General features: G+C 52.2%; 43 protein-coding genes (1 of these 43 cut by a window edge). 21 read left to right on the top strand and 22 right to left on the bottom strand.

Annotated features, from left to right (window positions below):
- Positions 1-40: 40 nt before the first annotated feature.
- Both GK091_RS22775 and fabG read right to left on the bottom strand, forming a co-directional pair.
- Positions 41-919 carry a diacylglycerol/lipid kinase family protein gene (locus GK091_RS22775; protein WP_164042325.1) on the bottom strand — a complete coding sequence of 293 codons (879 nt, stop codon included), beginning with the start codon at positions 917-919 and terminating at the stop codon, positions 41-43.
- 175 nt (positions 920-1,094) lie between these two features.
- Complete coding sequence (gene fabG, locus GK091_RS22770; RefSeq protein ID WP_164042323.1) at positions 1,095-1,832, bottom strand: 3-oxoacyl-ACP reductase FabG; 738 nt, start codon at positions 1,830-1,832, stop codon at positions 1,095-1,097.
- Positions 1,833-1,983: 151 nt separating this feature from the next.
- Between fabG and GK091_RS22765 the strand changes: the two genes are divergently transcribed.
- Positions 1,984-2,415: a YybH family protein gene (locus GK091_RS22765; protein WP_164042322.1), complete on the top strand. Its 432-nt coding sequence runs from the start codon at positions 1,984-1,986 to the stop codon at positions 2,413-2,415.
- Between the two features lie 87 nt (positions 2,416-2,502).
- Here GK091_RS22765 and GK091_RS22760 read toward each other — a convergent pair whose 3' ends face one another.
- On the bottom strand, positions 2,503-3,816 hold the full coding sequence (locus GK091_RS22760) for an acyltransferase family protein (protein WP_246202360.1): 1,314 nt from the start codon (positions 3,814-3,816) through the stop codon (positions 2,503-2,505).
- Positions 3,817-3,869: 53 nt separating this feature from the next.
- On the opposite strand from GK091_RS22760, the gene GK091_RS22755 reads away from it, so the two are divergent.
- The gene (locus GK091_RS22755) at positions 3,870-4,286 is read left to right on the top strand and encodes a MaoC family dehydratase (RefSeq protein WP_164042319.1); all 417 of its coding nucleotides are present in this window, start codon (positions 3,870-3,872) and stop codon (positions 4,284-4,286) included.
- Between the two features lie 78 nt (positions 4,287-4,364).
- Here GK091_RS22755 and GK091_RS22750 read toward each other — a convergent pair whose 3' ends face one another.
- Positions 4,365-4,550, bottom strand: a complete 186-nt coding sequence (locus GK091_RS22750) for a histone H1 (RefSeq protein ID WP_164042317.1) — start codon at positions 4,548-4,550, stop codon at positions 4,365-4,367.
- 143 nt (positions 4,551-4,693) lie between these two features.
- On the bottom strand, positions 4,694-5,998 hold the full coding sequence (locus GK091_RS22745; RefSeq protein ID WP_164042315.1) for an aminotransferase class I/II-fold pyridoxal phosphate-dependent enzyme: 1,305 nt from the start codon (positions 5,996-5,998) through the stop codon (positions 4,694-4,696).
- A 223-nt stretch (positions 5,999-6,221) separates the two neighbouring features.
- Between GK091_RS22745 and accC the strand changes: the two genes are divergently transcribed.
- From accC to GK091_RS22725, 4 genes are all read left to right on the top strand, one after another.
- Positions 6,222-7,739 carry an acetyl-CoA carboxylase biotin carboxylase subunit gene (gene accC / locus GK091_RS22740; RefSeq protein ID WP_164042312.1) on the top strand — a complete coding sequence of 506 codons (1,518 nt, stop codon included), beginning with the start codon at positions 6,222-6,224 and terminating at the stop codon, positions 7,737-7,739.
- A 272-nt stretch (positions 7,740-8,011) separates the two neighbouring features.
- On the top strand, positions 8,012-8,788 hold the full coding sequence (locus GK091_RS22735) for an META domain-containing protein (RefSeq protein WP_164042311.1): 777 nt from the start codon (positions 8,012-8,014) through the stop codon (positions 8,786-8,788).
- Positions 8,789-8,949: 161 nt separating this feature from the next.
- Positions 8,950-12,372 carry a ThuA domain-containing protein gene (locus GK091_RS22730; protein ID WP_164042309.1) on the top strand — a complete coding sequence of 1,141 codons (3,423 nt, stop codon included), beginning with the start codon at positions 8,950-8,952 and terminating at the stop codon, positions 12,370-12,372.
- A 483-nt stretch (positions 12,373-12,855) separates the two neighbouring features.
- On the top strand, positions 12,856-14,124 hold the full coding sequence (locus GK091_RS22725) for a hypothetical protein (protein ID WP_212592993.1): 1,269 nt from the start codon (positions 12,856-12,858) through the stop codon (positions 14,122-14,124).
- 148 nt (positions 14,125-14,272) lie between these two features.
- On the opposite strand, the gene GK091_RS22720 is transcribed toward GK091_RS22725, so the two are convergent.
- Together GK091_RS22720 and GK091_RS22715 are read right to left on the bottom strand one after the other, a co-directional pair.
- Positions 14,273-14,830: an RNA polymerase sigma factor gene (locus GK091_RS22720; protein ID WP_164042307.1), complete on the bottom strand. Its 558-nt coding sequence runs from the start codon at positions 14,828-14,830 to the stop codon at positions 14,273-14,275.
- A gap of 551 nt (positions 14,831-15,381) precedes the next feature.
- Positions 15,382-15,846, bottom strand: coding sequence for a hypothetical protein (locus GK091_RS22715; RefSeq protein ID WP_164042305.1), 465 nt, complete (start codon positions 15,844-15,846; stop codon positions 15,382-15,384).
- Positions 15,847-16,057: 211 nt separating this feature from the next.
- On the opposite strand from GK091_RS22715, the gene recQ reads away from it, so the two are divergent.
- The 4 genes from recQ to GK091_RS22695 all read left to right on the top strand — a co-directional run bounded on the left by recQ (position 16,058) and on the right by GK091_RS22695 (position 22,343).
- A complete protein-coding gene (recQ, locus tag GK091_RS22710) occupies positions 16,058-18,190 on the top strand; it encodes a DNA helicase RecQ (RefSeq protein ID WP_164042303.1) in 2,133 nt (710 codons plus the stop codon).
- A gap of 183 nt (positions 18,191-18,373) precedes the next feature.
- Complete coding sequence (locus tag GK091_RS22705; RefSeq protein ID WP_164043005.1) at positions 18,374-19,444, top strand: lytic transglycosylase domain-containing protein; 1,071 nt, start codon at positions 18,374-18,376, stop codon at positions 19,442-19,444.
- A 168-nt stretch (positions 19,445-19,612) separates the two neighbouring features.
- Complete coding sequence (locus GK091_RS22700; RefSeq protein WP_164042302.1) at positions 19,613-20,857, top strand: lytic transglycosylase domain-containing protein; 1,245 nt, start codon at positions 19,613-19,615, stop codon at positions 20,855-20,857.
- A 265-nt stretch (positions 20,858-21,122) separates the two neighbouring features.
- Positions 21,123-22,343, top strand: a complete 1,221-nt coding sequence (locus GK091_RS22695; RefSeq protein WP_170312767.1) for a lytic transglycosylase domain-containing protein — start codon at positions 21,123-21,125, stop codon at positions 22,341-22,343.
- Here the strand turns inward: GK091_RS22695 and GK091_RS22690 are convergent, their stop codons facing one another.
- The 9 genes from GK091_RS22690 to GK091_RS22650 form a co-directional block, all read right to left on the bottom strand.
- Positions 22,344-23,366, bottom strand: coding sequence for a DUF4249 domain-containing protein (locus GK091_RS22690; RefSeq protein WP_164042300.1), 1,023 nt, complete (start codon positions 23,364-23,366; stop codon positions 22,344-22,346).
- A gap of 1 nt (position 23,367) precedes the next feature.
- On the bottom strand, positions 23,368-25,725 hold the full coding sequence (locus GK091_RS22685; RefSeq protein ID WP_164042297.1) for a TonB-dependent receptor: 2,358 nt from the start codon (positions 25,723-25,725) through the stop codon (positions 23,368-23,370).
- Between the two features lie 63 nt (positions 25,726-25,788).
- Positions 25,789-27,099, bottom strand: a complete 1,311-nt coding sequence (locus GK091_RS22680; protein WP_164042294.1) for a cryptochrome/photolyase family protein — start codon at positions 27,097-27,099, stop codon at positions 25,789-25,791.
- Positions 27,100-27,206: 107 nt separating this feature from the next.
- On the bottom strand, positions 27,207-27,554 hold the full coding sequence (locus tag GK091_RS22675) for a hypothetical protein (RefSeq protein WP_164042292.1): 348 nt from the start codon (positions 27,552-27,554) through the stop codon (positions 27,207-27,209).
- Between the two features lie 268 nt (positions 27,555-27,822).
- Positions 27,823-29,790 (bottom strand): CocE/NonD family hydrolase, encoded by a 1,968-nt coding sequence (locus GK091_RS22670; protein WP_164042288.1) that lies wholly within the window; start codon positions 29,788-29,790, stop codon positions 27,823-27,825.
- 115 nt (positions 29,791-29,905) lie between these two features.
- Positions 29,906-32,185 carry a heavy metal translocating P-type ATPase gene (locus GK091_RS22665; RefSeq protein ID WP_164042287.1) on the bottom strand — a complete coding sequence of 760 codons (2,280 nt, stop codon included), beginning with the start codon at positions 32,183-32,185 and terminating at the stop codon, positions 29,906-29,908.
- Between the two features lie 88 nt (positions 32,186-32,273).
- Entirely contained in the window at positions 32,274-32,486 is a 213-nt protein-coding gene (locus GK091_RS22660; protein WP_164042285.1) for a heavy-metal-associated domain-containing protein, read from the bottom strand.
- Positions 32,487-33,121: 635 nt separating this feature from the next.
- The gene (locus GK091_RS22655; RefSeq protein WP_164042282.1) at positions 33,122-33,484 is read right to left on the bottom strand and encodes a hypothetical protein; all 363 of its coding nucleotides are present in this window, start codon (positions 33,482-33,484) and stop codon (positions 33,122-33,124) included.
- A gap of 89 nt (positions 33,485-33,573) precedes the next feature.
- Complete coding sequence (locus tag GK091_RS22650; RefSeq protein ID WP_164042280.1) at positions 33,574-35,835, bottom strand: FG-GAP-like repeat-containing protein; 2,262 nt, start codon at positions 35,833-35,835, stop codon at positions 33,574-33,576.
- 137 nt (positions 35,836-35,972) lie between these two features.
- On the opposite strand from GK091_RS22650, the gene GK091_RS22645 reads away from it, so the two are divergent.
- Together GK091_RS22645 and GK091_RS22640 are read left to right on the top strand one after the other, a co-directional pair.
- Positions 35,973-37,280 (top strand): UDP-N-acetylmuramoyl-tripeptide--D-alanyl-D-alanine ligase, encoded by a 1,308-nt coding sequence (locus GK091_RS22645; RefSeq protein ID WP_170312766.1) that lies wholly within the window; start codon positions 35,973-35,975, stop codon positions 37,278-37,280.
- A gap of 175 nt (positions 37,281-37,455) precedes the next feature.
- A complete protein-coding gene (locus GK091_RS22640; protein ID WP_164042276.1) occupies positions 37,456-38,118 on the top strand; it encodes a GDSL-type esterase/lipase family protein in 663 nt (220 codons plus the stop codon).
- A gap of 85 nt (positions 38,119-38,203) precedes the next feature.
- On the opposite strand, the gene GK091_RS22635 is transcribed toward GK091_RS22640, so the two are convergent.
- Both GK091_RS22635 and GK091_RS22630 read right to left on the bottom strand, forming a co-directional pair.
- Positions 38,204-38,665 (bottom strand): GNAT family N-acetyltransferase, encoded by a 462-nt coding sequence (locus GK091_RS22635; protein ID WP_164042274.1) that lies wholly within the window; start codon positions 38,663-38,665, stop codon positions 38,204-38,206.
- A gap of 3 nt (positions 38,666-38,668) precedes the next feature.
- A complete protein-coding gene (locus GK091_RS22630) occupies positions 38,669-39,166 on the bottom strand; it encodes a MarR family winged helix-turn-helix transcriptional regulator (protein WP_164042272.1) in 498 nt (165 codons plus the stop codon).
- Positions 39,167-39,304: 138 nt separating this feature from the next.
- On the opposite strand from GK091_RS22630, the gene GK091_RS22625 reads away from it, so the two are divergent.
- The 7 genes from GK091_RS22625 (at position 39,305) to purQ (ending at position 48,252) form a co-directional block, all read left to right on the top strand.
- Positions 39,305-41,164: an outer membrane protein assembly factor BamB family protein gene (locus GK091_RS22625; RefSeq protein WP_164042270.1), complete on the top strand. Its 1,860-nt coding sequence runs from the start codon at positions 39,305-39,307 to the stop codon at positions 41,162-41,164.
- Positions 41,165-41,343: 179 nt separating this feature from the next.
- The gene (ahcY, locus tag GK091_RS22620; RefSeq protein WP_164042267.1) at positions 41,344-42,654 is read left to right on the top strand and encodes an adenosylhomocysteinase; all 1,311 of its coding nucleotides are present in this window, start codon (positions 41,344-41,346) and stop codon (positions 42,652-42,654) included.
- Between the two features lie 216 nt (positions 42,655-42,870).
- Complete coding sequence (locus GK091_RS22615) at positions 42,871-44,016, top strand: hypothetical protein (RefSeq protein WP_164042265.1); 1,146 nt, start codon at positions 42,871-42,873, stop codon at positions 44,014-44,016.
- Between the two features lie 34 nt (positions 44,017-44,050).
- A complete protein-coding gene (locus GK091_RS22610) occupies positions 44,051-45,718 on the top strand; it encodes a M1 family metallopeptidase (RefSeq protein WP_164042263.1) in 1,668 nt (555 codons plus the stop codon).
- Between the two features lie 81 nt (positions 45,719-45,799).
- Positions 45,800-46,546 (top strand): 5'-nucleotidase C-terminal domain-containing protein, encoded by a 747-nt coding sequence (locus GK091_RS22605; protein ID WP_246202359.1) that lies wholly within the window; start codon positions 45,800-45,802, stop codon positions 46,544-46,546.
- Positions 46,524-47,447, top strand: coding sequence for a bifunctional metallophosphatase/5'-nucleotidase (locus GK091_RS22600; RefSeq protein ID WP_164042261.1), 924 nt, complete (start codon positions 46,524-46,526; stop codon positions 47,445-47,447). The genes GK091_RS22605 and GK091_RS22600 overlap by 23 nt, the downstream gene beginning before the upstream one ends.
- A 118-nt stretch (positions 47,448-47,565) precedes the next feature.
- The gene (gene purQ, locus GK091_RS22595) at positions 47,566-48,252 is read left to right on the top strand and encodes a phosphoribosylformylglycinamidine synthase subunit PurQ (protein WP_164042259.1); all 687 of its coding nucleotides are present in this window, start codon (positions 47,566-47,568) and stop codon (positions 48,250-48,252) included.
- A gap of 71 nt (positions 48,253-48,323) precedes the next feature.
- Here purQ and GK091_RS22590 read toward each other — a convergent pair whose 3' ends face one another.
- Positions 48,324-51,002, bottom strand: coding sequence for a hypothetical protein (locus GK091_RS22590; protein WP_164042256.1), 2,679 nt, complete (start codon positions 51,000-51,002; stop codon positions 48,324-48,326).
- A gap of 619 nt (positions 51,003-51,621) precedes the next feature.
- On the opposite strand from GK091_RS22590, the gene GK091_RS22585 reads away from it, so the two are divergent.
- Positions 51,622-52,374, top strand: a complete 753-nt coding sequence (locus GK091_RS22585; protein WP_164042254.1) for an SDR family NAD(P)-dependent oxidoreductase — start codon at positions 51,622-51,624, stop codon at positions 52,372-52,374.
- A gap of 98 nt (positions 52,375-52,472) precedes the next feature.
- Here the strand turns inward: GK091_RS22585 and GK091_RS22580 are convergent, their stop codons facing one another.
- Together GK091_RS22580 and GK091_RS22575 are read right to left on the bottom strand one after the other, a co-directional pair.
- Complete coding sequence (locus GK091_RS22580) at positions 52,473-55,004, bottom strand: ABC transporter permease (RefSeq protein ID WP_394351885.1); 2,532 nt, start codon at positions 55,002-55,004, stop codon at positions 52,473-52,475.
- Positions 55,005-55,071: 67 nt separating this feature from the next.
- Positions 55,072-55,761 carry an ABC transporter ATP-binding protein gene (locus GK091_RS22575; RefSeq protein ID WP_164042252.1) on the bottom strand — a complete coding sequence of 230 codons (690 nt, stop codon included), beginning with the start codon at positions 55,759-55,761 and terminating at the stop codon, positions 55,072-55,074.
- Between the two features lie 122 nt (positions 55,762-55,883).
- On the opposite strand from GK091_RS22575, the gene GK091_RS22570 reads away from it, so the two are divergent.
- Positions 55,884-56,597: an arylesterase gene (locus GK091_RS22570; RefSeq protein WP_164042250.1), complete on the top strand. Its 714-nt coding sequence runs from the start codon at positions 55,884-55,886 to the stop codon at positions 56,595-56,597.
- Positions 56,598-56,726: 129 nt separating this feature from the next.
- Here GK091_RS22570 and tamL read toward each other — a convergent pair whose 3' ends face one another.
- Positions 56,727-57,671 carry the final stretch of a translocation and assembly module lipoprotein TamL gene (gene tamL, locus GK091_RS22565; RefSeq protein ID WP_164042998.1) on the bottom strand. Its footprint extends 1,383 nt past the window's final position, so only the last 945 of its 2,328 coding nucleotides appear in the window; its start codon lies off the right edge, out of view; its stop codon occupies positions 56,727-56,729.

The following is a 57,671-nucleotide window of genomic DNA, read 5'->3' as shown; positions in this document are numbered from 1 at the left end:
TAATCAAAAGAAAATACAACGGCATTCTTGCGTACGACATTCACAACAAGACTAACAAACTACCCGGCAAAATCCGAACTTCAGCTCTCCCCTCCGACAGCGTCAATGGTTCACCATCGGCATGGATAAGCAGCGGGCCTTCGGCCTGAACAATCGCTTTGGTAACGGATTGCCCGCGCCAGTAAGCAGACTGATCGAGGGATTTGTTGAACAGCCGCCACGTGAGCATACCCGCAGCCTGAGCCGGAAACGGGCGTATTTCACACTGTTCCAGCTTCCCATCGGCAATATTGGCTTTGGGAGCCATCCAGGCGTTGTTACCAAACTGACCGGCATTGGCGAATGTCAGCGAAAACAGTTCTTTCTGCTTGTCGTCGATCAGGAACCGAACCGGCTTATACGCCCAGAACGCCCGAAAAGCCGTTCGCACGTAGGTAGGTAAGCCCCGAACGGGCTGCTGCGCAAACGCATGAGCCACGTACGCTTCGAAACCCAGTCCAGCCGTACAGAAAAAAGGATGCCCGTTTATTTCGGCGCTATCGATGATAACCGGACGTCCCGTTAACGCCCGCTCAACGGCTTTCAGCGGATTGAGTGGAACGCCCAGGTGACGGGCGAGTCCGTTTCCTGACCCGATGGGTACAATGCCCAGCGCCGTTGATGAGCGACGCAAAGCCTGCGCCGTTTCGTTGATGGTGCCATCACCCCCAATGGCCAGCACCCGGCTGACGCCCCGTCGAACGGCAGCATCGGCTAATTCCGTAGCGTGACCCGGATGGGTCGTTATGACAACGTCGGGGGCGTAACCCAGTGATTCGGCCTTACGCAGAAAAGCATCACTCAACAACGCCTTTTGATCAGCCGTCGTTGTTCCCGACAGCGGGTTGATGATGGCCAGAACGGACGATAATGTGGCCACTCAGGAAAAGAAGATAAAGAGAATGAGAATAAAAACGACGATAAAAACGTAGTACCAGCCATCCGAAAAGATGTACGGTTTGTACTCGTTATAAAATTTTTTGATCCGGTCCATGTGTATTTACCCAAAGTCGTACGCAAAGATACGCAAATAGTATACTGACCGGAAGTCCAGGCTACAACGCCTGTCCACCGTTAACGGACAGCACATGCCCATTCACGAACGAGGCTTCATCGGAGGCCAAATACAGATAGGCGTAGGCGATATCCTTCGGTTCGCCAATACGACGAACGGGAATGGTCGAAACAGCCTGTTTTTTCACCTCGTCGGGCACAGCATCCGTCATGGGCGTTCGAATGTAGCCTGGTGCCACGGCATTGGCCGTAATTCCCTTCGGACCGAGTTCTTTGGCCCACGACCGTACCATACCGATGATACCGGCTTTGGCCGCTGCGTAGTTGGTTTGCCCAAAGGCCCCGTGAACACCGTTGATCGATGAGGTGCAGATGATCCGGCCATATTGCTGATCGACCATATAGGGTGCAATAACTTTTGTGCAGTTGAACACACCCGTCAGGTTCACGTCAATGACCTGCTGCCAATCAGCAAACGACATCTTCAGCAGCGTTTTATCGCGGGTAATTCCGGCATTATTGATCAGAATATCGATTCGTCCGTACCGGTCAAATACCTCACGGGCAGCCGCTTCGATGCTCGGCACATCGGTCGTACTCACCTGCATAAACTCGGCGCGGTAGCCCTGGTCGCGCAACGACTGAGCGGTAGCCTCTCCCTCATCGAGCAAATCCCAGATGATAACGGTAGCGCCTTCGCGGCAGAATAGATCAGCAGCGCCTTGGCCAATACCACGGGCCGCCCCAGTGATGATCGCAACTTTGTCTTGTAGTCTCATGACTTTCGGAATGGGTTTTGTTCGCTGAGTGTCGTTGGATTGCTGGAGTCGGAGCCAGCAATGGCTTCGACAAAAATAAACAAACCGGGAGCGATAACGCTTAAATTAAGGTCCGGTCATTCAAGGTTCTCCTAGGCAAACGTACTCAACGATGAAACAACTCTTCTTTTTCAGTTTTCTTATTCTGCTATCAATACCCGTTTTTAGTCAACAGGCTACCGATCGCCGGGCTATTCTGCTGATTCTTAAGCGCCAGACCGAAGACTGGAATGCCGGACGCATTGACCGATTCATGAGCCCCTACTGGACTTCCGACTCGCTGACCTTTGTTAGCAAAGCGGGTGTTACGTACGGGTACGCGGCAACGCTGAGCAATTACAAAAAGCGCTATCCGACCCGAGATTCGATGGGAACGCTCAAGTTCGTTATCCTGCAAATGGATTTTCCTTCCCCAAACGTTGCGTATGTCATTGGGCAGTGGCAGTTGAACCGACCTAAAATCGGTGACAAAGGCGGTCATTTTACGCTGTTGTGGCGCAAAGTAAAGAAACGCTGGATCATCGTGAGCGATCATACGAGTTGAAAAGAGCGAAAGAGTGATTGGGTGAAAGAGTGAATTACTAGTTTTCTTCGAGCAGTCGGTAATTCACTCAATCACTCTTTCACTCAATCACTCCGGCACCCGTTCACCTTTTCGCTCCGTCAGCAGCGTAGGCTCTTTCTTCGATACCTTATCCCGAAGTTCGGTGACGGGCTTTTCAAAATACTTGAACAGCAGGGTCGATAATAACACTACCAGTACCCAGAAAATGGCCACTTTTGTCCAGCCAACGGCCAGTGATGTCGTTGGAAAGTGCTCGATGACAGTAATCATAATGGGCGTCAGGTTGAGCAGATACATCGAATACGAGATCAGACTGATGTGCGTAATGGCCCGCGCAATGCCGAAACGAGCCCATACTCCGGTGGCTGCCTTCCATCCATCCATATAAGGCATAACCAAGGCCATGCTCAGCCCAATGAACGGAAAATAAACGGTTCGCTTGTAGAACACGTAAGCGGGATATACACCCGACACGACATAGAACCGCAAAATGTAGATTGAGGCCGAGAAAGCTGCTAATACCGTTACGATAACGCCGATAATCAGCAACCGCTGCCGGAGTTTCGGGTCAGTCCACTGAGTCGGGAAATACTGCTTGGCGTAGGCCGCCAGTACACCGTACGAAATGGCGTCTAATCGGGCCAACACAATGCCGCGATAGCCCAGCTCGCCCGCCGAGATCGGGTATTGCAATGCCGTGATCAACCGGTAGAGATTGGTACCAATAATTATAAAGAGAACCGTTGCCAATACAATTCGCTGGCGCGGCCAACGGGCGGGCAACAGCATGTGCATAAGCCACAACAGCAGCGGCAGGGTGATGTAGGACCATTCTTCGATGGCCAGACTCCATGTCTCCGGAAAAAAATCGGGGATGAAACTGGCGAAGTTCTGGACAAAGAAGAAGTATTTGATCAGTACACCTTTGGCCGGCAGGGTATGGTGCAGCCCACTCCGCCAGGCGCGTAACAGCGACAGGGCGATCAGTCCGCAAAGAACCAGGTAGTAGTTGGGTAAGGTGCGAAACCAACGGCGCGTCCAGAAATTGAGCAGCAGACTTCCATCAAAACGTCCTTTTTTTTCGTACGACCGAATCAGAATACCGCCGATCAGAAAGCCGCTCAATACAAAGAACAGCTCAACCCCATCGGGAATGAGCTGGTGCCAGAACGCGCCACTGTAGTAGTCACCCAGCGCCACTCGGGCATGGGCATCGACCACGACCAGAATTGCGATGGCCCGCATTACGTCTAACCCAAACACGCGCTTCATCTGCGACGTGCCGAGCGAAAACAGGTTTTTAAGCATAAGTACCGCGAAGGTACGGGAGAAAAATGGGAGAATTACGCCCGATAAATACGGAATGATGTAGCGGTTCATTCCGAACTTTGCCGACTTTTGCTTCTTTATTCATCATCCGTACCCATTCCATTATGATTCCCGAATTTGGCCTGAACGCCGTTCATCAGTATGCCTTCCGGTTTTCGCAGGCCGATGTAGTTGACTTTGCCCGCGTCACGGGCGATAACAATCCGCTTCACCTCGACGCTGACTTTGCCGCGACGACGCCTTTCAAACGACCCATTATTCATGGTATGCTCGGAGCCAGTATTTTCACCAAGGTGCTCGGAACCGAGTTTCCGGGCTATGGGTCCGTCTACCTGAGCCAGACACTCGAGTTTCTGCGCCCGATGTTCGTCGATACGGATTACGAAGCCACGTTTACGGTGCAGTCGATTGACCCGGCCAAACATACGGCACAAATTTTGGGCGAGATTCGCGATGTTCAGACCAAAAAAGTCACGACGCGCGGAATCGCGACACTCATGCACCGGGAGAAAATTAGGTAGTAATCAGTGGACACAAAACTCCCTCGTCGGAACGGGGCCTGACGAGGGAGTTTTGTGTTTTTAGAAGGAACCAGTTGGTTAAGCGTTCTCTGCTTTATTTTTGGTATCCTGAACTTCCGAGCGAATGGCTTGCGCCAGCGTCTTCAAGTCCTGCATTCCTTTACGAACACGGGTACCGGCAGCCTGGTTATTCTTCTCGTAGAACTTCTCGAAGTCACCTTCCAGCGACATAACCAAATCCTTTACTTCGTCGAAGCGAGCCATAGCAATGTGTATGGGTTAAAGTGTGAAAAATGCCCAAATTCCGCTAAAAACGCGGTTTTAGCCTGAAATTTAGTCATTCTCGCATACAGCGCAATAGCTTAGCCAAAAAAATAGCAAAAAAATGCAACTTTTTAGGCAAAACCCTACTCAGTGGCTGCTTCGGCCGATACTTCGAGCGTTTTTGGGTCTATTCCATCCTGATTTTGGCGATAAAAGCCACTTGCCAGCTTTTCCGCTACCGCCGAGAACGCTTCGAGCGTGTACTGTACATCGTCGAGCGTATGAGCGGCCGTCGGGATGATCCGCAGCATGATGATTTCTTTCGGCACAACCGGATACACGACAATCGAGCAGAAGATACCGTGATTCTCGCGCAGGTCACGAATCAGAGCCGTGATCTCCGGAATACCACCTTTCATGTTCTGCAACAGCACAGGCGTTACTGGCGATTGCGTATCACCAATATTGAAGCCACGCTCGCGCAATCCGCTTTGCAAGGCCCGCACATTGGTCCACAACTTCTCGCGGAATTCCGACGAGTTCCGGATCATGTCGAGCCGCTTCAGGCCACCAACTACGTAAGGCATTGGCAACGCTTTGGCGTACGTCTGCGACCGCATGTTGTACTTGAGGTACATGATGATGTCGTGGTCACCGGCAATAAATGCCCCAATGGCCGCCATCGATTTGGCAAACGTCGAAAAGTAAAGGTCTATACCATCCTGGCAATTGAGCATCTCACCAACGCCGGCACCGGTTTCACCCATAGTACCAAACCCGTGTGCGTCGTCGACCAGTAACCGGAAATTATATGATTCTTTTAGCGCAACGATCTTATCCAGGCTACCCACTTTACCCGACATACCAAATACGCCTTCGGTAATGACCAGAATGCTGCCGCCTTTTTCAGCCGCTTTTTTGGTCGCCCGCTGGAGGTTTTTCTCCAGGCTGGCCATGTCGTTGTGATTAAACTTGTAGTATTCGCCCAGTTTTGCTTTATGGAGCCGGATACCATCAATCAGACAGGCATGACATTCAGCATCGTAGACGATTACGTCGCGGTGATCGACAACGGCTTCGATGGCCGACATCACACCCTGATACCCGTAATTAAGGAGGAACGAGTCTTCTTTACCAACGAATTGAGCCAACTCTTTCTCAAACTGTTCGTGGAGGTCGCTGTTACCTGACATCATCCGGGCACCCATCGGATAAGCCAATCCCCATTGCTCGGTTGCGTCTGCGTCGGCCTTTCGAACCTCGGGGTGGTTGGCCAGACCCAGGTAGTTGTTCAGGCTCCAGTTGAGGATATCCTTACCCTGGAAGCGCATATGAGGACCAAGTTCGCCTTCAAGTTTTGGGAACGCGAAATAATGGTGGCCGTTAAACTCGCGGGATGGCGAGCCGATTGGGCCTAGATTGGTGCGCAGTTTCTCAAATAAATCCACTTTTTTTTATAGTTTAATGGGCTAATCCCTTCTTTTTTACGCGGTAAGTGCAAAAATACGCTTAACTTTTGGGAGTACAAATTCATCCCCGAAAATTCAGTTTTATAATCGTTTAGTAACAATTGCTTTTCTTTGGCAAGACCTTAGCCAGTAGATGCCAGACGGTGGAACAACGTGAGTAGTCCAGCGTTCAATGTCCAGTGGCTGTCATTTCTCCTTGACTATGCCTGAAATCCGTAAAATCCTAGTCGCCAACCGGGGCGAAATTGCTCTGCGAATCATGCGCACGGCCCGCGAAATGGGCATTAAAACGGTAGCCATCTATTCAGAGGCCGACAGGAATGCCCTGCACGTGCGCTATGCCGACGAGGCCGTCTGCGTTGGTCCCGCCCCTTCTTCGGAGTCGTATCTGAAAGCAGACGCAATCATTGAGGTATGTCGGCAACTGCATGTCGACGCGATTCACCCCGGCTACGGATTTCTCTCCGAAAATGCGAATTTTTCCCGAATGATCCGCGAGGCAGGCCTAATTTTTATTGGTCCTTCGCCGGAAAGCATTGAGGTCATGGGCAGTAAGCTGGCGGCCAAAGCGGCTGTTGCACACTACAATATTCCAATGGTTCCGGGAACGCCCTCCGCCATCGATGGGTCCGTCCAAGGACGCGACGAAGCGAAAGCGATCTCCGCAACCATTGGCTATCCAATCCTCATCAAAGCCAGCGCGGGCGGGGGTGGTAAAGGCATGCGCGTGGTCGACAGTGAAGCCGATTTTGATGAACAGATGGACCGGGCGGTGAGTGAAGCCCTGTCGGCGTTTGGCGACGGGTCGGTCTTTATCGAGAAGTACGTAACCTCGCCCCGACACGTCGAAATTCAGGTACTGGGCGATCAACACGGCACCATCATTCACTTATTCGAACGTGAGTGTTCGGTTCAGCGTCGTCACCAGAAGGTCGTGGAAGAAGCCCCATCGGCCATTCTGACGCCTGAAATTCGCGAAGCAATGGGGAAGGCGGCTGTCGATGTGGCCCGCGCCTGTGGCTACTACGGAGCCGGAACGGTCGAATTTATCGTCAACGATAATCTCGATTTCTACTTTCTGGAAATGAACACGCGGCTTCAGGTCGAGCATCCCGTCACGGAACTCATCACGGGTGTCGATCTGGTGAAGCAGATGATTTACATCGCCGAAGGCAAACCGCTGGCGATTCGTCAGGATGAGTTACAGATCAAAGGTCACGCGGTGGAGGTGCGCGTCTATGCCGAAGATCCGGCGAACAATTTTCTACCCGACGTGGGCACGCTCGACACGTACGTACGACCGCAGGGCAATGGCGTTCGGGTAGACGACGGTTTCGAGCAGGGCATGGCGATCCCGATTTATTACGATCCGATGATTGCCAAACTAATCACCTACGGCGACACGCGCGACGAAGCCATTCAAAAGATGATCCGGGCCATCGACGAATACCAGATTTCGGGTGTTCAGACGACCCTGTCGTTCGGGCGGTTTGTGATGGAGCACGAAGCGTTTCGGTCCGGTCAGTTCGACACGGGTTTTGTGAGCAAGTATTTTTCTCCGGAGAAACTAACACCGGCACTGGACGCGACGGAAACCGAGCTGGCGGTCGTTCTGGCGGCTTATCTGCTCGAAAGCGGGAAAACCAACCCAACCCAGCCAGTCACGACCGGAACGGCGGTTATAAAGAAAAGCCAGTGGAAAGCGAATCGATTAGGGTAATTGGCAACCCACTCACCCCAACCCCTCCCGCAACGGCGGACCACCCATTCCAGGCGAGGAGGGTAAAAAAAACATTTCTAAAAGCGTCGGCAGACAGTATAAACGGATAAAGAGCAACTCCTGTAGGCCAACAGCATTATGGCTTGTTTATCGTTTGTTCTAACAGGAATATAATGCCTGTGAATCCAGTCGAAGTTATCTCATTTTTTCCTGGATTGATCGAACGATTTTGGGGGGCGGTGACTTGTTAGAGCAAACGTACTTAGCGTACCATGCGACTCATTTTATTTAGCATTCTGCTTCTTTTCTCAGCCTGCCGACGCCCATCGAAGCAGTTGCAGGCGATGCTCACGCCTGCCGACCAACCCGAGATTGCGGACTACACGGCCAACCTGAAAGCGGGTGATGATCTGATGGCGGTGGGTAATGATCCGGCGTGGTCGCTGGTCGTCAATCCGTCGAAGGGAACACTGCGGTTCAAATCGATGACCGGCGATAGTCTCAGTGCGGTCAGTCCCGAGCGCCAACCGGATTCCGATGGTTCGTTCCGTCTCGACATTGTGGTGGGGTCAGAGCGTTTCAACGCCCTGTTTACCCCCGACAGTTGCGTGAACAAATTGTCCCGGCAGCGCTTCGATTACCGCGTTGAAGTCAACTTTCGCAACAAAACGTATGTAGGGTGTGGCGTATCACTCCGCCAGGTCGCTTTGTTACAGGACATCTGGGTGCTCACTGACTTACAGGGCCAACCCATCACAACCAGCGGTCAGAACACCGACGTGCCCCGGCTGGAAATTTCGCTCACCGAAGGGCGCGTGACAGGTACAACGGGTTGCAATCGGTTGAGTGGAACGGTCCAGGCTGACAGCCGGCTAATCCGGTTTGGCCCACTCATTACCACCAGAATGGCGTGCGCCGATCCGGTCAATACGACGGAAGCCAACTTCCTGAATCTACTGTCACAACCGCTGGCTTATCGGGTCGGCGATGGGAAGCTGATTTTCCGACAGAAAGGCAAATCAGTCGCCGTCTTTAAAAAAGTAGATTAATGGGCATTTATGCGATTATTTCAGGGGGAAGCTACTAGTACGATGTCATGTTTTTCGTTACTTTTGCTTCTTACTAAAAGACAATCGAATAACCGAATAAGTTAACGCTCGATTTCTTTTCATGCTTTTACCCCAATAATTCTGCATAATCCCCAATCTCTATGAAAAACTTCCGGCTCCCCTCCCGCGCACTGCTGCTGGCGGGCGTGCTGGCTGCTTCTGTGCCCGGTTTTGCCCAGACAACAGCCAAGCGCAACACAGCCACCAAACCAGCCACCGTTTCGGCGCAGGCACCCGTTGCACTGAACCGCGTACTGGTTTTTTCGAAAACAAAAGGCTACCGACACGCATCGATCCCGGCGGGTAAGAAAGCCATCATGAAACTTGGTCAGGAAAACGGGTTTGCCGTTGACACGACCGAGGACGCCAGCAAGTTTACCGAAGCGAACCTGAAAAAATACAGTGCTGTCATCTGGCTCAGCACCACGGGAAACGTGCTTGACGAGTCGCAACAGGCAGCTTTTGAGCGATACATTCAGGCCGGTGGTGGCTTCATGGGCATTCACGCGGCTGCCGATACCGAATACGACTGGCCGTGGTACAATCAGCTGGTGGGTGCTTACTTCCTGAATCACCCCAAACAGCAAAACGCCGAAATCGAGATTGTCGACAAGAATCACCCGGCAACCAAAATGCTGCCCGACCGCTGGAAACGGTGGGACGAGTGGTACAGCTACAAGAGCATTGTTCCAGAGCTGAAAGTACTGGGTAAGCTCGATGAGAAAACCTACGAAGGAGGCAAAAACGGCGACAATCATCCGTTCATCTGGCACCGCGATTTCGACGGCGGCAAATCGTTCTACACGGGCGGTGGCCACACCGATGAGTCGTATACCGACGATCTGTTTTTGCAGCACATCTTGGGCGGCCTCAAATCAGTGATGGCGACCAGTCTAAAATTCAGTCAGGCCAAGACCCAGCCGTATCCCGAAGAAAACCGCTTTGAACGGCAGGTGTTGACCGCCAATCTCGACGAACCAACCGAACTGGCTGTGCTTGACAATGGCAAAGTGCTGTTTGCCGAACGGAAAGGCGCATTGAAACTGTGGGACCCGAAGAAGAACACCGTTAAGGTCGTTGCGAACTTCCCGGTATTTACCAAGTTTGAATACGGCCTGATGGGTTTGAACATCGATCCGAACTTCAAACAGAACAAATGGGTATACGCCTACTATTCGCCGGTAACGGGCAATTCCGTTGCCGACACAGCCCAGCACCTTTCCCGTTTCGTGTATGACGATGTGAAGGATACGCTGCTGCTCAACACCGAGAAAGTGCTGTTGACCATTCCGGTGAAACGCGATGGTTGCTGCCATACAGGCGGTTCGATTGCGTGGGATCGCAAAGGCAACCTGTATTTGTCGGCGGGTGACGATACGAATCCGTTCAACTCCGATGGTTTTGCGCCGATTGACGAGCGCAAAAACCGTGGCGGTTGGGATGCCCGTTTGACATCGAGCAACACGAACGATCTGCGGGGAAAAATTATGCGTATTCACCCCGAAGCAGACGGAACGTACACGATTCCCGAAGGAAACCTGTTCCCAAAAGGCAACCCGAAAGCGCGTCCTGAAATTTACGTGATGGGCAACCGTAACCCCTACCGGATTTCGGTCGATCAGCGGACAGGATTCCTGTACTGGGGTGAAGTTGGTCCGGACGCGGGTAACAACAGCGAGAAATACGGTCCGCGCGGCCACGACGAAATCAATCAGGCACGGAAGGCAGGCTATTTCGGCTGGCCTTTGTTCGTAGCCGATAACCGTCCGTACCACGCTCGTTCGTTTGCCGACAGCACAACGGGGCCACTTTTTGATCCACAGAAGCCCATTAACGATTCGCCCCACAACACGGGTCTGACCGAATTACCACCCGCGCAAAAAGCGTTTATCTACTACCCCTACGCCGAGTCACCGGAGTTTGGTGACATTGTTGGCAAAGGTGGCCGTAATGCGATGGGCGGTCCCGTCTACTACTTCGACGACTATGCGGAATCATCCGTTAAGTTTCCCCGCGCCTACGATGGCAAATTCTTCGCCTACGACTGGATGCGCGACTGGATTCACCCGGTTACGATGAAGGAGAACGGCGATTTCGTGCAGATGGAAACGTTCATGCCCAACACGAAATTCTCGCACGTGATCGATATGCAGTTTGCCAACGATGGGTCGCTCTACACGCTCGAGTACGGTCAGCAGTGGTTTGCCGCCAACTCAGACGCCCGCCTGTCGCGCATCACGTATAATGCAGGTAATCGTAAACCCGTTGCCATGGCCAGCGCGAACAAGATGGTCGGTTCGGCCCCGTTGACGGTCAAATTCGATTCGAAGGGCTCGATGGATTACGACAACGACGCGCTTAAATACGAGTGGACGTTTGGTAACGGTATGCCAAAACAAACGACCGCCAATCCGAGCGTTACCTTCACCAAGCCGGGCCTTTATACGGCTACGCTGAAAGTGACGGATGTTGCCGGAAATTCGGCGACAAAATCGATGGACGTTAAAGTTGGGAACGATGAGCCAAAAGTTGAGGTGGCCGTTGCTGGTAACAAAACGTTCTACTTCCCCAACAAACCCGTTAAATACGCGGTGAAGGTTATGGATAAGGAAGATGGCACGTTACAGAAAGGCATCAGCCCCGATGACGTAACCATGACCATCGACTACCTCGAAGGGTTTGACAAAACGATGCTGGCGCAGGGACACCAGGCCAATACTGGTTTTGCGACCGGCAAGCGTCTGATCGAACTGAGCGACTGCAAAGCCTGCCATTCGGTCGATAAGAAGTCAATCGGACCTGCGTATATCGATGTGGCGAAAAAGTACAAAGGTGGTTTTCAGGTCGAGGGTAAACTGGCCCGGAAGGTCATCAGCGGTGGTGGTGGCGTCTGGGGCGAACAGGCGATGAGCGCCCACCCGCAACTGAAAGAAAGCGAAGCAACCGATATGGTTCGTTATATTCTGTCGCTGGCCAACGAGAAACCCGTAAACCGGCAACCGCTGGCGGGCGATTACGTACCGGCCCAGCAGAAAAAAGACGGCTCGTATGTCTTGACCGCCAGCTACACCGACCGGGGCAACGGCAACATTGGACCCATCACAGGTTCGACTTCGATGGCCTTGCGTTCACCACTCGTTAAGGCTGTTTCTGCCGACGTGAAACAGAATATTTTCGAGTATGACATCCCAACAATGGGACCAGCCGCTATCGGTATGCAATCGGGTAGTTTTCTGGCCTTCAACGACATCGATCTATCCGGAATTCAGGGTCTTACGCCAACCGTTTTTGCCTCGAACGATCAGGTGGTCGGTGGCAAGCTGGAAGCCCGGCTTGACTCGCCCACAGGCACGCTTCTGGGCGAAACAAATGTCAAGTTCGGCACAAACGGTCCGGTTAGTATTCCCTTCAAGCAGCCGGTTCAGGGTGTGCATAAATTATACCTCATTTTCGTAAATCCTGAGGCTAAACAGAAGCCCCTATTTGCGATCGACAAGGTGCAGTTTTCTACGCAGGGCATGTAACCGTCCCTTGGTAGAATACCGTCTATTTCCCAAACAGCCCGCTATTGCGGGCTGTTTTTGTTTTCGGGCTGCCTTAGCCTTACTTTATTGCGCGGGTTTCTACCCGCGTTACGGCAAGGATTACACGGCTATCCGGACACCTACTTTCTGGTTATTCCTGTCTCAAAATCGTACTGTTTTTTTTCAGGATGGCGATCTATTTTGCGATTTCTAGTGTTTATTTGGTAAGATTGAGCAATACCATACCAGCGGCAAGTTTTTTTTCATTTCACGGGCAATTCCTTTCGTTTTTTGCTGACAAAATGAGTAATTTGTGGCTCTATAGGACATTGATCTGAAACGGTTCGCTTTTTCAGCAATCTTCATAAGTGGGCACGTCTCAACGTGCTTTTTTCGACACCCATAAACGTTCAAAATCTTTTTTTTCGGCTGCCTTATCGGGGGTAGCCTTGTGTGGTATATACTATCATTCTAGTTAGGTCTATGGAAGAAATAATTCGGGTCCCGCTCAGCCATGGCGATTCGATAGTGAGTAGTAACTTTGGCCAGCCAGGGTGTGCCAAAGATCAGGCAGTTTCTGCCAACCTGGCTTTTGATAACGCCGTCAAACACTTTCTCCATGAATGGGTAGACCACAGGGCGGCAACAGTACCATCAGACCACAGCGGTGATGACCACACGCTGGATGAGTTTATTGAGCACGGCGCATTGCGTAGCTTTTTCAAGCATACCGAAGACGCACTGGAGCAGTTGCTCGAACAGCCCGACATAGCCCGCCATTTGCTTCGTCCCGTTAGCGAAGTCTACTTCCAGTGCGATGCGTATGAACCGCTGTTCTCAAAATTTGAGCAGCGCATCTATAACCTGGCAGCCCAGCGTGAACACCGGGAAGTTTCGTTTCGCTATTGCTCGATCAGCAGACAGGGCCCCCATGCTGATATGATCAGGTTCGCCGATGTTGATCCTGACCAGTGGCGGGAAGACATTGGTGTGTATTTTGGCACCCGGCGTTCTGATGAGACCGCATTGACTCTGCTGGCCCGGCAACTCCGTCGCCAGGCGGGGACACCCGCTTCATTGCCCATTCATGTTATCACAGAAGGATACATGGAGGATTCGATGCGGGTCGTTAAAAAGATTACAGAGCATATTCAGGGCGAAGATGCCTTCATCCCCCATTGCTTCGTCATTCAACGGCGTCATGCGGCCGATGATCGGCATCTTGGTGCGGCATTGCTGATCATGCATCCAATGCAGCCCGACAAACCCCAGCGCATTATTTTTTGTGATACACTGAATCCGTCGGGGATTCCGCCCTGGTGGCATTCGTTCAAACGGAAAGTAGACGCCGTATTTCCGCAACCCGAAGACGCAACACCCGCATCGGCGATGCTGGAAGATGGTGGCGTCAAACTCCAGCGCCTTCACGATGGTGTACCCGTTCGCCATCAGGATATCGATTGTGCCTTTTATACCGCGTCCATCGTTCGGGCTCTGATCCAGCTCGCCCAATCGGAACCGGAATTGATCCTGACAGGTACTATTGGTGAACTGGTAAGTCAAATGACGGCGCTCATGCCGGAATATTACGAACGGGAAAATCAACCGCGAGATCCGGAGCTTGTTCGGCGAGTCAACGTCATCCGTCGCTGGAAATCAGGACAGGAAGCCTTAACGAACATCCTGCTTAGCCGAATCGCAGAATCGCCCCTGCACCCACCGTATGTTGAGGAGACAATGGCAACTCGATAAGGGTACGTTCCCACCAAGACCAGCTCAGGGCTTACAACTCTCCTATACGGATTGGTTGTAAGCCCTGAATCCGTTTAGGATTCGCTTGATGGGCGGCTGCGTGCTGTTCGCCCATAAACATCGATCCGTAAACAGCCAAACGGAGGCACTACCATAAAACCGGATCAGGTTTGGCAAACCGTTTGTACAGCTTATCACGCGTGCGTTTCAGCCGCATTTTTACGGAGCTTTCGGTGAGATGGTGTACGCGTGCAATCTCTTTGATGGATAGACCTTCCTCGTATCGGAGTCGCAGAAAATAAGCTTCCTGATCAGGCAGGTTATTCAACAGCTGCTCCAGTTCTAGTAAACGGTGTTCCTGCAGCACAAGGGAATCCTGTTCCGATAATGAGTTGATCAGTTCACCCGATAAAGATTCCGTACTGAATCGCTTACCGATCCGAAGCTGATCCAGACAGTAGTTATGCGAAATCGCGTAGAGCCACGTAGAAAAGGTAGACCGATTCTGGAACGACTCCATCTTGTCAAAGACTTTCAGAAAAATATCCTGCGTATAGTCCTCAGCCGTTTTGTCGTCTTTGGTCATCGAAAAACATTTTTTATACACTTTCCCTACATACCGAGTGTAGAGTTCCTCAAAAGCATCAATCGTAATTGCAGATTGCTGTTGCGTAGTTGATTCTCCAATTTCCGTTTTCGTTAACATGTGTCGAGCTGGACTATTAAGTAGGCAAAATCGTTGGGCGGTTTAATCGTTAGTCTGACAATCACACTTGCTGATTGATCAAACTGTATCTTTTCGTCATAACCCGTGCAGATAGAGGAATTGATGATGGTACAAAGTGGTAAAGATGCGGAGGGATATTACACTGCAAAAGAGCATATTTACCTATTTTAGCTATTGACCGGCGACTTTCGTTCTTTTTCTCGTGCCGATCATTACTAGTCCTCCGAAATAAAAACCCTTGTTTGACGCCGAAATCATTCTCTGCAAAACCCACGGCAATGCCTGCGAGCGAATAGTAGCCACTGTACTACGTCGACCTTACCCTTCACTGCGTTGGTAAGACAAGCTTTACCGGCACTTGCAGGCTACTGCCAACTCATCAGTGGTAAAGGGTAGGCCAAACAGGAGCTTGGCCTGTCCTTTGGTAGAAAGAACACTAGTCATTAAAAAGAGCGGGGGTTTGCGTCATCTCACTGTTGCATGAGACGGCGTAAACCCTCGCTTCCTGATCCGGTTCGGGCCGACAGCGATCAGTCTTTTGTTCCGCCCAAATACGTCTTGTTGCCTTTCTTATTGATGTAATACTTGCCTCCACGCGGACCCGTATAGACCGTTGCTCCACCGGGTCCTTTGGTTGTCTTGTCAACAGGCGATTTATAATCGGCGGGCGTCGCTTTCTCCTCTTTCGGCACCGCCTTCGCCATTTTATCATCCTTCATCGACGGCTTACTCATTTTATCGTCCTTGAGACCTGAGTTATCGGCGGCTTTCTTTTCAGCCTTTGCTACTTTTTTGGCCGCCTTTTCGTCATCAGTCATCGTGGCTTCTTTGGCCGCTTTCGTCTCAGCCTTCGCTGCTTTTTTAGCGCTCTTATCAGCGTCATTCTGTTCTTTCTTTGCCTTCGCTTTACCGGGCTTAGTATCGTCCTGCGCTGTTCCGTTGTAGGCTACTAACAGACTCACAAACAGGCTTAGTATTGCCACTGTCTTTTTCATAATGGTACGTTTTTAAGAAGTAAAAAATCAGTAAATTAAGGGTATTGCGACGGAAAGATGGGCATAAAATCACCATTTCGGTGACGTAAACGACTTAAAATTTGCTTAAATTTGACAGATAGACGAAAGCCCGTTATCTCTTGGACAACAAGGCTTTGTCGTCACAATCAAACGTCAGTTTACCCGACGTACTACGTATAGACATCATCCAATGACCAGTGAAGCTCCGATTCGTTCCCAGAATCCCGCTGATTACCTCAAACGTTATTACGGCTACGATCGCTTCCGGCCCATGCAGGAGGCTATTATCGAGTCGATACTGAGCGGGCGTGATACGGTTGTTCTGATGCCAACGGGGGGCGGCAAATCGGTTTGCTTTCAAATCCCGGCGCTGATGCTCCCCGGTATCACCATCGTCGTTTCTCCGCTGATCGCGCTCATGAAAGATCAGGTGGGGGCACTGCACATGAACGGTATTCCGGCGGCCTACATCAACAGTTCCCAGCATGGTCGTGAGCAGCGTGATATTGAAGAAGATGCCCTCAGCGGTAAACTCCGTTTGCTGTACGTGTCACCCGAGAAGCTCCTGACCGACTCATTTCTGAGCTTTTTGACCCGCATCAACGTCTCTCTGTTTGCCATTGATGAAGCCCATTGCATTTCGTCGTGGGGGCATGACTTCCGGCCCGAATACACGCAGTTGAATATTCTGAAGGATCGCTTTCCGGCAATACCAACCATTGCACTGACGGCCACCGCCGATAAGCTGACCCGGCAGGATATTGCCCAGCGGCTCAACATGAACGACCCGGCCATTTTTGTGTCTTCTTTTAACCGCACGAATCTGAGCCTACAGGTATTGCCCGGTCAGAACCGCATTCAGCAAATCGTCAAATTACTACAGCAAAAGCCCGACACATCCGGCATTATTTACTGCCTGAGTCGAAAATCGACCGAATCACTGGCGGCTAAGTTGCAGGAAAAAGGGTTCAACGCGGCTTTCTACCATGCGGGTATGGACCCCGCCGACCGGTCACGTACGCAGGAGGCCTTCCTGCGCGATGATGTACGGATCATGTGCGCAACGATTGCCTTCGGCATGGGAATCGATAAATCGAATGTCCGGTGGGTGATTCATTACAACATGCCCAAAAATATCGAGGGCTTTTATCAGGAGATCGGTCGGGCTGGTCGGGATGGGGCGGCTGCGCAGACGGTGCTTTTCTATAGTTTCGCTGATGTGGCGACCTACAAGGATATGCTGTCCGAAAACAGCCCGGCCAATCTGGGTCTGCAACTGGCCAAGCTGGAACGGATGCAGCAATATGCCGATGCGCATACCTGTCGCCGTCAGATTCTCCTCTCCTACTTCTCGGAAGAATTGCCCGAACCCTGCGGTAACTGCGATGTCTGCCGCGATCCTCGTATCACGTTCGATGGCACTGTTCTCGCTCAGAAAGCGCTGTCGGCCATCGTTCGTACGGGGGAACGTGTTCCGATGAACCTGCTGATCGACATTCTGCGCGGCTCCCGAAGCCAGCAGGTCTTGCAGGGTGGCTACGATCAGGTCAAAACCTACGGCGCGGGTCGCGATCTGCGTTTTGAAGACTGGCGCAATTACCTGCATCAGCTTATCAACATTGGCGTCATTGAGGTTGGCTACGACCAGCACTATGCACTTCGTCGGGGAATTCTGGCCGATCAGGTCCTTTACCACAACCGCCGGATCGACCTCGTCCGGCCCGATGATGCGCCGAAGCCCATCGTCGAGAAAACACGCGCGAAAACCGAAGCGACCCGCGACGAGCTTTTCGAACGGCTGCGTACCCTGCGCAAACAATTGGCCGACGAGCAGAACGTTCCGCCGTACGTTATTTTTACCGATACCACGCTGGAGGATATGGCCCGGCTACGGCCAACCACACCCGATGCGTTACGGAACGTTAGCGGGGTAGGTGAGCGTAAACTTCAACTGTTCGGCAAGCGCTTCCTCAACGAAATTATCGGTCACGTTCGGGGACGGGTTCAGGCCGGCGAAAAGCCCAAAGGATCGACCCAGTTAATGACGCTCGAGATGTTTACAAATGGCATGACAATTGATGAGATTGCCGCCGATCGAAAACTTACTACGGGCTCCATTGCGGGTCATCTAGTGCAACTGGCAAAGGCTGGTTATGACATTGATCTGGCATCGCTGATCAGCCCTGACGAACGACGGGAGATCGAACGGGCGATCAAGACGATTGGCCTGGAAGAGGGTCGTTTAAAGCCAGTTTTCGACCATTTTGGTGGCCGGTACGATTACGGCAAGCTCACCCTTGTAGCGGGCCTTCTGGAAAAGTAAAATCCAACTTTTAGCCAGACCGTTGGATAATTCTTAGATCATCTGTTTGGTATATACCAGACTATCAGCTACATTCGTGTATTAATCCAGGACGAGCCCGCTACTTCGGTACGGGTTTTTTCGTCTTATTGTGTCACAACAAACAACGTTATCTTGATTAAAGAAGTAAGTTTTTCACTGCTCATGGCCGCCATGAAACCAGCAGTCGCTCCCCCCAGTTGGGTAGCCGATACAAGCCGGTCACTTTCATCGTCCAACGGCCTGAACAATCCCGCATTACTCGTTGTCGACTCATCCAGACGAGTTTTTCCTATCTATTTTTGCGGTGAAGAAGTCCCGGTTCACGAGCAACGCGTATCGCGCCGATGGCTTCAGACGTTGCGTACCTACGGTGCCCAGGAAGCATTTCTGTTCGACCTTCGCAACCGGGCTTCGACCTTTTTTCCGATCATTGATCCAATTCTTCGGAAGTACAAAATTCCACGCGATTTTCGATTCATGCCCCTGGCCGAAAGCGCCCTGGACAATAACAGCGTATCCTACAAAGGAGCATCCGGCTACTGGCAGTTGATGCCCGAAACCGCCCGCGAACTGGGCCTGACGGTAACGAAGAAGGTCGATGAACGTTATGATCTCGAAAAAGCGACCGTTGCCGTTTGTCGTTACCTGCACCAGTTATATGGTCAGTTGGGTTCCTGGACGCTCGTTGCGGCTGCCTATAATGGAGGTATCACGCACATCCAGCACAAAATGGAGCAGCAGGGCCATTCTAACTACTACAAGCTACGCCTGCACCGCGAAACAAGCCACTACCTGTTCCGTATTCTGGCCTACAAAGAGTTGCTGAGTAACCCCCGCCAATATGCGCTCCTGCTCCGGACATCCACGATCGAACAACTGATCAAACCGTTACCAAGCTGGCACAAACCACTGGCGCTGCCGAAGAAAATTAAGGACGCGCCGACCGTTGAACTGGTCGATGCCGAATTTGCGGACCCAACCTGGGGACCCCGTCCCAACACCGCACTGACCAAAGTACCATCCGACACACAGCAACTCATTGCGATGGCTACGTCGGCGAAGACACCCACGGCATTGCCAACTGCCGATCTGGAACAGCAGAATACCGAATTACCCATTAAAAAGCTGATGATGGGCCTGATGGTCCTGCGATTCCGTCGTCCCCGTATACTACAACGGAAAAAAGGAGAGGGTGAGGGCATGCGGCCAATCCACTTCTGGGACTGGCTCTAGCCATACGTTTCGTGCCAAATGCAGGGCTACCTGCTCAGTTAGTCGATAACGGCTAATCGGGCAGGTAGTTTCATTTGGCACGAAAAATGCCCAGGCGATTATGTAACCATAGGCTGGAAAACAAGTCTAAAAAACATAACCTATGGGTCATGTATACTCGCCGTACTGATGAATATAATCACGTCTTTATCACTAGCCACTGGCTTGTTGGTGACTGCTGTACAATCAAACGTTAGCTGTTTATCGTCATCAACCAGTCTGCACACCTCAATCAGTCCAGTCCCTGCTTCGGCCTCCTTCGAACCGACGCTAAGGCCATTGCTTCCGCCCGTTTACTTCTGCGGAGAATCTGTCCCGCTTCATGAGGAAACAGTAGCACGTCGGCTGGTATCGGCGCTGGTCGTCAACACGAATCAGAATCAGGCGTTATACCGAATCCGGCAGCGGGCAGCTTCGTTCTTCCCAATCATTGAGCCGATTCTCGCCCAGTATCACATCCCGTCCGATTTCAAATACCTGCCGCTGGTGGAGAGCGCACTAACCGGATTTGCCGTTTCCCCAAAAGGAGCCGTTGGTTACTGGCAGTTTATGCCCGCTACCGCACGCGAACTGGGCTTATCGATTCGATCGGGAAACGACGAACGGCGAAATCTCATTAAATCAACCGATGCCGCCTGCCGATACCTGCGCTACCTTCATAACCGACTGGGTTCCTGGACCCTGGCTGCTGCGGCTTACAACAATGGCATTGGCGCCTTGTTGGGAAATATACGTCGGCAACAGCAACGCGATTACTATTACCTCCGGCTGAATGCCGAAACAGGCAAGTACCTGTACCGAATTCTGGCGTTCAAAGAGCTATTTTCCAATTACCAGTGTTACGAAGGCATTATTTCGGATCGGATGATGGCTTATTTGAGCCAGCCTCTCAAGCCCGCATCGAATGACGAGGATAACGATGAGGTTCTGCTGCCAGAATCCGTTGTCAATGACGCCACGAAACTGGCGATGAATACAGCGACGTCAGGGGCACCCGCTCAGGTCAATAGGCAAGCCAGCGATATTCCGCTTCCTAATGCGGCTGATGTGTTTCAGGGTGGCATCAAAGCACAGCTGGCTCAATCGGCCAGTCTGCAACGGGGTCAGGTATGGGTTTTTCACCTCACGCGCAATGGTATGGCCGATGGTAAAGATGTAGACGAGGGTGATGTGCTGTATGCGGTCGTTGAGGACATTGATACCAGAGCGGGTAAATTATACCTTCGCGCCGACAAACTGTACTCCGTCGATGAAAAGCATACCTATAATCTGGCCCTCGCAGCTGTAGATGCCTCAACGGGTCGCATCGGCATCAAAATTCCCGATATGGATCAGGTAAAATCAGGCTGGATTCTGACCTGGAAAGCTTTGTAGCGCACTACTTTACAGCTCAACCGTTTCTGACGAAGCCGGGGCAACCCGTTAACAAAAGTCATACCAGCGGCAGATCGAATCGAATCTATTTTATGCGCCAAATGCTCGCCGGACGGTGTTTCGTACGCCGTATCTTGGAAATACGGCGTACGAAACACCGTCCGGCGAGCAGACTCATTATATCAACCCAAGACGTACCTACTGAGCCTGAACTAAACCTTTAACCCGCGTTGTTGTCTATAGGCTATACCATCGACCATTTGTTTTGATTACTGCCATACGATCCATTTTCCTGACACTCTGCATCAGCCTGCTTATTATTCCGGCTGCGTGGGCACAGAAAAAGATAGCCGTTCGGCCCGCTCTTACCCGACCACGGCTAGTAGGTGGCTTGACCCGACTTCATTTTTGCGGGGAAACTGTACCGACCGAGCAGGGTGAAGTGACAACGAAACTCGCGTATGCACTGGCGGGAAGCAGCGGCTACAGCCATCATCTGGCTAGCCTGAAAGCCCGCTCAGCCCCCTACTTTGCCGTTATCGAACCTATTTTGGGCAGACACGGAATTCCCAACGATTTTAAATACCTGCCGCTCATCGAAAGCGCGTGGCAGTCGAATGCAGTTTCCTCGGCGGGGGCGGTTGGCTACTGGCAGTTCATGGACGAAACCGCTCAGGATATGGGGTTATCCATTGCGCCGGGCAATGACGAGCGCACAGACCTCCGTAAGTCGACCGAGGCAGCCTGCAAATACATTCGGTTCCTCTACAGCAAGCTCGGTTCCTGGACGCTCGTTGCAGCCGCCTACAATGGGGGTGTCGGGATGGTGCAGCGCAAAATATCGAAGGTTGGCCACCGCGATTATTACGCCATGACCATGAATGCCGAGACGGGGTATTACCTCTACCGGATTCTGGCGATGAAAGAACTGTTCACAAATCCTTCCTATGGTATGGGTGCTCCGGGTATCATGCTGGCGTCGTCGGGTAATGCCTACGAGCAGGAACGCGCCCAGGCCCGACGTATGGGCTGGCTTCAGGAAGAGGAACCGGAACCGGTTGGTGTGCCGGTCGAGTCACTGGTGAATCCGACAACGGGAAACCGAAACGAAGCCGTGGCTATGGATAGCGTCTTAACGGAATTACTCAAAAATAAATCAGCGGCATCGCAGGTCTTCATTGGCGATCTGTCCGCTAAACTGGTCAGGCCGGGCCAACTCAAGGTAGGGCAAAGCTGGACGTTTGTTTTGACGGAGGATGTTCAGATCGGCGAAGATGAGCTGAAAGCCGGTGATGCCCTGTACGCCGTAGTCGATGATGTTGATACGCAAGGCAATCTGTTCCTTCGCGCGACCAAACTAATCTCATCCCAAACCAAAAGTGTGATTCCGGTCACGCTGACCGCGATGAATCCGGCTACGGGTTTAGCGGGCCTACCCCGTCCCAAACCGGTTAAACCAGGCTGGGTCGTGCAATGGAAGTTGTAGTTACTGCCAGCCATCCGGTTCGTAAACCGGTACGTTTCCGTATGTTCGCCGGCAATCGCCCGTCGGCACAATCTGGCTGCTAATAAATCCATACACCGCCGAACCCGTAGCCTCTTCGGCCTGATTACGAAACCGCTTCCGGGTGAGGGATGTAACGGCGAAATAACCTCGTGCCACATCAGCCGGGTCATTGACGTTGACAACATTACCCGTTACGGGTGCCGGTAATGGGTCAAAAATACTCCCCGTTCGGGCGTTTTGCTGCTGGTAGAGCGTCCAGAACTGGTAATTTGCCTGCGTTATACCGTACTGCTGTACTTCCACGAGTTGTGGGCCAACTGCATAGATTGGCAAACTCAATACGACCCGGTTCCGAAGGATGTTTCCATTGATCGACTCGTCGCTGTAAATGTTGACCACGTTATTCACAACGGTAGTCCAGCAACGATCGAAGCAGATAGACGGACTGCCAAGACTACAGAGCACACCCGTCGATTTTCGGGTCGTGATTCCGTAAGCGGTCCAACGATAGTAATTTTTCTCAGTAGCCGGGTCACGGGTTGTAATAGCGTAAGAATACCGATAGGGCGTAACGATGTTATCCAGTCGTACCAGGGTTCCCGCTATACTGTCGATCGTGGGTACGTTTGGCATCCGTTCAGCTTTGGTCGTGTACTGTTTACCAGTATTGAGCGCAATAGTCAGGCTATAAGCACGGCCTATTTCGCCCCGAAACGTCGAGTCTGCCGTTTGGTAAAGACCCAATCCAAGTGGTGTGAACGGCGTCGATCGCCCCTGATCATTGGCCAGGCGAAGCTGCGCCCCATCGACTGGATAGCTACCCGAATTAGCTTCCCCAAACCCGCCGGTATAACTCAGTCGGACGGTATAGGGTGGCGCTTCATTGGTGATCTGACCCTCAATGACCAGACGAGGTTCTTCCGTCCGGATAGGCAGCTCGACCTGATCGATACAGGCCAACAGGAAGCTCATACAGAGCAGAATAACGAAGAGCCGATACATATCAGAAATAAAAATTATAGGCGATTGACGGAATCAGCGTTCCAAATACGGACAATCGGTACGATTCAGTGCGCTGGTTATAGCGCGTGAAATAAATGGAATACGGATTTTTATGGGCATAAAGGTTGTAAACACCTAGTGTCCAAATGCCGTATCGTTGTTGGGCTTTGGTAAAGCGTGTGTCTTTCGAGAACGCGACGTCTAATCGGTGATAGTCCGGAATCCGGTCGGCGTTTCGGCGGGAATAATCCTGGACCGGCTCGCCATTATACGTATACTGTCCGTCGGGATACGTAGCCGGAACGCCGGTATAATAAACGAAATTCGTGGAGAACGACCAGTTATGCGACATGGCCCAGCGAGCCTGAATGTTGAGCGTGTGGGGTCGGTCAATATACGATGGGTAGTAGACGCCCTCGTTGATGCGCAACGCATCGAAGGCTGTTTGCACGGCAAGCAGCGACCGGGCATAGGTGTAGTTGAACTGGCCGGTCAGGCGTCCCTTGTTGCTACTAACGCCAAACTCAATGCCATAGGCGCGTCCGTTGGCTTGCAGCAACGCCGTTTCCAGCGTCGGATTTAAGATCAGGTTCGCCCCGTACCGATACTCGATCTGATTCTGCAATCGCTTATAATACCCCTCCACACTTAGCTCGATCGCATTGTCCCGAAGGTTTTGAAAGAACCCTAATGATACCTGATCGGCAATCTGGGGCGGCACGTAGTTGTCACTCAGCTTCCAGAAGTCAAGCGGTGTAATGGCGGTCGTATTTGAAATCAGGTTCACGTACTGGCGCGTCCGGCCTGCGCTGGCCTTGATCGCGGTGTGTTTCGCCACCTGCACGCGCAACCCAAACCGGGGTTCCAGTCCGCCATATGTCTTGATGGTCTGTCCAGTACCATACCGGATAGAATCGGTAATCGTTTCGGGCGAGCGTGGTAAACCCTGTTCGTAGTCATAAACCGTTCGCGATCCCAGAAAGGCAAACGCCGAATAGCGCATTCCGACCTGAAACGAAATTCTGGGCGTCAGCTCCCATTCGGTGTTGACGTACGCGCCCAGCTCACGACCGTATTCGGGATCGATTCGTCTTGGATTAACGCTGGAATTCTCGCCCGTTGGCTGCGCATTACCCGTTTGGACCTGATAGCGAATTGCGTTCGCGCCAACCTGAATCTTGTGCTTCTGGTTGATCGTATAAAACAGATCAGCTTTGCCCTCCCGCTGCTCTATATACGACGTAAAGCGAAAGGTAAGGCCCGGTGTAACCCCATCGACATTCAGATGGTAACCACTGTATAGACCGGTTACATTCAATTGCAGATTTGGCCGAATCAGGTAACTCCAGCGGCCCGTCAGCACGTCCGATTTCCAGCCGTACAGCGTATCACCTGGAAACCGAAAGTTGTCCTGACTCCGGTAGGCCGACAGCGCAACGGTGTTCCGCTCGTCGGGTGTGTACGTCAGTTTGAGATTGCCATCGTAAAAAAAGGCCCGGCTATTTTTGACACTCGCCGTTGGAAACAACCCGAGCAGGTAGTTGGGGAAAGCAACCCGACCGCCAGCCAGCAACGTAAGTTTTTTGCTGATTGGCCCATCGACCACGACCCGTGCACTAACCGGACTTAGCCCACCGGATACCCGCCAGCCGTCCTTGTTGCCGTTGCGCGTACTCATCAGTAGCAGCGACGACACGCGCCCCCCGTATTGCGACGAGAACGCGCCTTTGCTCAGGCTGACATCCTGGACCAGATCTGAGTTGACGTTGGCGTAAAATCCCAGCAAATGCGACGTATTGAACAAAGGTGCGCCATCCAGCAGCACTAAATTCTGATCGGCCCGCCCCCCCCGAACGTTAAATCCGCCTGCACCCTCCCCCGCCGTTGTGACACCCGCCTGCAACGACAACGCCTTCAGGATATCGGGTTCGCCCAGCACGACCGGCATTCGTTTCAGCTCGGGCATACTAAGCTGAATCTGTCCCATCTGCGCCGAACGAATGTTTTTATCGACCCGAACAGCCCGAACATCGACTTCCTCCAGATCGGTCGAGCGCGGCTGAAGGTAGTACTCGATCTTCTTATTGCCATCGAGTACAACAGCCTCACGCCCCCTGATGTAGCCTACCGCCGAAACGTACATGGTCAGTAAGCCGGGCGGATGAGTCAGGCTGATGACGCCCAAACTATCGGCTTTTGCCCCGGCTCTTGTCTCAGCGATGAACAGACTAGCGCCCGGAATTGGCTTTTTCGTCACCCCATCCTGAACAAGCACGCTCAGTCGGAGCCGCTGTTGGGCCAGCAAGGGAATTGTCAGCCCAAAAAGAAGAAAAGGAAGCAGCGCTAGCCGTACATTCATACCGTTAGATTGCCGTAATCAACGACAGGCAGGAAAAATACATAAGGCAACAAACGGCGCGTTTTACTTTGCCAATCCTTTTTTGTAGGTCTCAACGGCCCGCTGTCGCGCCATCGAATGCTCTACCATTGGTTGTGGATACGATTTTGTGTCGAGTTCCGGAATCCAGTGCCGGATGTATTCTTGTTTGGCGTCAAACCGTTTGGCTTGCCGGTCCGGATTGAAGACCCGAAAATACGGCGCAGCATCTGTTCCAGAACCAGCCGCCCACTGCCAGCCACCATTGTTGGCGGAGAGATCGTAGTCGCGAAGTTTTTTGCCGAAATAGGCTTCGCCCCAGCGCCAGTCGATGAGCAGATGCTTGCACAGAAAACTGGCGGTAATCATCCGGACGCGGTTGTGCATCCAGCCAATCGTATTCAGTTGACGCATACCCGCATCGACGATCGGGTAGCCAGTTTCACCCCGGCACCATTTATCGAATTCGTCTTCATTATTACGCCATTCGATCTGGTCGTATTGACGCCGGAACGAGTGACGCTCCACGTGCGGAAAGTGGTCGAGCACCTGAAAGTAAAAATCCCGCCAGCAAAGTTCGTTCAGAAACGTCTTATCATCGGTTTCGTTCGCCTGACGAGCCAGATCACGAACGCTAATCGTACCAAACCGCAGGTGCATACTCAACTGGCTGGTACTATGTGGTAACGCCGGAAAATCGCGGGTTTTGTCGTACGTGTCCAGGAGTTTGTCCGACGTTGTTCGGGCGGGAAACGGTTCGCCAACGGGCTGAAAATTCATATCGGCCAGCGTCGGCACCGTCAATACCGATGTTTTCCAGAACTGATTGGTGTACTGCTCCGTCGGATAGGCTTTAAGGTAGAATGTATTCAGCTTGCCGTGCCAGTTTCGGCTGTAGGGCGTAAAAACGGTGTAAGGGGTTCGTTTGCCGCTCAGGACTTCATCCCGGTCGAAAATGGTCTGATCTTTACTCGTATGAAAGCCGATTCCCTTCTCGGCTAGTAATTCGCTAACAGCCTTGTCCCGCTCTTTGGCATATACTTCATAATCGTAGTTGGCAAACACATCACCAATTGTGTATTGCCCGGTCAGCTCTTTCCAGACGTCGATCGGTTTGCCATAACGAACAAGAATGGCCGAACCCATTTTGGCCAATTCATCACGCAGCCGATCGATTTCCTGCACCAGAAACTCAACCCGACGGTCGCGCCGATCGTCCAGATCATCGAGAATCGTGCGGTCGAAAATGAACACGGGAAGAACAGGACGGCCACTTTTCAGGGCGTGGTATAGGGCGGCATTATCGTGCAGACGTAGATCGCGCCGGAGCCAGACCAGCGATAGTGTTTCGGACATGGAACAGGTAGTTACGAGTGGCTAACTACCCGTCAACCGCAAATGTTCGGGCATAAAAAAGCCATCCGCCCGGTTCAGAACGAATGGCTTTTTTGTATGGCGTTCCCTTACTCGGGCTGGAACCGAAGCCGAACGGTATGGAGTTCATTGGCATCGCTGCCATAACCCGTCAGCTTTTTGCCCGTCAGTTGCCGAAGCAAGGCGTTGTTAATCTGATCATTCTTGCTGAAAACTTCCAGCTGACACAATTCATTTGCTGAATTGACTCGGAATTGAATCACGACAACACCAGCCCGCTGAGTGGGTTTCAGTGCGTCGGGATAGGATACGTATTTCGCTAACTGCTGCTCCATGTTTTCTTTTGGAGCTTTGGTTTTGCGGGTTTTTGTCGGCGTAGCGTAGGCTTGCGTCGCCAGGAAGCCTACCAGCGTTAGGAGAAAAATTGACTTTTTCATTGACTTCATTCTGTTAAAAAGTGAACAATGCCCAGTCGCCCGAATCCCTCTCGCGAGTCGTAAGGACTAATGTTATCGTAATATTAAGCAAATGTTACGCACATATTACGAATCCTGAAAAACTTAATATTGGAATGAGTCGATTTAGCCACCCGAAACGTCGAAAAAGACTTCAAATACCATACAATTATGCCTTTTTGACCAAAAAAGGGAGATCACCCGCTAGCGATCTCCCTTTTTCCAATGTTACCCAAATGTTAACAAGCCTTTATTTTCCCATACTAGTCAGTTCAATTGACGAGGGATAACTTTCATTGTGATAGAGTCGCATGGTCGCTTTTTGGAAATCGCTGGCTTCCGCCGTACCGATATTCAGGAACTTCTGCGGGTTGCGATCCACGATCGGGAACCATGAATGCTGCACCTGCACCATCAGCCGGTGCCCCTTTTTGAACGTGTGTAATACATCGGGTAACTGTAAACGTACGGTTGTTACTTCACCCGGTTTGAACGGCTCCGGCGTAGTAAAACTATTCCGAAACTTGCCCCGTAACACCTCGGCCCGTACCAGTCGCTGGTAGTTGGCCAGTTGAATTCCTTTCGATGGGCCATCTGCCCGGTTCCTGGTCGTATCGGGCATCACATCGATCACTTTCACGATAAAATCGGCATCGGTGCCGGTCGTCGACGCAAATAATTGAGCATTGATCGGACCAGCCACTGTCAGGTCTTCCGTCAACGGTTCGCTTTCAAAGACAACCACATCGGGCCGGTTTGCCACGAACCGCTGATCCTCGATCACGTACTGATTGTTCCGCCGGGCCTGTACTCCGTTTGTATACGGCACTGGTTTGGCCGGATCACTGATGTATTCCTCGAAGGAGTCACCCGCAACCGGTTTGGCCGTTGTTAACTTCTGGGCGGGGGCCAGGTAGAAACGCTGCTTCTGAACGGTCTTAGGTGGCCAGGTATCGAATGATTTCCACGCGTTAAGCCCCGTATCGAACAGCAGCGCTTCGGGTGCGTTGAAGGTGCCCTTGTCCTTCAGGTGGAAGGCAAAAAACGTCGATTCGAGATTATCCCGGTAGTATTTGGCGGTGTTCTGCCCGAACGTCAACGGCCCAAACTGGCTCCAGTCATCGCGCGACCAGGCTCCGTGTGTCCACGGCCCCATAACGAGCGTATTGCGATTACCCGTGGACTGTTTTTCAATGGCTTCGTAGGTTCGCAGCGCCCCGAACAAATCTTCGGCATCGAACCAGCCGCCAACCACCATTGTCGCCGGTTTTACGTTTTTCAGGTGCGGGCGGATATTACGCGTTTGCCAGTAGTCGTCGTAGGTGTCGTGCTGGAGGTACTCGTTCCAGATCTTTGCCCGGTTGTTATAGTACGTCGGACCGTTTGCATTTTTGATCGGCCCTAAATCCAGAAAGAACTTGTAGGCATCAGTGGGCTTCCACGAAAATAAGGGCTCGTAATCCTCCTGTGGCCCTTTGCGCGGAGAATCGAAATAATTCATGAACGAAAAATTGTCAAGCAGAAAAAACGCGCCATTATGCCGCGCATCATCACCGATAAACTCATCCGTAACGGGTGCCTGTGGCGATACGGCTTTCAGGGCTGGGTGCGCGTTGGGCAAAGCCGCCGACGCGTAAAAGCCCGGATACGAAATACCCATTAGGCCAACGCGTCCGTTGTTGTTCGGAATGTTTTTGAGCAGCCACTCGATGGTGTCGTACGTATCGGTACTCTCGTCGGTCGTGGTTGCCGACGTGGACGGACTACTTTTTTTTCCTTTTTTGGCAGACGACGTAGCGGGCGTTTTCGGCGCATCCACCGCACCGGCGGACCGGCCGGGCGAATCCACGCCGGGCGTCATTTCTTCGAAGTTTCCCTCGCTCATATAGCGCCCCCGTACATCCTGCGTAACGAAAATGTATTTCTCCTGCGACAGGTCTTTGTTCGGGCCGGGGCCTGATTTAGGATACTTGCTTTCGCCGTACGGGCCAGCCGAATAGGGCGTTCGCTCCATCAGAAACGGATAGCGGTTTGTAGGGCTAGCATCCTTCGGTACGAAAATGACGGTGTAGAGTTTGGTCCCATCGCGCATCGCAATCTGCCGGTCGAGCTTGGTGTAGTGCTGCCGGACAAACAGCGAATCGGATGAGGTCGACTGGGCATGGCTGAGCGAAAACGCGCCCAGTACCAGACTAACGAGTAGTTGTAAACGAATCATGAATAGGTAGTTTCCTGAAAGGCCGTTTGTTTAGATGCAAAGAACGCGAAGAAGGCGTAACGTACACCAAGAAACCCCAAACTTCGTGTACGTTACGCCTTCTTCCTATTTGTCTTTACAGCTTTATCGACCGCAACCGTAGACTATTGCTCACAACTGACACCGAACTTAGAGCCATGGCCGCACCCGCGATCATTGGGTTGAGCAGGAAACCGAACGCGGGATACAACACACCAGCCGCGATTGGAATGCCGATCAGATTGTAGATGAACGCCCAGAATAAATTCTGACGGATCGTCTGAACGGTTTTTCGAGACAGGTGCAGGGCCATCGAAACGCGGGTCAGGTCAGATGTGATGAGCGTCATTTTCGCCACATCCATTGCAATGTCGGACCCTTTACCCATCGCCATGCTTACATCGGCCTGTGCCAGCGCCTGTGCGTCATTGATGCCGTCGCCAACCATCGCCACCACCTTACCCTGTGCCTGTAGTTCCTGAACAAAAGCCGCTTTTTCGGCAGGCAGTACCTCCGCCCGATACTGACGTATGCCAACCTGACCGGCTACGGCGGCTGCGGTCTGGGCATTATCACCAGTGAGCAGGTAAACCTCAATACCTCGTCGTTGCAACATGTCGACCGCCTTTCTGGACGTGTTTTTGATTGGATCAGCAATAGCGACGATGGCCAGCACCCGCTGCTGATCCGCAAAGAATACGACCGTCTTTGCCGCTTTGTAGAACAAATCGGCCTGTTGCTCCAGTGCTTCGTCCGGCGAGATGCCTTGTTTCAACAGCAACGATCGATTGCCAACGATATAGGTATTACCGGAATGGTCGCCTTTTACACCATGCCCCGTTATACTCTCGAAACGATCCATCGCAACACCAGCGACGTTCGTTGATGTCAAATGCGCGACGACCGCTTGAGCAAGTGGGTGTTCGGACTGGGTTTCCAGCGCGTACAGAATGGATGCCAACCCAGCCTGTTCATTAGCCGAAACCAGCCAGTGTAAATCCGTAACAACGGGTTTGCCTTCGGTGAGCGTGCCGGTCTTATCCAGCACCACCGCATTGACACGGTAGCCCAACTCCAGACTCTCAGCGTCTTTGATCAGGATATTAGTCTCGGCTCCTTTTCCCACGCCGACCATAATGGCGGTTGGCGTAGCCAGTCCCAACGCGCAGGGACAGGCAATGATCAGCACCGTTACAGACGTTAACAACGCTGTTGTCAGCGCATTATCGCCCCCAATGAGCATCCAGACCCCAAAGGTCAACAAGGCAATACCCAACACGACCGGCACGAAAATACCCGCAATTTTATCGACCAGCCGCTGAACAGGGGCCTTACTCCCCTGCGCTTCCTGCACCGTTCGAATGATGCGGGCTAATACGGTGTCGGCCCCAACCTTGTCGGCCCGAAAGCGGAAGCTTCCCTTCTGGTTGATCGTACCGGCGAAGACTTTCGTTCCTGCCGTTTTCTCAACCGGAATCGGTTCGCCACTGATCATGCTTTCGTCAACAAACGACGCACCGGTCTGCACGTCTCCATCAACCGGAATCCGTTCGCCTGGTCGCACTACCAGTACGTTACCCACCCGAACGGTAGCAATCGGGACATCGCGCTCCGTTTCCCCATCGACGAGCCGCACCGTGTCGGGTTGAAGGCTCATCAGTTTCTTGATGGCCGATGTCGTATTCGATTTGGCCCGTTCTTCGAGCAATTTACCCAGCGAAATAAACGCGATAATAACGGCAGCCGCTTCGAAATAAACGTGCGGATGCTGCCCGCGACTTATCCAGAAGTCAGGATTAAGCGTCGTAAAAGCGCTGAATAAGAAAGCAATGCCCGTGCTAAGGGCCACGAGCGTATCCATATTGGCCTTACCGTGACGGGCCTGTTTCCAGGCATTCGCGAAGTACGATCGGCCCAGCCAGAACACCACGGGTGCAGCAAGACCCATCATGATGTAATTGCCAAACGGGATCGCTCGATCGGAACCGTCCATAAAGACCATGCCGATCAGTACGATGGGGATGGAGAGGATAACCGCCCAGATGGTCCGCTTTTTTAGGGCGTCGTAGTGTTTCTGCTGCGCTTCCCGCTGTACCTCATTGGCTTCGTTCGGGTCTTCAGTATCGATAATAATATCGTATCCCATTGCCCGCAACGCCGTTTGTAGTCCCTCGGGGGTAACGGTAGCCGGATCATAGTCTACCCAGGCGCTCTGGTTGGCGTAGTTCACCCCGGCATCATGCACGCCGGGCGTGTGTTTAAGCGTGGATTCGACGCTGACCGCACAGGCCGCGCAGGTCATTTCCAGCACCGGAAACGTTTTCTTTACGTCCGAACTCGATGCGTTGGCCTTCGGCTCGTTGAGTACTGTATTCATAGCTTCGGGCTCGATTGTTTACGCTTGATCGTTCGTTGCCTCAACGAGTTGCGGGCCAACGAACGATCAAGCACAACTACTAAACAGTTTAGTTCAACGGCTCAGCCTTAAACCCTGCCTTTTCGATAGCCTGTTTGACCTGGGCAGCGGTCGCCGTAGTGGTTTCGGCGGTCAGTACTTTGCTGGGATTCTGAACATCGACCTGCCAATGGCCTTCACCAACGGCTTCATTCAGAAAAGGGGTAACGGTGGCAATGCAGCCCCCACATTTAATATTAGTCTTGAATTTTACAGTTTCCATGTGCTTATTATTTATACCTGACAGCGCCCAACTAACGGATGGACGCTTCGATTACAACTGGTTCGATCTCAACTTGATTAACACAACGAAGGTCGCCAAAACGACGGTTGCTTGTGTTACAGAATTACGCTTCACCTGTATAGAATAACCCAAAATGGGCTGAATGAGTTGCGCCGGTGACCCTGTTCGCCAAACACGCTGGTACGGATTAACTTGGGAAAGCGTTAGTGACTGTAGCCGACAAACGGATCAGGCCATGACTGTCGTCACATGTACGAAAGACTGTCGTTGGCGATTGGTGAACTAGGGTGGCCAGGGTGATTGGTGGCCTGAGCAGACAAAAATGCTCGATGAGTAGCGAGTCTGTTAGTTCAAAATCGCTATGAGCGGTACGTGAAGCGTAAGATGAATCTTTGCTATCTGTTTTTACAGTGAGTATTGTCGACAGACAGATTAGCTTCGATGAAACAACCAAGAATAGGTTACCGATCGACAGAGAGTGCCGAAGGTTATGTTTGCGCACGCGGCCAACCGGATCAAGGGGCTATGCTGGCGTTTTACGTATGAGAGCAACGCAGTCTGGCCGATCAGATGTAGCAGAGAGTAGCGTTGCATCTGATCGGCCAGTTTACTACTTAATAGCGTTCGTTACCTTCCTTTTCTTCTTCAGCCAGTTCGGTGATTTCGTTGTCCAGTTCATCATCCGAAATATCCTCTAGTAAATCATCGGGAAGATCATCCATGTCCTCATCGTTCGACACCCCGTCGGTGGCGTGTTGGGCAGTGAGCGTGTCGGTGTAGAGCAACGTATCCGACGCTTCCTCATCGCCGGGATTCAGTACGTCAGGATCGTTGTTAACGCCCAGCCCCGCGTAGACGACAGCCTCTTCTTCGTCATTGTTGGCCGGCATATTTGTGTTCTGGGGCGACATACCTTCGAGCGGACCACCCGTATTCTGGTCGACGCGTTGTTGATCGGAGTTATTTGTATTTTCCATAGTAGTAAACGTCAAGATTAATTCCTGTCGGTCGGCACAGGTCATTCACTCTAAAAACTACTAACGGCTGAGACCCGAAAGAGTTTTCGCTACTTCCACACAACTACCTTTTGTACCAGCGCCGGACGGTTATCGGCGGTCAATCGCAACAGATACGTACCATCCGACAAACCGCCCAAATCGATCACCGTTTCAACATCGACCTTGACCTCCTGCATCGGCAACATGGCCTGTCCCGATAATGACACCAGTTCAATACGACCCGAAAAGGCAGGCCGGACCGTCAGGTAACGATCCGTCGGATTGGGAAACGCCCACGGCCCCGTCACCTCTTCGGGCAAACCCGTAACGACGACTTTCTGTGACGAATTTTTCAGGTATCGTACGCCACCCGCTTCGCTTCCTAGCATCAGATCGGGCAGCTGATCGCCGTCCAGATCAGCCATCGCGGCTATGAGTCCGGTGCCGGGCAATCCCAAACCGGGCAGGGAGTCGATCAGCGTAAGCGACTGATCGAGCCTGGCGGGGAATTGATAGATTCGAACTTTTCCGTTGTTGGATGCCGTAATGATCTCTTCTTTTTTGTCGCCGTTCATATCTGCGATGACCAGCGAGCGGGCCCGGTCGTAATACGAATTGTCGTTGGTGAACCCACCAAATCGCTGGTTTTGCAATTGAAACGTAGGACTAACCGCGGTTCCGGCGTTCCGGAAATAATGCACCGTCCCTTCACTTTTGCCAACCAGTACATCGGATTTTCCATCGTGATCCATGTCCGCTACCGTCAGCAGTTCACCCGGCTGCATCAGGTCGGGCGTCGGCCAGCGGGTGGCTCCGGCAAGGCTGTACTGGGCAGCCGCTCCTTTGGCCGCCGTATTGAAGAACACCCGTATCTCGATGCCCTTTGCTCCCGTCCCCGTCAGTACCAGATCAGTGCTCCCATTGGCGTCAACATCGGCAAACGACGGGACGACCTCACTCAAACCCAATCCCTGCGTAAGCCCCAGGTAGTCGGTTGTGACGAGCGCGAATGCCGGATTCTGGGTTGTGCCTTTGTTCTCGAAATGCCATAGGCCGGCCCGATACGCGGTGCCACTCAGCACGCCACTGTACCCAACCAGCAAATCCATATCGCCATCGCCGTCCAGATCGGCCAGCGCGGGAGCCGCGTTTTCGCCCAGATCAAGCATGTCATTTTGCAGAAAATCTTTCTGGATTAGCTTAAAATCCGGTTTCTGATTGGTACCCGCATTCCGGTAGAACCAGCTCGATGCCCGAAAATTGTATAGCCTATTTTCGTTAAAGTCCGAGTAAGTCGAAGCCAGCAGATCTTTGATGCCGTCCCCATCAACGTCTTCCGAGAATGTGGCTGCGTAGGCCGGGAATGCGATCGGATTCTGGGCCGGGAACAGACTATCGAACGACGTAAACGTGGCGTTTTCGTTGTTGGCTCCGGCATTATACAGAACGGCGATATTGGTGCAGGAAACAAACCCGAACAGCATATCTTTTTTACCGTCGCCGTTAACGTCCAGGATCGCCAGCGTATTGCCGGAGTGTAAAGGCCGTGTTCCAACGGGTTTGGCTGCGTTCACGACTGGGTTGACTTTGCCTGCGCCCGCTGTACCATCGCACGAGATACCGAATGTGAAGTCATTGCAGAACTCTTTAATAAAATGCCCCCAGACCTGGCAATCGGCCCGTTTGAAGTCCAGCCCGTCTTTCTTTCCCGTCCGCTCGACGCTCATGTTCTGCTGGTAAGTGATCAGGTTGCCCGACGCGTCAAAGGTCAAAATATCAATATCACCATCATCGTCGAAGTCCGTGATGGCGGGGGCATCCGTTGGCGCTACGTACAAATTCTGTTTACCCCCGAAGCCTACCGTCGTAAGCGAACTGATGACTCGTTTGAAGACGACATTGCCGCCCTGCGTTTCATTATGATACACATCGATGTTGCCGGATGGACCGGGCGAGAATAGGTCTTTGCGACCATCGGCGTCGTAATCAATGATAACCATCCAGCCATTGATGGACGGAAAGGCCGTTTCGTAAGCGGGTGCGTACTGCCACGCAATACCGCTCCCCGTCGGGTTATCAATCGCGACAAACGTGCTGACCTTATTGGTCGACCGATCAAATACTACCAGATCGTCGCGGGCATCATCGTTCAGGCGCACGGTCGCGTATTGCAGGGCGTTCAGCCCACCCGCCCACGGACTGATCAGTGCACGACCATCGATGCTGACCGTAGGACGTTGGTCATACTGAAAACCAAAGGCTGGTGCCGTCGACTGGGCGTAGTTGAGCAGCGGAATAACGAAAAAACAAAGCGTAAACAGCTTTTTCATCTAATTTTGGGCAATTCTCAGTAAAATGAGGATTTTCGCGAACAGCGCCAACGCCCTAGTCGCGGATGAAAACAGGCCAAAACAAGGTCCGGATTCACACAGAAGAACGAACTGCGACTTCATTTATGTCTACAGGTATGCTCTCAACGGCAGAACTTTATTCGAAATTTCAGGAATGCTCCGGCGTTTCGACCGATACGCGTACGATTACCGCCGACTGTCTGTTCGTTGCCCTTAGGGGCGATAACTTCAACGGCAATCTCTTTGCCGAACAGGCGCTCGCAGCAGGAGCCCGGTACGCACTCGTGGATGATCCGGCGATCGCTCACCGGGAGTCAAGATGCCTGTTGGTAGCCGATAGCCTGCTGACCCTTCAGGACCTCGCCCGACACCACCGCCAGACCCTGACGATTCCGGTCGTGGGTTTAACCGGCTCGAATGGCAAAACCACGACCAAGGAGCTGATCGCGGCTGTGCTGTCGAAGAATTTCCGGACCTATGCCACGGTGGGCAATCTCAACAACCACATCGGTGTGCCGCTGACGGTACTGGCCATCAACGAACAATACGAACTGGCCGTTGTCGAAATGGGGGCTAATCATCAAAAAGAAATCGAACTGCTCTGTTCGATCGCTCAACCGACACACGGCCTGATCACCAACGTGGGCAAAGCGCACCTCGAAGGATTCGGCGGCATCGAGGGCGTCCGAAAAGGGAAAGGTGAGTTGTACGATTATCTGGCCCAGAACGCTAAAACGGTGTTCATCAATTCCCGCGATACGACCCTGACCGCGATGTACCGCGAACGCCTGAAAGCGATTCGTTCCGAAACGACCTTTGCCGAAGCCATTTTTTATCCGGGCGAACCCGTTGAGCTGATTCAGGAGTCGCCGGTCGTTATTTTTCGCGACGGAGCCAGTGGCGAGGTGACCACGCACCTACCCGGTCGCTATAATTTCGAGAACATGCTGGCTGCGCTGGCCATTGGCCATTATTTCGGCGTTTCGCCGAAAGAAGCCAACCACGCCGTAGCTGCGTATAACCCGACGAATAACCGCTCGCAGGTGATCCATAAAGGCTCGAACACCATCTTGCTCGATGCGTATAACGCCAATCCGAGTTCAATGGCGGCTGCGATTCGTCAGTTTGCGGCTATGTCAGCAAATCGTAAAGTGGTAATTCTGGGTGACATGTACGAACTTGGTCAGGAGAGCGAGGCCGAACATGCAGCATTGGGTAAACTCGTTGCCGACGGCCAGTTCGACCTGGTCATTCTTGCCGGCAAAGACATGCAGTTTGCGCTTGGCTCGCTCCCCAAAGCCTACTATGTACCTGACAAGTTTTCGCTGCACAACTGGCTCATGGATCATCCCATGACCGACACGCACATTCTGGTCAAAGGCTCGCGGGGAATGGGATTAGAGTCCGTCCTGCCCTTTTTGTAGGCCGTGTTTCACCATTTTTATTTCTCGCCACAATCGACATCACTATAAATCTCATTTCGTTCAGTAGTTTTTATTGCGGAGGAACTTGTGGACGTGGCGAGTTAATCATGCTGGAAAAGGTCAACCAGACATGGAGCCTTATTGATCGGTTTAGATTTTGGATTGCTTAGCGCTTATGAATCAACTACGAAATGCCTTCTTTTTAAGTTTTTTTACTTTACTAATTCCTTGTTGCACCACAGCCCAGGACAACAAGTTCGAGTCCGAGATTCAGGCGTTCGAAGCAAAGGACAAGCAAAGCCCACCGCCGAAGAACCCCATCCTGTTCACGGGAAGCTCGTCCATCCGTCTCTGGCCGGATCTGCAACAGTATTTCCCCGGCAAAGTCGTGTTGAATCGGGGTTTCGGTGGTTCGGTGCTGAGCGATGTCCGTTATTTCGCCGACCGCGTTATCCTTGCTTACAAGCCCAAACAAGTAATAGTCTACGCGGGTGAGAATGACATTGCGTCCAGTAAGCTCTCCGCTCAGCAGACTTACGAAAACTTCGTGGACTTGTTCCAGTATGTTCGTAAAAAGCTGCCGAAGGTGCCGTTTGTCTTCATCGCGATCAAGCTCAGTCCATCACGTCGGCAGTACTGGCCGGTGGTTAACGAAGCCAATCAACTGATCAGCCAATTTCTGCGTAAACAGCGCAAAGCAACCTTTGTGGACATCAGGCCGTCGATGCTCGGACCGGACGGCCAGCCGGTTCCTGCGCTGTTCAAATCGGATAGCCTGCATATGACTGATGCCGGTTATCAGCGTTGGGCACCGGTCCTGAAACCGTATTTGAAGTAACCATGAATTCAGCCGTTGGCCATACGCCGTATCTTGGAGATACGGCGTATGGCCAACGGCTGCTTCTACTCCGCAAATCTGTCCTTTATAACGCTATTTCCATGCGAATATCAGCGCGGTCGTAAGGTGTTGGCACACGGGGCACTTCCCGAAAGCCGACGCGGGCGTACATGGTCAGCGCCGGTGTCAGCACCCGGTTCGATTCGAGCCAGACGGTTCTAACACCCAGCTGCCGGGCGTAGTCAATGGCCGCCAGACACAATAGTTTCCCCACGCCGTTGCCCCTTGTTTCGGGAGACACCGCCATTTTAGCCAGTTCAAACCCCGATTCACCCATGTTGACCATTGCCACGCAGCCAACGATCCGGTCATTTTCTTTGGCAAAAAAGATCTGACCATCGTTGGGCAGGATGTGCGTCTCTGGGTGGTCCAATTGTTCCAAATCGTGTGGTTCGACGCGAAAGTATTTTTCAATCCATTCAAGGTTCAGCCGTTTGAAATCGGGCTGATAGGTGGGTGTGTAGGGCGTGATAGTGATTGTATTCATGACTTACTGCTGCTTGGAGTCGTTTTTTTTCAATTGATCCTGAACTCGATCGAAGAAGTTGCGCTCGGCCAGCTGTGCTTCCATTTCCTGAAGCGACACCAGCAGATTGTGCGTTTGCCGGGATAGCATGTCGTGGTTGACTGCCACAAACGCATCCCACAAGGGCTGAAGTTTGGGCAGCATAGCCTGTCCGGCTGCGCTCAGCGATAGCAGCCGTTTACGCCCGTCCTGTTCCGACTTGGCCGATACGATCAGCTCTTTCTTCTCCAGTTCATTAATGACCTGAATGACGGCGGGATGTGTGATACCCAACCGATCGGCAATTTCCATAACGGCTACTGGTCCCTGGCGGGCAATTAGCACGAAAATGGTTACCCAGCGCACGTCAAAATCAACGCCCGACTGCCGGTAGATTGCCGTTACGGCCTGCCAGTACACGTCACTTAACCGCCGAAGCCGACTCGCGAGAGCCAGCTCGGCCATATCTGCCATAAAATCCATAACTAGGTTATTACTTACGTAAGTTCTTACATAATTACGAAAGCAAATTTTCGTTGTCAAGAAAATTTCGACTTATTTTTATCGAGCCATTTACCAGACAGGAATCTAACCAGCTTCGCTATAGCATTTTGCCATTCGATGAATCGCTTACTCACCTTCCTCCTGCTTGCTCTAGCTGGCAGTGCATTCGCGCAACCCATTCGCTTTGCCTTCGTAACCGACACGCACGTTGGGGCACCCGAAACAGCCGCTGAAGACCTGCAACGAACGGTAAACGACATCAACGCGCAACCAGCCATTGACTTCGTGGTAGTTACCGGCGATATCACCGATTTCGGCACCGAGCAGGAACTGACGACCGCTAAACGAATCCTCGATGGCTTGACGAAGAAATGGTATGTCTTTCCGGGGAACCACGATACCAAATGGTCGGAAAATGGCTGCAACAGCTTTCGGAAAATTTTCGGGAGCGAGCACTTCTCCTTCGATTTTGGTAAATACCGGTTCATTGGTTGCGGCAGTGGACCCAACATGCGCATGTCGCCGGGACTGGTCGCTCGTGAAGATGTGTTATGGCTGCGGTCGGAAGTCGAGAAGCTCAAGGGTTCTGATCGGCCCGTCATTTTCATGAACCATTACCCCCTCGATGAGGGCTTGGCCAACTGGTATCTGCTGATTGATACCATAAAAAAGACGAACGTTCAGGCTACACTGTGTGGTCATGGTCACGCCAACCAGGCGATGGATGCGGAGGGCATTCCGGCTACAATGGGCCGCTCGAATCTGCGCGCGAAAGACACCGTCGGTGGCTACAATTTGGTTACAATTCAGCATGATACGCTGTCGTTTGCGGTTCGAACCCCGACCGTTGGCTCTGTCGAAGGACAAACCGCAGCGCCCTGGCGGACCATTTTGCTAAAAAATCATCACTTTAATCAGGAATCGAAACCGTATCCGCGACCGTCGTATGCAGTCAACGAAACGTACAAAAACGTACGGTCCGTTTGGGAAAAACAGGACAGCAGCGATATTGGTGCGGGTATTCTTGCCGACAATAAATTATGTTTCTATCCCAACACGAATGGACAGATCGTTGCTTTATCGGTAAGCGATGGCTCGGTGAACTGGCGATTTTCGACGGGAGGGAAAGTTTATTCGACCCCAGCCCTGCAGAAAAATCGACTGGTTGTTGCCTCGACCGACGGGACAATTTACTGCCTCGATAAACGGAATGGAAAACTTAACTGGAAAGTCGAAACAGGCAAACCCATTGTTGCCAGTCCACTCATCAATGGCAATGTGGTTTACATTGGCAGTTCGGAAGGCAAATTCAGGGCGTTATCGCTGAACGATGGCGCAACGCAGTGGACATTTGGCGCGGTAACCGGTTTCGTTGAGTCGGTGCCCATTGCCGACAAAAAGAACGTTTACTTCGGTTCCTGGGGATCGACGCTCTACGCTCTCGACAAAAAAACGGGGCAGCCAGCCTGGACCTGGACTAATGGCAAAAGCCGAAATTTCTCGCCAGCCGCCGGTACTCCGGTGTTGACGAATGGTCGTATTTTTATTCAAACGCCCGACCGTACGGTTACGGCTCTTAACGCAGCAACCGGCCAGGAAATCTGGAAGACAAACCAGCACAAAGGATTTGAAGCCAGCGGCCTCTCGGAAGACGGCTCCCTGCTTTACGTGAAGTGCATGACCGATACGCTCTGGGCCTTATCGACCCGATCCGACAGTCCAAAACCCGAATGGTTCGTCAACTGTAACTACGGTTCCGAAATAAGCCCATCCCCCATCCTTGAACACAACGGCGTTGTCTTCGTTCCGACCGACGACGGTGTGCTGTATGCGATCGATCGGCAGAGCCGTCGGGTCAGTTGGGCCCACAAATTGTCCAATGCGATGGTGAATCGAGTGTGGTCATTGGGGAAACGGGACGTATTGATCACAACGATGGACGGGAAGTTAGCCCGACTGCGATTTACATCAAACTGATGCGATCAGGTACGTTTCAGAACACAGTGGAGGCACCTGCCTACACCGAACACTAAAGTATTGCGATTCAGATAGGGTTTCTGCTCAACGGTTCTTATTTTTGCATTTTGCTAAGAAATCAACCGCGAAGTACGTAGCCATTTATCGTTGACTAAGCACTTCGTCTTTTATTAAATACTATGCAAACTTCCACGTACGTCCCTTACAAAGTTAAGGACATCGCGCTGGCCGAGTGGGGCCGTAAAGAGATCAAACTGGCCGAGGCCGAAATGCCCGGTCTGATGGCCCTTCGTGCTGAGTTCGGTCCATCGAAACCGCTGGCGGGTGCCCGCGTTGCCGGCTGTCTGCACATGACCATTCAAACGGCCGTTCTGATCGAAACGCTGGTTGAACTGGGTGCTGACGTAACCTGGTCGTCCTGCAATATTTTCTCAACGCAGGATCACGCAGCGGCTGCCATTGCTGCCGCTGGCATTCCGGTTTATGCCTGGAAAGGGATGAACGAAGAAGAATTTAACTGGTGCATCGAGCAAACGCTGTTCTTCGGTGAAGATCGCCAGCCGCTCAACATGATCCTCGACGACGGTGGTGACCTGACCAACATGGTTTTTGATGTCTATCCAGAACTGATCGCCGGTATCAAAGGGCTGTCGGAAGAAACCACCACAGGCGTTCACCGGCTGTATGAGCGCATGAAGAACGGTACGCTTCACCTGCCTGCTATCAACGTGAATGACTCGGTAACGAAGTCGAAATTTGACAATAAATACGGTTGCCGCGAGTCGCTGGTCGATGCGATCCGTCGCGCGACAGACCTGATGCTGGCGGGTAAAGTGGCCGTCGTAGCGGGTTATGGCGATGTTGGTAAAGGTTCGGCTGAATCGCTGCGCGGTGCTGGCTGCCGGGTACTGGTCACCGAAATCGATCCAATTTGCGCATTACAGGCCGCTATGGATGGCTACGAAGTCATTCCGATGGATGAGGCCGTTCCTCGTGCTCAGATCTTTGTGACGGCTACGGGTAACGTTGGCATCATCAAAGGGCGTCACTTCGAAGCCATGCGTGATAAAGCCATTGTTTGTAACATTGGTCACTTCGATAACGAGATCGATATGGCGTGGCTGAACGAAAACTACGGTCACAGCAAGAGCCAAATCAAACCACAGGTTGACATGTACGACGTGAACGGTAAGGAAATCATCGTACTGGCTGAAGGCCGGTTGGTGAACCTTGGCTGCGCGATGGGACACCCGTCGTTCGTGATGTCATGTTCGTTCGCAAACCAGACGCTGGCACAGCTCGAACTGTGGGCTAACTCAGCCAACTACGAGAACAAAGTGTATGTATTGCCAAAAATTCTTGACGAGAAAGTAGCCGCGATGCACCTTGCCCACGTTGGTGCCCGGCTCGAACCACTTGAGCAGGATCAGGCGGACTATATCGGCGTACCCGTTGCCGGTCCGTTCAAATCGGAAATGTACCGATACTAGCTTATCGGTATAGGTGCGTAGGGTAATTGGTTCATGAACCATTTTTATACGTATCCGCTTACCTATCGATTACAATCCACAAAAAGGCGTGACTTCTGCAACAAGTCGCGCCTTTTTTGCGTAAATTTTGTTACTATTGGCACCGGGAAATAGCTTCTTCATCTTGCTGTAAGCCCCTTAGTAGTACCTTTATTTTTCTACGCTACCTTACACACTATGAACCGTCTGCTCTACGTGCTGCTGCTTTCGCCCCTGCTCGCTTCGGCGCAGGCGACGATTGATACGCTGCACTGGAGTGCCACCCGACGGTTGCAGTTAACTGATTTTCATTCACCAACTCAACCGGGCCTGGGTGGTTCCGAATTTTACTACCAGCTTGGTTACGAAGTCCGCCCAACATCGCTATGGAGTGAGCCCGCCGTCGATGCGTACTGCCTGATGTTCCGCAACTTATCGTGGATATCGGAGACGGCGAAGAATGACCGAACATTAACGTACAACCAGGTTCTGTTCGATCTCGTCGAAGTGCATGCCCGGCTGATGAAAGCCAAACTTATTACGCTGCGGGCCGACCGGCATTTTAAACAGAGAGCCAAACAGATCGAGTACCTGACCAATTCCGAACTGGGTTCTGAGGTTAACCGGTTTCGGGGAGAAACGGGCGGGGGCGATGATCAGGAAGCGTTGCTGCGTTGGCAGCGGCAGGTTGCCATACGACTCTACGATACACCCGACCTGGTAACGATTGTCCGTTCATCCAAGATTGGTTTTGGGATTTTCGCGGGTGGTGGTAGCCTTTTGCCAACGGGGCCGCTGGCCGGAACGATCAGCACACCGCTTGGCATTGCGACAGGTCTGGACATTGCCTTTCGACGGACCATACTCCTCCTGCATCCAACACAGTATACTGCGCAGCTAACACAGGCATTCAAACACCAGAATCAATCCTGGGAAGATGGTATGCGTGTCAGGCCATCCCTGCTGGAAGTGGGTGTAGGGCGCATCCTGTACGATTCGCCCCGCAGTCGGTTCATTCCCTACGTCGGGTATCGCCTGCTCGATCTGTCTCCGCGCGACCGCAACGACGAACGCTACAAAGGTTTTTCGCTGACGAATCACGCGCCAACGGTGGGCGTTATTGTCGACATCAAATTAGGCGACAATACCCAAAAGCCTGATCGTTCGGAAGATAGTTTCTGGTTCGTGCGCACAAAGTTATCGGTCAGCCCGGTTCAGGCAACCGCTCCGTTTTCGGGTGGCCTGATCAATCTACAGGTTGGCCTCGGCGGATTCGGGCGGATTCGCAAAGTAAACTACCGAACCGAACGGACCGCTATCCCGCTTCCCAGCAGCGCTTTATAGGCTGGCTTCCTGCTGATTCTTCGTCATCGCTCCCATGCATCGTTCTGGCAAAAGCACCACAAGCCTGCTCATTACCCTGTTGCTTACGTCAACCGGTCTATTGCCTGTTTCGGCGGTTTTTGCCCAGCCGTTCAGTCATGCCGACTCCCTACGTGGCAGCCTTCGCCCGGAGCGAACCAGTTACGACGTAACGTTCTATGATCTGCGTGTAAGCGTCGACCCGGCTACCAAACGGATCGAGGGCACGAACACCATTCACTATAAAGTCGTTCACCCGTTTCGCCGGATGCAGGTCGATCTGTTTGCGAACATGGCGATACAATCCATTCGACAGAACGGGAAAGCACTCGCCTATTCCCGCGATGGCAACGCGATTTTCATCACGATGAATGAGCCACAACCCATTGGACAACGGCGGGCGTTGACCATTGCGTATTCAGGGAGTCCGGTACTGGCCAGCAATCCGCCCTGGGATGGTGGCTTCGTCTGGCGGACCGATACCACAACCGCAAAAAAAACGAACTGGCTCACCGTTGCCTGCGAGGGTACGGGCGCCAGCTTGTGGTGGCCTAACAAAGACCACCTGTCCGATGAACCCGACTCGATGCGAATCAGCTGTCGGGTTCCGAAAGGACTTACCTGCGTTTCGAACGGAAAGCTGATTGGCCAGAAACCAACACCGGATGGTCGTCAAACCGAATGGACATGGTTCGTCCATTACCCGATCAACAATTACAATGTTACGCTTAACATCTCTGACTACGCGCATATTACTGACACCTACACTGCCCGCGATGGGCAGAAACTTCCGCTGGATTATTACGTACTGCCCGGTAATGTGCAGAAAGCCCGTACTCATTTCAAACAGGTGAAGACCATGCTGGCCTGTTATGAAACTTATTTCGGGAAGTACCCTTTCTGGCGGGATGGCTACAAACTGGTCGAGACGCCTTATTGGGGCATGGAACACCAGAGTGCCATCGCGTACGGGAATCAGTTTCGAAACAATACCTTCGGGTTCGATTTCATCATCATCCACGAGAGCGGTCACGAGTACTTTGGCAATAGTTTAAGGTGCGCCGATCCGGCCGAAATGTGGATTCACGAAGCGTTCACGACTTACGCCGAAGCGTTGTACGTCGAATACACGCAGGGCAAACCGCGGGCCGTCGACTACCTGAACACCCAGCGGAAACTGATCCAGAACAAATTTCCCCTGCTGGGTCCGTCGGGCGTCAATTATGATCAGGAAGACACCGACATCTATTACAAAGGCACCTGGATGCTGCACACCCTTCGCAACGCAGTAGGTAACGATACAACCTGGTTTGCCGCCCTCAAGGCACTGGCTGTTGAAAAGCAGTTGTCTATCGTTTACACCGACGAGATCATTGACTTTCTGAGCGAACGAACGGGGGTTAACCTTCGGCCTCTGTTCAATCAGTACCTGCGTTATCCGAACCTGCCAACGCTGGACTATAAAATCATTGCGAAAAGTACGGACGAACTGACACTCAGTTACCGATGGGTTGCCGACGCCGACGGGTTCAACCTCCCCATAACCGTTCGGGTTGGTAACGGAGACGGGCAGACTATTCGGCCTACGCAGACATGGGCAACAACGACCATCAACTCAGCCGGAAAGCTGACAATCGACCTGGATAAGGGCCTGTTCAATACCCGATCCGTAGCGATAGAGTAACCGGCTACAGTATTACCCAAAATACCCGGTTTCTAATTGTTTGTTAACGCACGATTGCCAAGACTTTCCGAACTTGCAGCCATGATGAAGAAACACCTCTTGTTACTGGCCTTTGTGGGTCTCTGGGCCTGTAACCCTGGCGGTTATCACCTCACGAATCGGACTGCCAACCGCATTGGCGTCGACTCTGTTGCAGCACAAGCCGATAGCAGTGTTGCCAATTTTCTGAAACCCTATCGTCAGGGGCTCGACAAATCGATGAACGAGGTGCTGACCCGCTCCACTGGGCGCATCGAAAAAGGGCAACCCGACGGACCACTCAACGACCTGCTGACGGATGCGCTACTACAGCAGGCCAGCCAGAAATACGGTAAATCAATCGACTGCTCGCACCTCAACTACGGGGGCATCCGAAACAATCTCCCCGAAGGCAACATCACAACTGGATCGATTTTCGAGGTTATGCCCTTCGATAATCAGACGGTTGTTCTGACGCTTAAAGGCGATATGCTGCAACGGATGCTGAACCATTTTGCGATTGGCAACAAACTGGTGGTGGGTGGTTTGCGGGCCAAAATTCACGATGGTCAGGTGAGCTCAGTAGCCTTCACCAATGGCCGGACGCTCCAGCCCAATGAGACGTATACCATAGCCATGAGTGACTACGTAGCCGACGGGGGCGATGACGCTGGCTTTCTGAAGAACCCCATCAAGCGCGAGAATATAAATTACCTAGTCCGCGATGCCCTGATCGACTACTTCCGGAATCAGGGAAAAACCGGCCAACCCATTAATCCTCTTTCTGATGGACGCATTAGCCTCGAATAGACGCCAGTTTCTGAAAATACTGGGCACAGCCGCCGTGATCGGTTCAGTTGCGCCGGATACGCTGGCTAGCGGTCGGGCCAAAACCACATCACTAACCATTCTGCACACCAATGACGTGCATAGTCGGCTTGATCCGTTTCCGATGGATGGCAGTCGCAATGCGGGTAAGGGGGGTGTGGCTCGCCGGGCAACCTTGATCACGAAAATTCGGCAGGAACAGAAAAATGTACTACTGTTCGATGCGGGCGACGTTTTTCAGGGCACACCCTATTTCAATCTCTACAAGGGCGAACCCGAAGTGCTGGCCATGAACCGGCTCGGTTATGACGCGGGAACGATCGGCAACCACGATTTCGACGGGGGTATCGACAACATGGTTACGCAGTTCGGTAAAGCCAGCTTTCCGCTACTGATCGCCAACTACGATTTCAAAAATACGGTGATGGACGGCCATTCCATGCCATACAAAATCTTCGAGAAAGATGGGGTTCGGGTTGGCGTTTTCGGCGTTGGTATTCAGCCGGAAGGTCTGATCCCGAAGAGTGCCTATAAAGAAACGAAGTACCTCGACCCGATCGAGATCAGCAATGATACAGCTGCAACGCTTCGGTCAGCCAAGAAGTGCGACTACGTGATCTGCCTGTCGCATCTGGGGTTCAAATACAACGAACCGACCGTTTCGGATAACGTACTGGCGGCTAAAACCCGCAACATCGATCTGATTATCGGTGGACATACGCACACGTTTCTGGACGCTCCGGTAGCCGTCATGAATCCGGATGGTCAGCCCGTATGGATCAATCAGGTTGGCTTTGCGGGCATCAACCTTGGCCGAATCAATCTGGCTTTTGAACAAGGCAAGGCCGTTTCGAGCGCGGGAAAGGCTGTCGAAATAAAGTAAAGTTCGTACCTTTGTCCATCTTACAGGGCGAAAGAGTGAATGAGCGAACGAGTGGCTAACACGTCCTCCTTCACCCATTCAATTTTTCGCTCGTTCACTCTTTCGCTCGTTCACCGCTATGAAATTTGGCGTTGTTGTTTTTCCCGGTTCCAACTGCGATCAGGATGCTGTCGATACGCTGGAACTGATGGACCAGGAGGTCGTTAAACTCTGGCACAAAGACCACGATCTGCAAGGTTGTGATTTTATTCTATTGCCCGGCGGCTTCTCGTATGGCGACTATCTCCGCACAGGCTCCGTGGCCCGGTTTTCGCCGATCATGAGCGAAGTTATTGCCCACGCGAACCGGGGCGGTTACCTGATGGGTATCTGCAACGGATTCCAGATTCTGGCCGAAGCAAGACTCGTTCCGGGTGTTTTACTGCGTAATTCTAATCAGCAGTACATCTGTAAAAATGTATACCTGGCTCCTCAATCGCCCGACGCACTGCTAACGGCGGGTCTTGATCGCCCGGCCTATAAAATTCCAATGGCGCACGGCGAAGGCCGTTACTTCGCTGACGCGGATACGCTGAAGGAATTAAATGACAATGGACAGGTGCTGTTCCGGTATTGCGACGAGACCGGTGCCATTCTTGAGTCGGCCAATCCAAATGGTAGCCTGGAAAATATTGCGGGTGTCACCAACAAAGGAAAGAACGTCTTTGGTATGATGCCCCACCCCGAACGCGCTGCCGATCCGCTCTTGGGCAATACGGACGGTCGTTTGATTCTCGATCAGATTTTGAAAGCCGTTCTGGTTTAACTACTTGTTTTCTAGAACAGCAAACGGGGTTCGGTAGCAGTACCGAACCCCGTTTGCTGTTTTAGGCTGTTTTATTGCTTGATAATCTTCACGGTTTTTTGTTCACTGTTCGTGACAGCCTGTAGTAAAAGCAACTCTGGGCCCGACTGATCAAGCTGAAACGCGGGCTCTTCGCTGGCCCCTGCCTGCTCGATCATACGGGTTTCCAGCAATTGGCCCCGAACATCCGTCAGACGCAGCCGAATGGACTGGCCTTCAGCTCCTTCAATACGTACCCGCACCTGATCACGAACCGGGTTACCCAGCACGGTCAGCGATAACGTCGCTCTGGTTTCTGCTACGCTTAACCGCGCTCGTCCACAAGCTGCTTTCAGATCCCAGGTGTAGGTCACAACCTGCCCGTTCTGACGAGCCATCAGGGAGAAAGGCTTCACATCGTTGGCCGTGCGGCTGTCTTTATCGACAAACTGATCGGGATTGACTGTCCAGTCAGTGATGCCTATCGATTTAAACTCAATGGGCGACCCATTACCACCACTAGTATTGAAATGGATCGCTCCACTCTGGCAGTTGTACGTTGGTGCGAGTAGAGCCAGCGAATCGCCAGTAGGAGGATTGACAGGTGGTTGATTTCCAGCACAATACGCACTAAAATCAAAAGCATAAGTAGTGGTCTGGCCGCTTTGGGTGGCGGTGATGGTAATGGGCTTGGGATCGTTACGCAGTCCCTGCTCAATAGTACCCGTGTTACTCGTGGCCGATGAGCGGGTGATACCTGGCGCCGAATACGTAATGAGCGAGCCATCCCCACCGGTCGTATTAAACGTAATGGCACCGGTTTGGCAGCTATACGTAGGGGCAGTTAGCGCCAGCGAGTTGCCGGTTGGCGGATTGACTACCGGTACATCAGTGACCGCAATCCTGAAGGTTGTAACAACAGGTTGGTTTGGAAAGTACTGGGTGCTGGCCGTTACCGTGACGGTATAAACACCCGTCGTGGTCGGAGCACCGATGATCGACACATTCAGCATACTGGTTAGATCACCTGAGGACTGCAAGATGCCCGCCGGTAACCCCTTCATGCTTACGGACCAGTTCGACATATAATGCGGCTGGGCCTGGGTAGGGTCCTGAATATACGTTGCCAGATTGAAAGCGGACCGATCCAGTACTTGCCCAACCTTGTAAGTCTGGTCAGGAAGAGAGCTAGTTAACACCGGTGGTTTGATCTCATTCGTACAGGCACCGATCAAATTGAAGGTATACGTTGCCGTTACACCGCTCTGAGTGGCGGTGATAACGATGGGCTTGGGATCATTACGCAGCCCCTGCTCAACTACACCTGCGTTACTGGTCGGCGAGGATCGGGTGATACCCGGCGCCGAATAGGTAACGGGCGAGCCATCCCCACCGGTTGTGTTGAACGTGATGGCACCAGTTTGACAGGTATATGTAGGTGCAGTTAGTTTGAAGGCATTAGCCGGATTTTGAAGTTTCACAATCCAGGTGGCCGGAGTAGCGGTCTGTCTGCCCTTGACATCGCCATCGTTTGATTCCGTTACCCCGGCCACGATGTAGCCATCAGGAATGGAGAGAATTGCTGGCTTAAAATTATAATCCCGGCCAGATCCTCCCAGCGTTTTCGTCCAGACAACGCCCCCCTGGTCCGAGAATCCCGTTAACCGAATATCTCCCTTGTTGTTGTCCCAAGGTGTATCATTACCAACCAGATAAACCAGCGGTTTTTCTGATGGCGGCACAGCCGCAACGGTCGCCAGCGAATTGAAGGACTGATAAGGCACCTGAACGGGGGTATTGGTAGGATTTCCCAACGCATCGATACGCAACGTCGATGAAGCATAAAAACCTGGTGTGGCTGGTAGCACATAGCCATTTAAAAAATAGGCCTCAGTACCCGACAAGTCGGCAGATACATCGTTCAGCTCATTCATTTGCTGATAATGCCGCTGCCACACAACACTGCCATCACCATCCAGCTTGGCGGCCCACCCACGAAGGGTACTGTTGCTGGTTGTCGGATTGGCGGTACCGACCAGCAGATAACCACCATCGGGGGTATTAACCACTTTATTAACCCGTGTGCCATTAGTATATAGCAGACTGTTGTTCGGTCCTCCTGGCGTCAGATACCGCAGTTCTTTTTGCCATACCACATACCCGGTCTGATTAACCTTTGTGATAATTACGTACGTGGCATCAGGGGCGAACGGATCGGCATAGGTGCGGTCATAGCGGATAGCAAAGGCAACAAAACCACCATCTGAACTGGCAACGATACTACTGACCGAATAGTCGTACTGGGGCGAAACCGAAAAGGCAAGATTTGATGCCCATAAAACACCTCCGTTGGCATTACGCTTTTGGAGGCTCCATGATTGGCTATCCAACACACCTACCACCACGTTGCCATCGTTCGTAGAAACAGGGCTCACCGTCGATAGTACGTCACTGCCGCTTGTTCCTCTTATCGGTGTATCGCTCAACACATCACCCGCTGTCGTTAGGGCCACCAATCGCCGGTCAGCGGTCACGACGAAATATCCGCCCGAGCTATTTTTAACAATGGCGCTTCTGCCACTGACCGCACCCGGAATAACTGGTTCAATGGACCGCTGCCACTGAATAACGGGGGCCTGAGCGTTTATGATAAGGGGTAAGGTCAGACCGACAAGCCAGCTCATTACCACTAGCCACTTCTGATAGGACAGAATTTGGTAATTCTTTTTCATAAAATTGATTTTTAAAGGGTAGTAGCTTAATTAACACTATCAATGAGCCATTAATAGATACTTGCGTTGTAATCATACCCATCACTTGAGCACCTATTTATTTTATGGTAGTATGACCGTTTGCAACGCTATTTTTCACCAAAAACAGTAACTCATAGAAATTGCCATACCAACTATTCAGCCTGATGACCAACCACCCACTACGAGTTTGGCGCGTACAAGTCACAAGGTTTGTGTGTTTGGCGAACCAAGGATTCAGGCTCAAAATCCAGCTTATTAACCGCAAAGAGGGACAAAGACTGTCTGGCCCTTCAGCGCGAAAGGCGGCAGGTATTTGATGGTGTATGAATGAATGTCGTTACGGTGAAAACTCGTACAATCTTTTTCCAATTCTCAGGAGTTGAACCAGAATACTTTCTCCACGATGTACGGCTATAGGCTGTTTGAAATGTGTTTGATTCCACAAAGTTGGGAACAATTCGGCTAGCCGTTTACCATGGACTCCCGGCTTTTCGAGAGTGCGTAGTAACCCATAAGCTCCCGGAAAATCACGGCAGAACGTATGGCGATTTATAACTATTTCCGGGTAGACAGGTTCTTTCCATAACTACGTATCGTTATGGAACACTCACTTTCAGGAAAAACGGCCCTGGTTACCGGGGCTGCATCGGGTATCGGAAAAGCGATCGCGCTTCTCTACGCTCAACACGGTGCCAACGTTCTCGTCTCCGATCTTGACGCCGAAAAGGGTCAGGTCGTTGTCGAACAGATCAAAGGAATGGACGTGCAGAGCCATTTTGTACTGGCCGATGTCGGTGATCCAACCGATTGCGAACGACTGGTCAATGAAGTGGTCAATCGCTACGGAAAACTGGACATTGCCTGCAACAACGCGGGGATTGGTGGGGAACAGAACCTGACCGCCGATTATAGTCTGGACGGATGGCAGAAGATCATCAACATTAACCTTAACGGTGTCTTTTATTGCCTCAAATACCAGCTGGCTCAAATGGTTAAGCAAGGGCACGGCACCATCGTCAATATGGCCTCTATTCTGGGTCAGGCGGGTACGTTGAACTCGCCGGGCTACGTGGCCGCCAAACACGCTGTGGTTGGGCTGACCAAAGCAGCCGCCCTCGAATATGCCGCCAAAGGCATCCGCGTCAATTCCGTTGGGCCTGGCTACATTGATACGCCCTTATTGACGGCTCTGCCCGAAGAAACCCGCGAACAGCTGATCCAGCTACATCCTATCGGTCGCTTGGGCAAATCCGAGGAAGTGGCCGAACTGGTCGTATGGCTGTCATCCAGCAAAGCGTCCTTCGTCACCGGTTCGTATTACCCTGTCGATGGCGGTTATTTAGCGCAATAGGCAAGCAGGTAAAAAAGTCAAATCCAGCTACTTACCGAACATTCATTCGGCAAGTAGCTGGATTTTTCGTACTCAGTTTTAAAAATCGCTTAACAGCTCTACCCTTCCGACCGCAACACATCCAACGGCGGACGCACCAATACGTCACGACTATTAAATAGTCCAATCAGCACCGTTAATGCGGTTACGGCAGTGGCAATCACGACCAGCGGCACGGCATTGGGTCGGTACGGCACCTTGAATACGAACTGAGCCAGTGCCCACGTGCCAACCACCGACAATAAGATGCCCGACAGAGCCGCGAGTAAACCAAGCAGTCCGTATTCGAGGGCAGTAATGCGCAGAATCTGATTGCGGCTGGCCCCCAGTGTACGTAGCAGAACGCTTTCGCGCAGTCGCTGGTATTTGCTGATAACCACCGAACTGGCCAGCACCAGTAAACCCGTCAAAATACTGAAGAGTGCCATGAACTGAATGACAAACGAAATCTGGCCCAGAATCTCATCGACCGTTTTCAGGATCAGCCCCAGATCGATCGCCGAAACGTTCGGAAACTGGCTGACGAGATTTCGTTGCAGGATGGCCGACGTCCGGTTATCGGGCACACGGGTCATGAGAACGTGAAACTGCGGAGCCTGTTCCAGCACACCCGATGGAAACACGACCAGGAAATTGGTCTGAACCCGATTCCATTCCACTTCGCGCGTTCCCCCAACAATGGCCGGAATCTGAGCACCCTGCACGTTAAAATTGAGTGTATCGCCAAGTTTTACGTGCATTCGCTCAAGGAAATCCTTCTCCACAGACACATACACGTTTCCGTTGGCCTGGTAAGGCGCTTTACCGGCAAACTGCTTCTCCGAGGAAATCAGCGTGTCACGATAGGTAACTCGATACTCGCGGGTAAAGGCCCAGTTCGGCGTTTTGAGCGTCGTATCTTTTTGCGCAGCGGCCGATTCAGACGACTTCCCGTTGATGTCTGTTAACCGCATGGTCACGACCGGCACATCCTGTAAAACCGGCAACTGCTGCTGACGAACCAGCGACCGGACACCCGCAATCTGCTCCCGCTGAATATCAAACAGCACCATATTTGGCTGGTTGCCACTACCCGACAGTTCGACCCGGCCCAGCAACAATCCCTGCGTCAGGTAAAGCGTTGCGATCAGAAACGCACCGAGTCCGATAGCTGTTACCAGAATCAATGTCTGGTTATTGGGTCGGTACAGATTCGCCAGACTCTGCCGCCAGACGTAACTCCACGATGCCGGAAAGAATCGGCGTACCAGCCAGATCAGTCCCAAACCGAGAGCGGTTAGAATGCCAAACGCTACGATCAGACCACCTGTAAAGCTAACAGCTAGCATTAAATTCTTCGTTTGCAGATACGCAAAACCAACGATAAACCCGATAACGAGCAGATAGACGAGCCACCGCCACGGATCACGGCTGCTCATGTCATCTTCATACGACGTTCGCAGCGTTCGTAACGGCGACACGTTCCGGATAGCCAGTAGCGGAAGCAACGCGAATAAGACCGAGATGAGCAACCCAGTACCGATACCGCCCAGAATTGCCGGTGCCGATAGCGTTGTGTCGACCGTAACCGGCAAAAAACGGCCAAATACCTGTGGCAAGACCAACTGGATCGCCGAGCCGACAAAAGCACCGACCGTAGCCCCGATCAGTCCCATCAGAGCGGTCTGAACCAAATAGATCAGCAAAGCCTGCCCTCCGCTGGCTCCCAATGTTCGCAGGATGGCTACCGACGTAATTTTCTCTTTTACGTATAATTGCACGGCACTGGCAACGCCCACACAACCCAGCAACAACGCCACAAAAGCAACCAGACTCATGTATTTGGTCAGATCGGCGAAGGAACGACCAGTCTGGCGTTTGCGGTCGGCAACGGTGTCAACGTTTACGCCTTCTTTGTCCAGTCGGGCGGTGTATTTTTTGATCGATGCTGACACGTCGGTGCCGGGCGCGAACTGGTAATAATATTTATAAGCGATCCGGCTTCCGCGCTGCAATAGCCCGGTGCTTGCCAGAAACTTGTTGGGGATAAAAACCGTCGGTGCAACCGTGGCGGCAATGGCAGCCTGACCGGGTGTTTTCGTAACCCGACCGACGATCAGAAAGGAATGATTACCGACCCGAACCGAATCGCCGGGCTGCGCCCCTAACTGTACCAACAACCCATCATCGACCAGTGCCACGCGACTCTGCGCCTGACGAAATGATTGGATGGCCGAAACAGGCTCAACCTCCCAGGTTCCGTAGTACGGGAAATTACCTTCCAGCCCCTTCACCTGCGCCAATCGGACACCACCCGTTTTCGGAATCGACACCAGCGAGGCAAACGACACTTCATACGCACGGTCGCGACCAAGTGTTTTCGCCAGTTGCTGAGTTTTGGGGGAAGGTGGCCGCGTCCACGAAAGGGTCAGATCGGCACCGAGTAACTCCCGCGCCTGTTCGTCGATGCTACGAGCCAGGTTATCACCGAATGAATTAATGGCAACCAACGCTGCAATGCCCAGCACGATGGCCGACATGAACAGCAGTAACCGCTGCCGACTCCGGCGACTATCGCGCCAGGCCATGCGAAAAAGCCAGGAAAACTGCATTTCTATTGAGTGATTGGTAACGGTGTGATTGAGTGAAAATCTGTCTATGAAATTGTTTATTCACCAATCACTCATTCACTAAAATTGATGAATCGGAGACTACCGTTCCGCCCTTGATCCGGATGACCCGTTGCGTACGGGCCGCCAGTTCCAGATCGTGCGTAACGAGCACGAGCGTTGTACCCGCTTCTCGGTTGAGCTCAAACAGCAGATCGACTACGGTTGCGCTGGTGTCGGCATCCAGGTTACCGGTGGGTTCGTCGGCAAATAACAACTTGGGCCGGTTGGCAAACGCACGGGCCAGCGAAACGCGCTGCTGCTCACCGCCAGACAGTTGCGTCGGGTAGTGATGCCCACGCTGCCCTAAACCAACCCGTTCGAGCAGAGCCTGCGCCGTTTTCTGGGCTCCTTTGTCACCCCGCAGTTCGATCGGCACCATCACGTTTTCCAGTGCGGTCAACGTGGGCAGTAGCTGAAAATTCTGAAAGATGAACCCAACGTGTTGATTTCGGACAGCCGCCCGCTGGTCTTCCGAGAGCGTATCCAGCCGGATATCGTTCAGATACACACTCCCCGACGAAGCCCGGTCCAATCCCGCGCACAAGCCCAGCAAGGTAGTTTTCCCACTGCCCGAAGGTCCGACAATCGAAAAGGTATCGCCCGGCTCCAGCGTAAAATTGACCCCATGCAGAACCGTTAGTTCACGGCCACCGCTCTTGTATGTTTTGGTAAGATTTTCAACGTGGAGAATGCTCATGGAACAAAAAACGCTTGTTGCTACTTTGAATGAGACACGGAGGCACTATGCCCGCAGAACGTTTCGTATTTTTCAGGTACTCGTCGTGCCGTAGTGTTTAAAAACAAACTGACATTCAAGCAATGAAGTTCTTACATGTCCGCCAAACGGCCTATTCTTTGATAAGCGGCCTCATGCTGCTCCTAACGGCATGGGGATGCGGCTCGTCTGACAAAAAAAACGAGTCAACGGCAACAACAGACTCTTCGAAGGCCACGAATACGCAACTTGCTACCCCAGCTAAAAAGCCGATCATTCTTTTCTACGGCAATAGCCTGACCGCAGGTTACGGTGTTGAGCCGGCTCAGGCATTTCCGGCGCTGGTCGGCCAGAAAATAGACTCGGCCGGACTCAACTACCAGGTCGTGAACGCCGGTCTAAGTGGTGAAACAACGGCGGGTGGAAAAAGCCGGATCAGTTGGGTGATGCGCCAGCCCGTAGCCGTTTTTGTGCTGGAACTGGGCGGCAACGATGGCCTGCGCGGTGTTCCTCTGAAGGATACCCGGCAAAATTTACAGGCTATTGTCGACACGGTTCGACTCAAAAGCCCACAGGCAACGATCGTGCTGGCAGGGATGCAGATACCTCCCAATCTGGGAACGGATTACACGCGCGAGTTCAGGGGGTTGTTCAAAGAGTTAGCGGACAAGAACAAGCTGGTTCTGATTCCATTTCTGCTCGAAGGCGTGGGCGGTATCGCCAAACTTAATCAGCCCGATGGCATCCACCCTACCCCCGCCGGTCACAAACTAGTTGCCAATACGGTTTGGGGAGTGCTAAAACCCGTTCTGAAGTAAAGCGAATAACCTACCCGCAGTGCTAGGTTATCAATACGATCAAGAAAGCACCATGTGTAACGCGGACATCCTGTCCACAGGGCTAAACTATCAATTCGTTAGCGCTGCGAACAGGATGTCCGCGTTACTTTAGAATGGGTAGCCAACGGCTATGTTGAAGACCAGATTCTGTTTTCGCCAGGCCGAATCCCGGAAGTTGATCTGGTTGATAACCCATTCGCTGCCATCCGTTTTATACGGCTTTCGGAGCGGTGTGGCCAGATCGAAGCGGACCAGAAAATAAGACAAATCGATCCGAAGGCCGACCCCCGTCCCGATAGCGATCTGTTTAATGAAATCAGGGCTGAATTTGGCCTGGGCCGACTCGCCAAAAATGTCATTATTGGAATAAGTCCAGATATTACCCGCATCAACAAAGACGGCACCTTCCAGATATTTGGTGAACTTCGCCCGGATTTCGGTATTGGCTTCCAGCTTGATATCTCCACCCCCATCCTGAAATAACTGAATCTGCTGGAGCGTATCGCGCGTAAAAAGGCCAGGCCCAATAGCCCGTGCTCTAAAGGCGCGGATACTGTTGGGACCACCCACAAAATACTGTTTCGTTAGCGGCAATTGCATTCCTTTCGAGTTGCCATAGGTGGCACCCATACCGGCAAAAACACGGTTAGCCCAGGTAACATTTTTCGACATTTTCCGATACAGACGAGCATCGACATCGACCCGGATGAACTGAGCGAACGGAACGCCGACAATGATCTTATCCCCGTAATCGTCCCGTTTGTTGAACAGCATATTGGCCAGATTTCCAGCGGGTTCGATGTTGGCCGACAACCGGAACGTGTTGGGTGATACGGAGCGGGGTGACGAATTGTAATTGAACGTATACAGCGTGCTCAGAATAAGCTGTTTTGAGTTCTGAATGGCTACTAACTGACGAAAAATATAGGGATTGTTGATTGCTGAATCAACGAACGCTGTGCTTATATTCGACGGGCGAACATACGTGATATTGAACGGCTGGAAAATATGTTCGACCTGCTGATTTTGCCGCCAGGCGTAGCCAAACGTGGT

The sequence above is a fragment of the Spirosoma agri genome, from assembly GCF_010747415.1.
In the GTDB taxonomy this organism is placed as follows: domain Bacteria; phylum Bacteroidota; class Bacteroidia; order Cytophagales; family Spirosomataceae; genus Spirosoma; species Spirosoma agri.
Note: the sequence above shows the minus strand (reverse complement) of the source record. Positions and strands in the feature narration are given on the sequence as shown.

Excerpts from the sequence above, each read along its gene's own strand:
- fabG (WP_164042323.1), bottom strand. The coding sequence starts at position 1,832 with ATGAGACTACAAGACAAAGTTGCGATCATCACTGGGGCGGCCCGTGGT.
- GK091_RS22765 (WP_164042322.1), top strand. The coding sequence starts at position 1,984 with ATGAAACAACTCTTCTTTTTCAGTTTTCTTATTCTGCTATCAATACCC.
- GK091_RS22760 (WP_246202360.1), bottom strand. The coding sequence starts at position 3,816 with ATGAACCGCTACATCATTCCGTATTTATCGGGCGTAATTCTCCCATTT.
- GK091_RS22755 (WP_164042319.1), top strand. The coding sequence starts at position 3,870 with ATGATTCCCGAATTTGGCCTGAACGCCGTTCATCAGTATGCCTTCCGG.
- GK091_RS22750 (WP_164042317.1), bottom strand. The coding sequence starts at position 4,550 with ATGGCTCGCTTCGACGAAGTAAAGGATTTGGTTATGTCGCTGGAAGGT.
- accC (WP_164042312.1), top strand. The coding sequence starts at position 6,222 with ATGCCTGAAATCCGTAAAATCCTAGTCGCCAACCGGGGCGAAATTGCT.
- GK091_RS22735 (WP_164042311.1), top strand. The coding sequence starts at position 8,012 with ATGCGACTCATTTTATTTAGCATTCTGCTTCTTTTCTCAGCCTGCCGA.
- GK091_RS22730 (WP_164042309.1), top strand. The coding sequence starts at position 8,950 with ATGAAAAACTTCCGGCTCCCCTCCCGCGCACTGCTGCTGGCGGGCGTG.
- GK091_RS22725 (WP_212592993.1), top strand. The coding sequence starts at position 12,856 with ATGGAAGAAATAATTCGGGTCCCGCTCAGCCATGGCGATTCGATAGTG.
- GK091_RS22720 (WP_164042307.1), bottom strand. The coding sequence starts at position 14,830 with ATGTTAACGAAAACGGAAATTGGAGAATCAACTACGCAACAGCAATCT.
- GK091_RS22715 (WP_164042305.1), bottom strand. The coding sequence starts at position 15,846 with ATGAAAAAGACAGTGGCAATACTAAGCCTGTTTGTGAGTCTGTTAGTA.
- recQ (WP_164042303.1), top strand. The coding sequence starts at position 16,058 with ATGACCAGTGAAGCTCCGATTCGTTCCCAGAATCCCGCTGATTACCTC.
- GK091_RS22705 (WP_164043005.1), top strand. The coding sequence starts at position 18,374 with ATGGCCGCCATGAAACCAGCAGTCGCTCCCCCCAGTTGGGTAGCCGAT.
- GK091_RS22700 (WP_164042302.1), top strand. The coding sequence starts at position 19,613 with ATGAATATAATCACGTCTTTATCACTAGCCACTGGCTTGTTGGTGACT.
- GK091_RS22690 (WP_164042300.1), bottom strand. The coding sequence starts at position 23,366 with ATGTATCGGCTCTTCGTTATTCTGCTCTGTATGAGCTTCCTGTTGGCC.
- GK091_RS22685 (WP_164042297.1), bottom strand. The coding sequence starts at position 25,725 with ATGAATGTACGGCTAGCGCTGCTTCCTTTTCTTCTTTTTGGGCTGACA.
- GK091_RS22680 (WP_164042294.1), bottom strand. The coding sequence starts at position 27,099 with ATGTCCGAAACACTATCGCTGGTCTGGCTCCGGCGCGATCTACGTCTG.
- GK091_RS22675 (WP_164042292.1), bottom strand. The coding sequence starts at position 27,554 with ATGAAAAAGTCAATTTTTCTCCTAACGCTGGTAGGCTTCCTGGCGACG.
- GK091_RS22670 (WP_164042288.1), bottom strand. The coding sequence starts at position 29,790 with ATGATTCGTTTACAACTACTCGTTAGTCTGGTACTGGGCGCGTTTTCG.
- GK091_RS22665 (WP_164042287.1), bottom strand. The coding sequence starts at position 32,185 with ATGAATACAGTACTCAACGAGCCGAAGGCCAACGCATCGAGTTCGGAC.
- GK091_RS22660 (WP_164042285.1), bottom strand. The coding sequence starts at position 32,486 with ATGGAAACTGTAAAATTCAAGACTAATATTAAATGTGGGGGCTGCATT.
- GK091_RS22655 (WP_164042282.1), bottom strand. The coding sequence starts at position 33,484 with ATGGAAAATACAAATAACTCCGATCAACAACGCGTCGACCAGAATACG.
- GK091_RS22650 (WP_164042280.1), bottom strand. The coding sequence starts at position 35,835 with ATGAAAAAGCTGTTTACGCTTTGTTTTTTCGTTATTCCGCTGCTCAAC.
- GK091_RS22645 (WP_170312766.1), top strand. The coding sequence starts at position 35,973 with ATGCTCTCAACGGCAGAACTTTATTCGAAATTTCAGGAATGCTCCGGC.
- GK091_RS22640 (WP_164042276.1), top strand. The coding sequence starts at position 37,456 with ATGAATCAACTACGAAATGCCTTCTTTTTAAGTTTTTTTACTTTACTA.
- GK091_RS22635 (WP_164042274.1), bottom strand. The coding sequence starts at position 38,665 with ATGAATACAATCACTATCACGCCCTACACACCCACCTATCAGCCCGAT.
- GK091_RS22630 (WP_164042272.1), bottom strand. The coding sequence starts at position 39,166 with ATGGATTTTATGGCAGATATGGCCGAGCTGGCTCTCGCGAGTCGGCTT.
- GK091_RS22625 (WP_164042270.1), top strand. The coding sequence starts at position 39,305 with ATGAATCGCTTACTCACCTTCCTCCTGCTTGCTCTAGCTGGCAGTGCA.
- ahcY (WP_164042267.1), top strand. The coding sequence starts at position 41,344 with ATGCAAACTTCCACGTACGTCCCTTACAAAGTTAAGGACATCGCGCTG.
- GK091_RS22615 (WP_164042265.1), top strand. The coding sequence starts at position 42,871 with ATGAACCGTCTGCTCTACGTGCTGCTGCTTTCGCCCCTGCTCGCTTCG.
- GK091_RS22610 (WP_164042263.1), top strand. The coding sequence starts at position 44,051 with ATGCATCGTTCTGGCAAAAGCACCACAAGCCTGCTCATTACCCTGTTG.
- GK091_RS22605 (WP_246202359.1), top strand. The coding sequence starts at position 45,800 with ATGATGAAGAAACACCTCTTGTTACTGGCCTTTGTGGGTCTCTGGGCC.
- GK091_RS22600 (WP_164042261.1), top strand. The coding sequence starts at position 46,524 with ATGGACGCATTAGCCTCGAATAGACGCCAGTTTCTGAAAATACTGGGC.
- purQ (WP_164042259.1), top strand. The coding sequence starts at position 47,566 with ATGAAATTTGGCGTTGTTGTTTTTCCCGGTTCCAACTGCGATCAGGAT.
- GK091_RS22590 (WP_164042256.1), bottom strand. The coding sequence starts at position 51,002 with ATGAAAAAGAATTACCAAATTCTGTCCTATCAGAAGTGGCTAGTGGTA.
- GK091_RS22585 (WP_164042254.1), top strand. The coding sequence starts at position 51,622 with ATGGAACACTCACTTTCAGGAAAAACGGCCCTGGTTACCGGGGCTGCA.
- GK091_RS22580 (WP_394351885.1), bottom strand. The coding sequence starts at position 55,004 with ATGCAGTTTTCCTGGCTTTTTCGCATGGCCTGGCGCGATAGTCGCCGG.
- GK091_RS22575 (WP_164042252.1), bottom strand. The coding sequence starts at position 55,761 with ATGAGCATTCTCCACGTTGAAAATCTTACCAAAACATACAAGAGCGGT.
- GK091_RS22570 (WP_164042250.1), top strand. The coding sequence starts at position 55,884 with ATGAAGTTCTTACATGTCCGCCAAACGGCCTATTCTTTGATAAGCGGC.